46 protein-coding genes and 2 pseudogenes (2 of these 48 only partly in view) are annotated in these 57,671 nt (G+C 65.0%); 24 read left to right on the top strand and 24 right to left on the bottom strand.

Going from position 1 to position 57,671, the window contains the following annotated elements:
- On the bottom strand, positions 1-1,327 hold the beginning of the coding sequence (mdeB, locus tag P9255_RS05570; RefSeq protein WP_309789233.1) for an alpha-ketoglutarate dehydrogenase. 1,388 nt of this gene lie to the left of the window's left edge; only the first 1,327 of its 2,715 coding nucleotides appear in the window; its start codon is at positions 1,325-1,327; its stop codon lies off the left edge, out of view.
- Between the two features lie 140 nt (positions 1,328-1,467).
- Between mdeB and P9255_RS05565 the strand changes: the two genes are divergently transcribed.
- The 4 genes from P9255_RS05565 to P9255_RS05550 all read left to right on the top strand — a co-directional run bounded on the left by P9255_RS05565 (position 1,468) and on the right by P9255_RS05550 (position 4,474).
- Entirely contained in the window at positions 1,468-1,998 is a 531-nt protein-coding gene (locus P9255_RS05565) for an Lrp/AsnC family transcriptional regulator (protein ID WP_309765921.1), read from the top strand.
- Positions 1,999-2,075: 77 nt separating this feature from the next.
- The gene (locus P9255_RS05560; RefSeq protein ID WP_309789232.1) at positions 2,076-2,972 is read left to right on the top strand and encodes a DUF4922 domain-containing protein; all 897 of its coding nucleotides are present in this window, start codon (positions 2,076-2,078) and stop codon (positions 2,970-2,972) included.
- A 70-nt stretch (positions 2,973-3,042) separates the two neighbouring features.
- Complete coding sequence (locus tag P9255_RS05555; protein ID WP_309765919.1) at positions 3,043-4,080, top strand: trypsin-like peptidase domain-containing protein; 1,038 nt, start codon at positions 3,043-3,045, stop codon at positions 4,078-4,080.
- 226 nt (positions 4,081-4,306) lie between these two features.
- Positions 4,307-4,474 carry a hypothetical protein gene (locus P9255_RS05550; protein ID WP_160174734.1) on the top strand — a complete coding sequence of 56 codons (168 nt, stop codon included), beginning with the start codon at positions 4,307-4,309 and terminating at the stop codon, positions 4,472-4,474.
- A 22-nt stretch (positions 4,475-4,496) separates the two neighbouring features.
- Here P9255_RS05550 and P9255_RS05545 read toward each other — a convergent pair whose 3' ends face one another.
- The gene (locus P9255_RS05545) at positions 4,497-4,769 is read right to left on the bottom strand and encodes a hypothetical protein (RefSeq protein ID WP_309765918.1); all 273 of its coding nucleotides are present in this window, start codon (positions 4,767-4,769) and stop codon (positions 4,497-4,499) included.
- Between the two features lie 351 nt (positions 4,770-5,120).
- On the opposite strand from P9255_RS05545, the gene P9255_RS05540 reads away from it, so the two are divergent.
- On the top strand, positions 5,121-5,567 hold the full coding sequence (locus P9255_RS05540) for a hypothetical protein (RefSeq protein ID WP_309765917.1): 447 nt from the start codon (positions 5,121-5,123) through the stop codon (positions 5,565-5,567).
- Positions 5,568-6,104: 537 nt separating this feature from the next.
- Positions 6,105-7,028 (top strand): DMT family transporter, encoded by a 924-nt coding sequence (locus P9255_RS05535; RefSeq protein ID WP_309765916.1) that lies wholly within the window; start codon positions 6,105-6,107, stop codon positions 7,026-7,028.
- Between the two features lie 46 nt (positions 7,029-7,074).
- Here the strand turns inward: P9255_RS05535 and P9255_RS05530 are convergent, their stop codons facing one another.
- Complete coding sequence (locus P9255_RS05530) at positions 7,075-7,266, bottom strand: helix-turn-helix domain-containing protein (protein ID WP_309765914.1); 192 nt, start codon at positions 7,264-7,266, stop codon at positions 7,075-7,077.
- Positions 7,267-7,797: 531 nt separating this feature from the next.
- On the opposite strand from P9255_RS05530, the gene P9255_RS05525 reads away from it, so the two are divergent.
- The gene (locus tag P9255_RS05525; protein WP_309765913.1) at positions 7,798-8,394 is read left to right on the top strand and encodes a phasin family protein; all 597 of its coding nucleotides are present in this window, start codon (positions 7,798-7,800) and stop codon (positions 8,392-8,394) included.
- Positions 8,395-8,405: 11 nt separating this feature from the next.
- Here P9255_RS05525 and P9255_RS05520 read toward each other — a convergent pair whose 3' ends face one another.
- Together P9255_RS05520 and P9255_RS05515 are read right to left on the bottom strand one after the other, a co-directional pair.
- Positions 8,406-8,765: a DOPA 4,5-dioxygenase family protein gene (locus P9255_RS05520; RefSeq protein ID WP_309765912.1), complete on the bottom strand. Its 360-nt coding sequence runs from the start codon at positions 8,763-8,765 to the stop codon at positions 8,406-8,408.
- Positions 8,766-8,819: 54 nt separating this feature from the next.
- Positions 8,820-8,948 (bottom strand): hypothetical protein, encoded by a 129-nt coding sequence (locus P9255_RS05515; RefSeq protein WP_309765911.1) that lies wholly within the window; start codon positions 8,946-8,948, stop codon positions 8,820-8,822.
- Between the two features lie 78 nt (positions 8,949-9,026).
- On the opposite strand from P9255_RS05515, the gene P9255_RS05510 reads away from it, so the two are divergent.
- The 3 genes from P9255_RS05510 to P9255_RS05500 all read left to right on the top strand — a co-directional run bounded on the left by P9255_RS05510 (position 9,027) and on the right by P9255_RS05500 (position 12,748).
- The gene (locus P9255_RS05510; protein ID WP_309789231.1) at positions 9,027-11,336 is read left to right on the top strand and encodes an ATP-dependent DNA helicase; all 2,310 of its coding nucleotides are present in this window, start codon (positions 9,027-9,029) and stop codon (positions 11,334-11,336) included.
- 57 nt (positions 11,337-11,393) lie between these two features.
- Positions 11,394-11,918: a hemerythrin domain-containing protein gene (locus P9255_RS05505; RefSeq protein ID WP_309765909.1), complete on the top strand. Its 525-nt coding sequence runs from the start codon at positions 11,394-11,396 to the stop codon at positions 11,916-11,918.
- A gap of 83 nt (positions 11,919-12,001) precedes the next feature.
- Positions 12,002-12,748, top strand: a complete 747-nt coding sequence (locus tag P9255_RS05500) for a 2OG-Fe(II) oxygenase (RefSeq protein ID WP_309765908.1) — start codon at positions 12,002-12,004, stop codon at positions 12,746-12,748.
- A gap of 17 nt (positions 12,749-12,765) precedes the next feature.
- Here P9255_RS05500 and ribA read toward each other — a convergent pair whose 3' ends face one another.
- Together ribA and P9255_RS05490 are read right to left on the bottom strand one after the other, a co-directional pair.
- Positions 12,766-13,434: a GTP cyclohydrolase II gene (ribA, locus tag P9255_RS05495; RefSeq protein WP_309765907.1), complete on the bottom strand. Its 669-nt coding sequence runs from the start codon at positions 13,432-13,434 to the stop codon at positions 12,766-12,768.
- 136 nt (positions 13,435-13,570) lie between these two features.
- Positions 13,571-14,266 carry an NAD(P)-binding domain-containing protein gene (locus P9255_RS05490; protein WP_309789230.1) on the bottom strand — a complete coding sequence of 232 codons (696 nt, stop codon included), beginning with the start codon at positions 14,264-14,266 and terminating at the stop codon, positions 13,571-13,573.
- 184 nt (positions 14,267-14,450) lie between these two features.
- Here P9255_RS05490 and ahpC point away from each other — a divergent pair, with 184 nt between their 5' ends.
- A complete protein-coding gene (gene ahpC, locus P9255_RS05485; protein ID WP_309765905.1) occupies positions 14,451-15,014 on the top strand; it encodes an alkyl hydroperoxide reductase subunit C in 564 nt (187 codons plus the stop codon).
- Between the two features lie 143 nt (positions 15,015-15,157).
- Complete coding sequence (ahpF, locus tag P9255_RS05480) at positions 15,158-16,732, top strand: alkyl hydroperoxide reductase subunit F (protein ID WP_309789229.1); 1,575 nt, start codon at positions 15,158-15,160, stop codon at positions 16,730-16,732.
- A 69-nt stretch (positions 16,733-16,801) separates the two neighbouring features.
- On the opposite strand, the gene P9255_RS05475 is transcribed toward ahpF, so the two are convergent.
- The gene (locus tag P9255_RS05475; RefSeq protein ID WP_309765903.1) at positions 16,802-18,031 is read right to left on the bottom strand and encodes a sensor histidine kinase; all 1,230 of its coding nucleotides are present in this window, start codon (positions 18,029-18,031) and stop codon (positions 16,802-16,804) included.
- Between the two features lie 227 nt (positions 18,032-18,258).
- Between P9255_RS05475 and tam the strand changes: the two genes are divergently transcribed.
- Positions 18,259-19,029: a trans-aconitate 2-methyltransferase gene (gene tam, locus P9255_RS05470; RefSeq protein ID WP_309789228.1), complete on the top strand. Its 771-nt coding sequence runs from the start codon at positions 18,259-18,261 to the stop codon at positions 19,027-19,029.
- A 9-nt stretch (positions 19,030-19,038) separates the two neighbouring features.
- Here the strand turns inward: tam and P9255_RS05465 are convergent, their stop codons facing one another.
- On the bottom strand, positions 19,039-19,974 hold the full coding sequence (locus tag P9255_RS05465; RefSeq protein ID WP_309766773.1) for a LysR family transcriptional regulator: 936 nt from the start codon (positions 19,972-19,974) through the stop codon (positions 19,039-19,041).
- A 154-nt stretch (positions 19,975-20,128) separates the two neighbouring features.
- Between P9255_RS05465 and P9255_RS05460 the strand changes: the two genes are divergently transcribed.
- From P9255_RS05460 to P9255_RS05450, 3 genes are all read left to right on the top strand, one after another.
- Positions 20,129-21,712, top strand: coding sequence for an aldehyde dehydrogenase (NADP(+)) (locus P9255_RS05460; protein WP_309765901.1), 1,584 nt, complete (start codon positions 20,129-20,131; stop codon positions 21,710-21,712).
- A 539-nt stretch (positions 21,713-22,251) separates the two neighbouring features.
- Entirely contained in the window at positions 22,252-24,204 is a 1,953-nt protein-coding gene (locus tag P9255_RS05455) for a zinc ribbon domain-containing protein (protein WP_309765900.1), read from the top strand.
- Positions 24,205-24,301: 97 nt separating this feature from the next.
- Complete coding sequence (locus tag P9255_RS05450) at positions 24,302-25,438, top strand: TAXI family TRAP transporter solute-binding subunit (protein WP_404980258.1); 1,137 nt, start codon at positions 24,302-24,304, stop codon at positions 25,436-25,438.
- A gap of 7 nt (positions 25,439-25,445) precedes the next feature.
- Here the strand turns inward: P9255_RS05450 and P9255_RS05445 are convergent, their stop codons facing one another.
- The 3 genes from P9255_RS05445 to P9255_RS05435 all read right to left on the bottom strand — a co-directional run bounded on the left by P9255_RS05445 (position 25,446) and on the right by P9255_RS05435 (position 28,753).
- On the bottom strand, positions 25,446-26,897 hold the full coding sequence (locus P9255_RS05445) for a PLP-dependent aminotransferase family protein (protein WP_309765899.1): 1,452 nt from the start codon (positions 26,895-26,897) through the stop codon (positions 25,446-25,448).
- Between the two features lie 138 nt (positions 26,898-27,035).
- Positions 27,036-27,299, bottom strand: a complete 264-nt coding sequence (locus P9255_RS05440; protein ID WP_309765898.1) for an ArsR family transcriptional regulator — start codon at positions 27,297-27,299, stop codon at positions 27,036-27,038.
- A complete protein-coding gene (locus P9255_RS05435) occupies positions 27,296-28,753 on the bottom strand; it encodes a PLP-dependent aminotransferase family protein (protein WP_309789227.1) in 1,458 nt (485 codons plus the stop codon). The genes P9255_RS05440 and P9255_RS05435 overlap by 4 nt, the downstream gene beginning before the upstream one ends.
- Before the next feature lie 149 nt (positions 28,754-28,902).
- On the opposite strand from P9255_RS05435, the gene P9255_RS05430 reads away from it, so the two are divergent.
- Both P9255_RS05430 and P9255_RS05425 read left to right on the top strand, forming a co-directional pair.
- On the top strand, positions 28,903-31,203 hold the full coding sequence (locus tag P9255_RS05430) for an FdhF/YdeP family oxidoreductase (protein ID WP_309789226.1): 2,301 nt from the start codon (positions 28,903-28,905) through the stop codon (positions 31,201-31,203).
- Between the two features lie 43 nt (positions 31,204-31,246).
- Positions 31,247-31,561: a hypothetical protein gene (locus P9255_RS05425; RefSeq protein ID WP_309765895.1), complete on the top strand. Its 315-nt coding sequence runs from the start codon at positions 31,247-31,249 to the stop codon at positions 31,559-31,561.
- Between the two features lie 118 nt (positions 31,562-31,679).
- Here P9255_RS05425 and P9255_RS05420 read toward each other — a convergent pair whose 3' ends face one another.
- From P9255_RS05420 to P9255_RS05405, 4 genes and pseudogenes are all read right to left on the bottom strand, one after another.
- Complete coding sequence (locus P9255_RS05420; RefSeq protein ID WP_309765894.1) at positions 31,680-34,415, bottom strand: MGH1-like glycoside hydrolase domain-containing protein; 2,736 nt, start codon at positions 34,413-34,415, stop codon at positions 31,680-31,682.
- 82 nt (positions 34,416-34,497) lie between these two features.
- Positions 34,498-36,403, bottom strand: a pseudogene (locus tag P9255_RS05415) (amylo-alpha-1,6-glucosidase).
- Positions 36,400-36,876: a nuclear transport factor 2 family protein gene (locus tag P9255_RS05410; RefSeq protein WP_309765892.1), complete on the bottom strand. Its 477-nt coding sequence runs from the start codon at positions 36,874-36,876 to the stop codon at positions 36,400-36,402. Before P9255_RS05410 ends, P9255_RS05415 begins: the two are co-directional and overlap by 4 nt.
- Positions 36,877-37,073: 197 nt before the next feature.
- Complete coding sequence (locus P9255_RS05405) at positions 37,074-37,289, bottom strand: hypothetical protein (protein WP_309765891.1); 216 nt, start codon at positions 37,287-37,289, stop codon at positions 37,074-37,076.
- 173 nt (positions 37,290-37,462) lie between these two features.
- Between P9255_RS05405 and P9255_RS05400 the strand changes: the two genes are divergently transcribed.
- Positions 37,463-38,644 carry a hypothetical protein gene (locus tag P9255_RS05400; protein ID WP_309789225.1) on the top strand — a complete coding sequence of 394 codons (1,182 nt, stop codon included), beginning with the start codon at positions 37,463-37,465 and terminating at the stop codon, positions 38,642-38,644.
- On the opposite strand, the gene P9255_RS05395 is transcribed toward P9255_RS05400, so the two are convergent.
- From P9255_RS05395 to P9255_RS05385, 3 genes are all read right to left on the bottom strand, one after another.
- Entirely contained in the window at positions 38,645-39,889 is a 1,245-nt protein-coding gene (locus P9255_RS05395; RefSeq protein ID WP_309765889.1) for a DUF445 domain-containing protein, read from the bottom strand. It lies immediately after the preceding gene.
- A 403-nt stretch (positions 39,890-40,292) separates the two neighbouring features.
- The gene (gene uvrA, locus P9255_RS05390; protein ID WP_309765888.1) at positions 40,293-46,109 is read right to left on the bottom strand and encodes an excinuclease ABC subunit UvrA; all 5,817 of its coding nucleotides are present in this window, start codon (positions 46,107-46,109) and stop codon (positions 40,293-40,295) included.
- Between the two features lie 186 nt (positions 46,110-46,295).
- The gene (locus P9255_RS05385; RefSeq protein WP_309765887.1) at positions 46,296-47,189 is read right to left on the bottom strand and encodes an alpha/beta hydrolase; all 894 of its coding nucleotides are present in this window, start codon (positions 47,187-47,189) and stop codon (positions 46,296-46,298) included.
- A gap of 276 nt (positions 47,190-47,465) precedes the next feature.
- On the opposite strand from P9255_RS05385, the pseudogene P9255_RS05380 reads away from it, so the two are divergent.
- Positions 47,466-49,458: pseudogene (locus tag P9255_RS05380) on the top strand (glycoside hydrolase family 28 protein).
- Between the two features lie 50 nt (positions 49,459-49,508).
- Here P9255_RS05380 and P9255_RS05375 read toward each other — a convergent pair.
- Positions 49,509-50,012: a DUF6496 domain-containing protein gene (locus tag P9255_RS05375; protein ID WP_309765885.1), complete on the bottom strand. Its 504-nt coding sequence runs from the start codon at positions 50,010-50,012 to the stop codon at positions 49,509-49,511.
- A gap of 93 nt (positions 50,013-50,105) precedes the next feature.
- On the opposite strand from P9255_RS05375, the gene P9255_RS05370 reads away from it, so the two are divergent.
- On the top strand, positions 50,106-50,687 hold the full coding sequence (locus P9255_RS05370; protein ID WP_404980257.1) for a DNA-3-methyladenine glycosylase: 582 nt from the start codon (positions 50,106-50,108) through the stop codon (positions 50,685-50,687).
- On the opposite strand, the gene P9255_RS05365 is transcribed toward P9255_RS05370, so the two are convergent.
- From P9255_RS05365 to P9255_RS05350, 4 genes are read right to left on the bottom strand one after another with little or no spacing between them, the layout of a single operon-like run.
- The gene (locus tag P9255_RS05365; protein ID WP_309765882.1) at positions 50,688-51,893 is read right to left on the bottom strand and encodes an ABC transporter substrate-binding protein; all 1,206 of its coding nucleotides are present in this window, start codon (positions 51,891-51,893) and stop codon (positions 50,688-50,690) included.
- A 46-nt stretch (positions 51,894-51,939) separates the two neighbouring features.
- The gene (locus P9255_RS05360; RefSeq protein WP_309765881.1) at positions 51,940-52,647 is read right to left on the bottom strand and encodes an ABC transporter ATP-binding protein; all 708 of its coding nucleotides are present in this window, start codon (positions 52,645-52,647) and stop codon (positions 51,940-51,942) included.
- Positions 52,644-53,429: an ABC transporter ATP-binding protein gene (locus P9255_RS05355; protein WP_309765879.1), complete on the bottom strand. Its 786-nt coding sequence runs from the start codon at positions 53,427-53,429 to the stop codon at positions 52,644-52,646. The genes P9255_RS05360 and P9255_RS05355 overlap by 4 nt, the downstream gene beginning before the upstream one ends.
- Positions 53,426-55,303, bottom strand: coding sequence for an ABC transporter permease (locus P9255_RS05350; protein WP_309789224.1), 1,878 nt, complete (start codon positions 55,301-55,303; stop codon positions 53,426-53,428). Before P9255_RS05350 ends, P9255_RS05355 begins: the two co-directional genes overlap by 4 nt.
- A gap of 205 nt (positions 55,304-55,508) precedes the next feature.
- On the opposite strand from P9255_RS05350, the gene P9255_RS05345 reads away from it, so the two are divergent.
- The 3 genes from P9255_RS05345 to P9255_RS05335 form a co-directional block, all read left to right on the top strand.
- On the top strand, positions 55,509-55,703 hold the full coding sequence (locus P9255_RS05345) for a hypothetical protein (RefSeq protein WP_309789223.1): 195 nt from the start codon (positions 55,509-55,511) through the stop codon (positions 55,701-55,703).
- A 149-nt stretch (positions 55,704-55,852) separates the two neighbouring features.
- Positions 55,853-57,187: a glutamine synthetase family protein gene (locus P9255_RS05340; protein WP_309765875.1), complete on the top strand. Its 1,335-nt coding sequence runs from the start codon at positions 55,853-55,855 to the stop codon at positions 57,185-57,187.
- A 14-nt stretch (positions 57,188-57,201) separates the two neighbouring features.
- Positions 57,202-57,671: the beginning of an aspartate aminotransferase family protein gene (locus tag P9255_RS05335; protein WP_309789222.1), read on the top strand. 904 nt of this gene lie beyond the right edge of the window; the window shows 470 of its 1,374 coding nt (coding positions 1-470); it begins with the start codon at positions 57,202-57,204; the stop codon falls past the right edge of the window.

Genomic DNA, 57,671 nt, shown 5'->3' with positions numbered 1-57,671 from the left:
TATCCGACAGCGGCAAGCGGAAGCGGTCGCGAAAGGCCTTCAGGTCGTCGAGATCGAGCTTCTTCTGCTGATGCGTCGTCATGCGGCCCTGCCCGACCGCACCCATGCCGAAGCCTTTCATCGTCTTCGCGAGGATCACGGTCGGCTGGCCCTTGTGCGCGAGCGCCTTCGCATACGCCGCGTGCAGCTTGCGCACGTCGTGGCCGCCGCGCCGCAAACGGTCGATATCCTCATCCGACATATGCGCGACGAGCGCCGCGAGTTCCGGATTCTGGCCGAAGAAGCGCTCGCGGTTATAGCGGCCGTCATTGGCCGAGAAGGTCTGGAACTGGCCGTCGACCGTATGAGCGAACGCGCGCAGCAACGCGCCGGTGCGATCGCGCGCAAAGAGCGCGTCCCAGTCCGATCCCCACAACACCTTGATGACGTTCCAGCCCGCGCCGGTGAACTGCGCTTCGAGTTCATCGACGATGCGGCCATTGCTGCGCACCGGGCCATCGAGCCGCTGCAGGTTGCAGTTGATCACGAACACGAGGTTATCGAGCCGCTCGCGCGACGCCAGCGACAGCGCGCCGATCGATTCCGGCTCGTCCATCTCGCCGTCGCCGAAAAAGCCCCACACCTTGCGCCCTTCCGTCTGCTTCAGGCCGCGATTCTGGAGATAGCGCATGAAGCGCGCCTGGTAAATCGAGTTGATCGGGCCGATGCCCATCGAGCCGGTCGGGAACTGCCAGAAGTCGGGCATCAGCCACGGATGCGGATAGGAACACAGGCCCGGTCCCGTGATCTCGCGTCGATAATGGCGCAGGTGGTCCTCGTCGAGAAAGCCTTCGAGGAACGCACGGGCATAGACGCCCGGCGAGGAATGCGGCTGGAAATAGACGAGGTCGCCGCCGTGGTCGTCGCCGGCAGCGTGAAAGAAGTGATTGAAGCCGACTTCGAACAGATCCGCCGCCGACGCGTAACTCGCGATATGTCCACCGAGCTCGCCGTACGCGCGATTGGCGCGCACGACCATCGCCAGCGCGTTCCAGCGCAGCACCGCCGCGAGCTTCTCTTCGATGTCGAGATTGCCGGGATACGGCGGCTGGTCGCCGACGGCGATGGTATTCGCGTAAGGCGTCGCCCGCGCCCGCGCCGACTCGACGCCGACCGACAGCGCATGCTCCGCGAGCCGGTCGAACAGGTATTGCGCCCGCGCCTTGCCGACGTGCGCGACCACCGCATCGAGCGCCTCCAGCCATTCGGCGGTTTCGGCGGGGTCCGTGTCTTCACGCCCTCGCGCAAGAGAAAGAAGCTGGCTGGTTCCGCTCGACAGGTCCGTCATGGCGCGACTCCGCGTAAGGTGCTGGAATGCTTTCAAGCATATCCAGTTCCCGACAGAATTTGCGTCTCATTTGGCTGCTGCGGCGCGTTACGATAGCGTATTCATTCTGCGAAATCGCCAATAACCGGAATCTTCACACTATGAGCGTGCAAGTGAAGCAGCGCCTGGACCGCATCGATATCGGCATCCTGAATCAGTTGCAGCAGAACGCGCGCATCACCAATTCGGAACTGGCGCGCGCCGTCAATCTGTCGCCGACGCCGTGCTTCAATCGCGTGCGCGCGCTGGAAAAAGCGGGGCTGTTCAGGCAACACGTAACGCTCCTCAGTCCCGAGGCGCTGGGCCTGAGCATCAACGTGTTCATTCAGGTCAGTCTGGAAAAGCAGGTCAAGGATGCGCTCGCCCGCTTCGAACAGGCGATCGGCGAGCGGCCCGAGGTCATGGAGTGCTATCTGATGACGGGCGACGCCGACTATCTGCTGCGCGTCGTCCTGCCGGACGTGGCGGCGCTCGAACGCTTCATTCTCGAACGGCTGACGAAGATGCCGGGGGTATCGAATATCCGCTCGAGCTTCGCGTTCAAGCAGGTGCGATACAAAACCGCGCTGCCGCTGCCCGCGTCCGGCCTGACGCTGCCGGAACCGAAGGACGATGAAGGCGACTGGACGTGATGCGCTGCGAGCACGCTGCGGCATCGGCCGCCCGATTGCCGCAGAATGGCCGCTAACGTCATCTACAACCTCTTTCCATGACCGACCGCGCCCCGCTTCGCGCGCCTTCCTGGCGCGACATCGCTGAACGGACGGAACGCGCCCTCGCCTGCGGCGCGCTCCGCTCGTTCGCGACGGTTCCGCATTTCATCGACGACCACGGCGTGCGCTTTCTCGTGCGTCAGGCGGCGAACCTCGCCCATAAGGAGCAAGCCGCGAAGCTGGCGGCGAAGTCCGCAGCCGACGCCGCCAGCGCGTGGCGCGACCCGTTCTCGCCGTGCGAGGAAGCGCTGCGCGTCGGCGATATCGGCGAGCGGCACTTTCTGCTGCTCAACAAGTTCAACGTGCTCGCGCATCATCTGCTGATCGTGACGACGGATTTCGAGCCGCAAGCCGCGCTGCTCGACGCCGGCGATCTCGCCGCGCTGCTCGCGTGCCTGCGCGAATTCGACGGCTTCGGTTTCTACAACGGCGGCGCCGTCGCGGGATCGAGCCAGCCGCACAAGCATCTGCAGATCGTGCGGCTGCCGCTCGACGGTCATCCTGTGCCGATCGAACCGCTTGTCGAAGCCGCTCGCGACGCCGCGCCGTACCGCGTGCCTCGATTTCCGTTCGCTCATGCGGCGGCGTGGCTCGGCGATGCAACGTCGATGCGCGCGGCCGACGTGTTCGACACCTATCGCCGGCTGCTGAGTGAGATCGGTATCGAGCCGTTCGATGTCGCGGGAGCGGAGCATCAATCCGCGCCGTATAACCTGCTCGTGACGCGCCGATGGATGCTCGCCGTTGCCCGCACCGCCGCCGATGTCAACGGCGTCGCGGTGAACGCGCTCGGCTTCGCCGGCTCGCTGTTCGTGCGGGACGACGCGCAGCGCCGCATCGTCGAAACGCTCGGGCCGATGAACCTGCTCACGCGGGCATCACGCCCGGCCTGAAACCGTCGCGGCAGCTTGAAAAGCCGCGCCGCGCCCCGCATGTCGGCTCTCAACCTTTCGGAGTCCGGACATGGGAAGCCGTCCTCGATTCATCGACGATCTTGCGCGCGGCTCGCAAGACGCCGCGCCAGATCGCACGTCCACGCCGCTCGACGACGCAGCGCTGCTCGATGCCTATTCCCGCACCGTCATAGGCGCGCTGGAACGCGTGCAGCAAGCCGTCGTGTTCATTTCGGTCGAACGCGAATTCGCCGATGCGCGCGGCACGCGGCGCGCGGCCGGCGGCACCGGTTCGGGCTTCATCTTCACGCCCGACGGCTATTTGCTGACCAATAGCCACGTCGTCCACGGCGCGACGCGCATCGGCGTGACACTCGGAGACGGCGCGCACTTCCATGCCGATCTCGTCGGCGACGATCCCGACAGCGATCTCGCGGTGCTGCGCATCGGTTCGCCCGAGCCGCTGCCGCACGTGGAACTTGGCGATTCGCACAGCCTGCGCGTCGGGCAAATCGCGATTGCCGTCGGCAACCCGCTCGGGCTTGCGCAAACGGTGACGACGGGCGTCGTGTCGGCGCTCGGGCGCTCGTTGCGGTCCAACTCGGGCCGCATGATCTACGACGTCATTCAGACCGATGCCGCGCTCAATCCCGGCAACTCGGGCGGGCCGCTCATCAACTCGGCGGGACAGGTGATCGGCGTGAACACCGCGATCATCTCGGGCGCGCAGGCCATCTCGTTCGCCACTGCAATCGACACGGCCAAGTGGGTCATCATGCAGATCTTCGCGCATGGGCGCGTGCGGCGGGCGTATATCGGCGTCGCCGGCACGACCGCGCCGGTTTCGCGGCGGGTGCAGCGCTTCTTCGGGCTGCCGGCATCGAGCGCCGTGCACGTGATGGAAGTCGTCAAGGGAAGCCCGGCCGCGTCGGGCGGGCTGCGCGCGGGCGACCGGATCGTCGCGGTGGATGACGTCGCCATCGATACCGTCGACGGCTTGCAGCGCACGCTCGATGCATCGCGAATCGATCGCGCGGTGAAGATCACGGTGCTGCGCGGGTCGCAGAAACAGGACCTCGAAGTCACGCCGGTCGAGCAGACAGGGTGATGTTTTTATCGGCATCACGAAGCACTCGAAATCGACGTGAAGCGATCAGGCCCACGGTTTGCGCTAAGGCAATTGTCTGGTGACTATGTGCGCTAACAGCCGGTCGGCATTGCGACTATCCGGCTTAATGAGGGAGCAGCAGGCGCACGAGCGGGTCACCGTTCGACCGGCCTGCCCTCCGGGGAAGGTCCCAAGGTCCATTGAGAACCGAGCAAAAGGGATTGCCATGACCAAGCACAAGACCAAGCTTTCGATGCCGCGCCGCCAGGCGTTCCGCTGCAGCGGCCAGCAACTCGACGCCATCATGCGATTCGCGGAAGAGCGCAAGTTCGACGAGCAGCCGCTGCAATGGGTCGTCGCGCAATACTGTCGCTCGCAAGCGAAGGCGGCCTGACTGCACCGCGCAAAACTTCGCGTCAACGCTCCGACAATATCCGCTGTTTAAGCACCCAGATCGCCGTCGGCACGGCGTAGTAGGCGCTGACGTTGCCGGTGACGAGCTTGCCGGTGAGTTGCACGCGCGCGTCTTCGGGCGGTTCGGCATCGACGATTTGCACCGTCGATACGTTCGACTGCGCACCCGCACCCGCGATGCAGAGAGGGCTTGCGAGCGCAAGCACCCACGCGCGACTCGTGGCCGCGTCTGCCTGGCGCGCAGCCTGTCGCGTGACCTTGCCTTCGAGCGTCACGATGTCGCCGTCGCTTGCGCATGGCGCTGCCCATGCGGAGCTCGCCCCTGCCATAATGAGCAGAACCCCCCACGCGCACGCTTTCGCTGTCATGCGAGCCTCGTAAAAAGCGCATTCGGGCCGACGCGCTGTGGTCTGAAAAGAAGCCCACACACTTTAGGCGATTGCCGATAGGGTCGCAACCCGGACAATTTTCGGAGGCGCGCTGCATTCGGGCATACGTGCGGGAACGCACGTTGCTGTCTCTTCTGATGATTCCAACACCGCGCACTCATGCGAGCGCCGCGTCGTTCGATCAGGGAATGGACGCTCGCATCGACGGTACGCGCATACACGCGGACGGAGACGACGATGAATCAGCCGACCAATCAGGTGATAGTGGGCGTATTTGCGTCCTATCGCGATGGACACGAGGCGCTGCGCGCGTTGCAACTTGCCGGGCTTTCACGCGACGACGCGCATCTTTACCGCGCCGGCCCCAACGACGTCGATTTCGACGCCTTTCCACTGCCCTCGCACGAAGAGGACGAGGCCGAGTACATCGCACATGGCGAGCATCAGGGCGTCATCGGCGCGCACAACCGCTTCGTTTCGCGCGAACCGCAGCCGCAACGGCCGCTCAGGCCCGCCGAAAACGATGAAGCCATTCGGCAGCGGACGCTGCTGGTCATTCGGATTACCGATGAAATCAAGCCCGGCGCGATCGGCGACATGCTGCACGAACATGGCGCCGTCGCCGTGAAGGATCCGGCCGGCCACTGGCGATTCTCGCCGTACAGGAAAGCCGCGCGAGCGTGAGCCGCCGCGCCGGGCGACCCGGTCAATGCATGCGCCGGGGCGCCCGCTCGTTGCCGAGGGCGTCCGTTTCCGCCGATGAATCGGTGTCGGCGGCTGCGGGCGCTTCGACTGCCTCTTCGTTCGCACGCCGCATCGCCTCTTGCGCCGACGCTGCCCTCAACGCGCGGCATTGCGCCGATCGCCGAAACGTCGCAAGCATGCGGACGACTTCACGTGGCCTCGTTCGCATCGCCGCCTCCGCTCAAGCGTTGAGAAACTACTTTAAGTGTAGGCAGCAAACCGCCGAAAACAAAGCCCGATGCGCGCATAATCCCGCGCAGCGTTGACGTTTTATTCGCACGCGCCGAGCGGCCGCCGCCGCGCCCCTGCGCCGTTTTGAACGAACCGTCTAGTTAATCGTGTGCGTCGTGACGCTCGCGCAACAATCGAAAAGTCCTTTACTGCTGCCTTGCCAGCAGCCTTCGATGTCCGCAGAATGGAAGCAACGGCTTAATTAAAGCCGTTTTTCATTCTTGGCAGCAGACGGGCGGACACTCGATGGCAACCCTGGAAGGCAAAGCGCGATTTCGAATCGATACGGATAGCACCGGCGCCGGCATCGCGATCATGGTCCTGACCACCGCCGCGTTCGCCGCAAGCGATTCCACCGTCAAGCTGATCGGCGCGGCTGTTCCCCTCGTCGCGTTGCTGTGGGTGCGGTATGTCTTTCAGATGATCGTGCTCGGCGTGTGGCAAGCGAGGCGCGGCCCTTTCAACCTTTTGCGCACCGGCAACGCCAAGCTGCAGATCGTTCGCGCCCTGCTGCTGCTCACCAATTCAGCCTGCACGTTCGCCGCGCTACGGTACTTGCCGCTTCCGGTCACCACATCGCTTGCGATGCTCGCGCCGCTCATCTCGACGCTGCTTGCCGCGCTCGTGCTGAAGGACCACGTCCCGCGCAGCAAGTGGGCGATGGTCGTGCTCGGCTTCATCGGCATGTTGCTGGTCGTGCGGCCGGGCGGCAGCGGATTCACCTGGACCGTCATTTTTCCGATTGCGTCGGCGACGACGTTCGCGTGCTTCCAGGTCGTATCGAGCCATCTGTCACGTGTGGACGATGCCGCCACGACGAATTTCCTGACGGCACTCGTCGCGACGATCGTGCTGTGCGTGCTTGTGTGGGCGGATCAGGCGCAACTGCTGCCTGAGCTCGCGCGCGTGAGTGCGGCAAGCTGGATGCTCGTCGCACTCATGGCCACGATGGCGACCGTCGGTCAATTGCTGATGCTTCAGGCGCTGCGACGCGCGCCGCTGTCGGTGCTGACGCCGTTTTCTTATGCGCAGCTCGCGTTCGCGACGTGCTTCAGCTGGCTGCTGTTCGGCCAGGCGCCCGACTCGTGGATGGCAATCGGCATGTGCGTCATCGCGGCGAGCGGCATCGGCACCGTGCTGATGCATGGCCGCAAGGCGGCAGCCGCGTGATGCAGGGCGCGCAGCCCGCACGACGCGAGGCACGCAGGGCCGCCCGTTAGCGCGATGCTTGCGCCGTCTGCGCCTGCCCCGTGCAGAGCCAGTGCACGTCAACATCAAGCGCGCGGGCGATGCGGTTGAAAGCGTGAAGCGGCGGGACGGTAATGCCGCGACGCCAGAACTGAACGTCGTCTTCGCTTACTTCGACCCATTTGGCTGCTTTGGCGGAACTGACGTTCGCGCGTTGCATCGCCCGGTCGAGCCGCGCGGCCATTGCGCGCCGCAGGGAATTATCGTCGTGACTGCGTTCAAGGTGTCCAATGGTTTGGGTATGTCGGCCCATCTGTTTCAACTCTCTCGATTTATCTATTCTGGCCGTTCAACGCCGGCTCGATTTTGCGCAACGAATCGTACGAAACAAGAATGACGAACGAATGACAGATGCCGTCTTCCGCGATTTCATGCGCTTGTTGCAGTGCGAGATTTTTTCAAGACGGGGTATCAGCGTCAAGTGGGGGTAGACCGGATGGCTCGCCTTTCGGCCTAAGTGTTTACCCGCTGCAAACGTAAAACACCTTGATTCACAAGGACTTATCGAACGCTCGTGCGCGCAGTTGCAACAGCTGAGTGCTGGGCGACCGAGGCGCGCCCTCTCGAGTCCGTTATTCGCATGAGGAAAATCGCCGATTAAAAAACGACGATTGACACGCGTGTCACTTTTCTCTAAAAATCGATTCCTCGCTGCGCCGCAAAATCCACCGCATATTTAAAGAGGCACTTCATGGAATCGAGCACGAGCAGTCTTGCGCCCGAAAATCTTCTCGCGTCGCAAAAGGCGGGATTGGACGTCACTTTCGGCCTGGCATCGCGCGCGGTCGAAGGCTTTGAAAAGCTGATCGATTTGAATGTGCGCACATTGAGAACGGCGCTGGCGGATCACCAGGACTACGTGACGAAGACTTTCTCCGTACGCGATCCCAAGGAATTCTTCGCGCTCCAGAACGCACAGTTCCAGGCCAACGCCCAGCGCACACAAGCGTACTGGCAGCAAGTCGCGGAACTCTCGACGGGCGTGCGCGGCGTGTACCTGCAGGCCGCGCAGGATCAGATCGAGAAATCGCAGCGCAACGTTCAGGCATTCGTCGACAGCATCGCGACCGGCGCACCGGGCAGCGAGGCTGTGGTGTCGGCGTGGAAACAGGCAATCGACGCGGCCACGCAATCCGCCAATTCAGCCTACGAAGCCGCCCGCACGGCGGCGCGCCAGGTCGTCGAAGCCGCCCGGGGCGATGCGGCGAGCGCCGCTCAGGCAGCCGATGCCGCCGCGCCGCCCGCTGTTCGCGTCGTATCGACGAAAGCGGCCGGCGCGAAGAAGTAAAACGCGGCGGGTTATCGTTCGAAGGCCGTGAGCACGAGTTCGTGCGAGCGGCCGATCCACACCGCCGAATCGCGATGATCGCGCAGGTCGTCGCCGGTATTCGGATGCATGAAAATATCGAGCGCGCCATGATTGACAGCCAGCCATTCGAGCATCGTGGTTAGCCGCTCGCTGCCGAATCCCAACTGAAACGACCACTGCGGATGCGGCCCGACCGGCCGTTCATGAAAGCGCCCCAGCCGCAATGCGCCGGCTTGCAAGTCGCTCGAAAAGCGCTGTTCGATGCGTTCCCTGAACCGCCATGCGGCGTCGCGGCTAGCGGCGTCGAAATAAACATGCGCGTGCCAACTGCTTATCGTGGGCGTTTCCATCGTTTCATCCGTGGGCAGCATGATCGAGACAGCGCCCATTCTAGCGAAAGGCCGCTAATACGCCCCGCCGCCGCTACTCGACGATGACCGGTTCGGCGACGCCCCGCCGCCTTCCGTCTGGCACCCGGCGAGCGGTCCAGCGAGCACGGCGACGACCGCCGCGACGATTATGGCGAGCTTCATGGCCTTCTCCCTAAAGCGTGACGACAAGCGCTAAACGCCCCGCCGGCTCACGATATTCCCCATGCTAGACTACTGTACATGCGTACAGTTACAGAACCCGCCTACACAGTCGCCGTGCGCGCGCTGTGCGAGTTCACCGCGAAGCAAGGCGACCTCGACCTTCGCTTCACGCCCACGCCCACGGCGCAGGAAGGCGTCGCGGGTCACGTGACCGTAACCGGGCGGCGGGCTGCGGGATATCAGAAGGAAATCGCGTTGTCGGAAGACTTCGGCCCGCTGCGCGTGCGTGGCCGGGCCGATGGCTACGATCCCGCATCGAACCGGCTCGAAGAAATCAAGACGCATCGCGGGAAGCTGGAGTCGATGCCGCCGAATCATCGGCATCTGCACTGGGCGCAGGCGCGCGTCTACGGGCATCTGATGTGCCGCAAGCTCGGGCTCGAATCCATCGAGATCGCGCTCGTTTACTTCGATATCGCCGCGCAGACGGAGACCGTGCTGACGGAAACGCAATCCGCCGATGCGCTCGGGGAACATTTCAACGCGCAATGCGAGCGGTTCATCGCGTGGGCCGAGCAGGAGGTGCAGCATCGGGCGGCGCGCGCTGCCTCGCTCACGGCCCTTGCGTTTCCGCATGCCACGTTCCGCCCCGGTCAGCGCACGCTCGCCGAAGGCGTGTATCGCGCGGCCGTGTCGGGGCGATGCCTCGTCGCTGAAGCGCCGACCGGCATCGGGAAAACGGTCGGCACGCTTTTTCCGTTGCTGAAGGCCTGGCCCGCGCAGCAGTTCGACAAGATCTTCTTCCTCACCGCGAAGAGCGCGGGCCGGCAACTCGCGCTCGATGCGCTCACGACGCTCGGCGCATCCGCGCAACGCCCGCTGCGGATCGTCGAACTCGTCGCGCGCGACAAGGCGTGCGAATACCCGGACCGCTCGTGTCACGGCGATTCCTGCCCGCTCGCCCGCGGCTTCTACGACCGTCTGCCCGCCGCACGCGCCGCCGCGCTGGGGCGCGCACAGTTGCATCGCGCGTCGATTGCGGAGGTGGCGCGGGAGCACGCGGTGTGTCCGTACTATCTGAGCCAGGAGTTGTCGCGCTGGGGCGATGTGATCGTCGGCGACTACAACTATTACTTCGACACGAGCGCGATGCTCTTCGCGCTCGCGGAGGCGAATCGCTGGCGCGTGGCCGTGCTCGTCGACGAAGCGCATAACCTTGTCGAACGCGCGCGCGCGATGTATTCCGCAACGCTCGATCAGGGCGCGTTCAACGCGATGCGCCGCGCCGCGCCGCCCGTGTTCAGGCGCACGCTGGCTCGCGTGGCGCGTGCGTTCAGCGAGACGAGCCGCGAGCAGAGCGCGGCGGGCATCGAATACGCGGCGCACGACGAGCCGCCCGCGAAACTGCTGAACGCGCTGGGTCAGGCGGTATCCGCAATGACCGAAACCCTCGCCGAGCAGCCGGACGTCTTCACGCCGGACGTGCTGCGCTTCTATTTCGACGCCGTGCAGTTCACGCGCATCGCGGAACGCTTCGGCCCGCATTCGATGTTCGACATCGCGCTGTCGGGCAAGCGCCGCGCCGTGTTCTGCCTGCGCAACGTGATTCCCGCGCCGCATCTCGCGCCCCGCTTCGCGCGCGCGCATACCGTCGCGCTGTTTTCCGCGACGCTTACGCCCGCCCACTTCTACGCCGACGTGCTCGGCCTGCCCGCGACGACCGTCCGCATCGACGTCGAAACGCCGTTCACCGCGGACCAGCTCGATGTGCGCGCGATCGCCCACGTATCGACGCGTTTTCGCGACCGCGAGCGTTCCGTGGACCGCATCGCCGACATGATCGCCGCGCAGTATCAGCGCGCGCCCGGCAACTATCTGAGCTTCTTCAGCAGCTTCGACTATTTGACGCAGGTGGCGTCGGCGGTGGCGGAGCGGCATCCATCAATTGTCTGCTGGCAGCAGTCGCGCGCGATGAGCGAGGCCGCGCAACAGGCGTTTCTCGCGCGCTTCGAGCCGGACGGGCGCGGCATCGGCTTCGCGGTGCTGGGCGGCGCGTTCGGCGAGGCGATCGACCTGCCGGGCACGCGGCTGATCGGCGCGTTCGTCGCGACGCTCGGACTGCCGCAACTGAATCCCGTGAACGAGCAGATGAAAGCGCGCATGCACGACGCGTTCGGCGAAGGCTATGCGTACACGTACCTGTTCCCCGGTTTGCAGAAGGTCGTGCAGGCGGCGGGGCGCGTGATTCGCGGTCCGCAAGACCGCGGCGTGCTGTTTCTCATCGACGATCGCTTCGCCCGCACCGAAGTGCGACGGCTCCTGCCTGCATGGTGGAACGTGAGCGTGATTCGCGAACCGGAGGACGCGGGCACTCTGCTTGCTGGATAACGGCACCCCAAAAAGCCTGCGGCGTGAAAAAGCCCAGGCCAAACATAAGGAGAAGCCATGTCCACCACCGATCAACCGCTTCGGCAACCGCAAGCGGGCGACGCGCTCGAAATCCTTGCCGCGGATCACCGCGCCGTCGAGCAGTTGTTCGACGCGTTCGACCGTGCGCCGAAAGACGATCTCGAACGCAAGTCGACGCTCGTGCAGCGTGCGTGCGAACTGCTGACCATTCATGCGATCGTCGAAGAGGAATTGCTCTACCCCGCCGCCCGCGAGGCGCTCGGCAAGGACGACGAGAAGATCGACGTCGAGGAAGCCTATGTCGAGCATTTCCTCGTGAAGACGCTGATCGAGAAGTTCACGCAACTGCGCGCTGGCGAGGAAGGTTTCGATGCGACGTTCCGCGTGCTGAAGGAAAACGTCACGCATCACGTCGAAGAAGAGGAATCCGAACTCTTCAAGGAAATCCGCAAGACCGGACTCGATCTGGTCAAGCTCGGCGAGAAGATCGAAGCGCGCAAGACCGAACTGCAGAACCGCATCACCGAAGTCGCGACGGGCACCACGGCGACGACGCACTGAATCAGACCGCAAGATCCGGGAGCGTGTGAGCCGCCGCCGTCGCGCAAAATGACGGCGAGACTTACACATCGACCGGAGCATTCATGAAAGCGACTGGCAACGCCCTCGCGTACGACGACGGCGCGGATATCGTCGAACGCGTCGATGCGCTCGACTGGGCGGGCATCGAAACGCAACTCGGCTTGCAGGGTTCGGCCGTTGCGCCGGGCGTGCTGTCGGGCGACGAATGCGCGGCGCTGGCCGCGTCCTATGACGACGACGCGTTGTTCCGCAGCCGCATCGTGATGGAGCGTCATAGTTTCGGACGCGGCGAATACAAGTACTTTGCTTATCCGCTGCCCGCGCTGCTCGACGATATCCGCGGCGCGGCATACGCGCATCTCGCGCCGATTGCGAATCGCTGGAACGAGGCGATGGGGATCGACACGCGGTTTGCACCGGACCACGCGGCATTCATCGAGCGATGTCATCGCGCGGGACAGACGCGCCCCACGCCGCTTCTCCTTCGCTACGTCCCCGGCGACTTCAACTGTCTGCACCAGGACTTATACGGCGAGCACGTGTTCCCGATCCAGATGGCGATTCTTCTGTCCGCGCCGGGACGCGAATTCACGGGCGGCGAGTTCGTGATGACGGAGCAGCGCCCGCGGATGCAATCTCGCGTTGAAGTGGTGCCGCTCACGCAAGGCGACGCGGTATTCTTCGCGGTGCATCAGCGGCCGGTGAACGGCACGCGCGGCGTGTATCGCGTGAACATGCGGCACGGTGTCAGCCGGTTGCGCTCGGGCCGGCGCCATATGCTCGGCGTGATCTTCCACGACGCGCGCTGAGACAGCCTGACGGGCGATTATTCGTTCTCTTCGAAGTAGTGCCCGAACCGCGCCTGCTTGGTCTTGATATAGCGCTCGTTCTCCTCGCGCATCGGAATGGCGAGCGCGACGCGCTCGCTGACCGGAATGTCATGGCGCAGCAGCGTATCGAACTTCGAGGGGTTATTGCTCATCAGCCGCACCGACTTCACTTCCATCGCGCGCAGGATGGCGGCGGCGGAATCGTATTCGCGGGCGTCGTCGGGCAGGCCGAGGTGCAGGTTCGCATCGACGGTATCGAGTCCCTGTTCCTGCAGCGCGTAAGCGCGAATCTTGTTCGCCAGGCCGATGCCGCGCCCTTCGTGCCCGCGCAGGTAAAGCAGAATGCCGCGATTCTCAGCGGCGATATAACGCAGCGCCAGATCGAGCTGCTCGCCGCAATCGCAGCGGTATGAGCCGAATACATCGCCGGTCACGCACTCCGAATGCAGCCGCGTGAGCACGGATTCGCCGTTGCTCACGTCGCCCATCACGAACGCAATGTGTTCGACATCCGTTTCCTTCACGCGATACACGTAAGAGCCGAAGGTGCCATAGCGCGTCGGAATGGTGGCGGTGGCGACCAGTTCGACGTCCGCGCATTCGGCGCATTCGCCGAATCGGTGATCATTATTCTGTACGTCAAGCGTTGGAGAAACGGTTTTCATAGTCAATCAGCGAGTCCATGACGCCGGGCGTGATCCGGCACGTCATGGTAAGGCCCATCGGGAAAGTTTGCAGATTGTCGCACGGCGCGCGTCCGCTTTACCCGTCGCCCGCTGATCGATGCGCTGTTGCGCCGATTCACGCCGGATTTTCGAAAGTGCCTGGACTGCTGTCGGTTGCGCGCCATTCCGGCTTGCGCACCGGATCGGCCTTTTGCAGGGCCGCGCGCAGGGCGGCGGCGTCCAGATCGGCGGTATAGACGGGCGTGGCGGGCTGCTGGCGCCAGGAGTCGTCGATCTCGCCGGCATCGACCGCATCGAAGCCGATCTCGTCGATCAGTTTCATCACCACGCTCTTCGCGCGATGATCGTCGCCCGCGACCGGCAGCGCGATGCGCCCCGCCGCGCCCGCCGGCTTGCCGTTCTTGCGCAGATGCGCCGCGTAGATATTGTTGAACGCCTTCACCACCGGACGCCCGATCTGCTGCTCGACCCAGCGGCTCTCCGGCATGCCTTTCTCAATCGGCTTGATACGCCCGTCGCGCTGCTGCGGATAGTAGTTGCCGGTATCGATCACGACGACGCTCGCCGGCACGCCCGCGAACAAGTCTTTCGGCAAATCGGGCACTTTCGCTTCCGGGATCGTCACGACGACGACTTCGGCGCCCTTCACCGCGTCACGCGCCTCGACGGCGGTCGCGCCGGTCGCGCGCTCCACGTCGCGCAGCGAATCCGGCCCGCGCGAATTGGCGATGTTCACGTCATGCCCGCATTGCGCGAAGCGCTCGGCGAGAACCTGTCCGATGTTTCCCGCTCCAATGATGCCGATCTTCATGAAACCCTCCGTGAGTTGTTGACGTTTCCGAAGCGCAAGCGCAGTGCCGCGGCCAGATGGCGCGACGAATCGACGCCATAGCCCAGATCAATTACAATGATAAAATCAATCCATTTTCAAGGATTGATAGTTTTAGTTCATACTTCACTTACTTCTTCAACACCACTCCAAGAGGAATCTGGTAATGCCGATCATCAACAGCCAAGTCAAGCCGTTCAAAGCAACCGCCTATCACAATGGCGACTTCGTGACCGTCACCGACGAAACCCTGAAGGGCAAGTGGTCCGTGTTCGTCTTCTATCCGGCCGACTTCACGTTCGTCTGCCCGACCGAACTCGGCGATCTGGCGGATCGTTACGAAGAATTCAAGAAGCTTGGCGTCGAAATCTACGGTGTGTCAACGGATACGCACTTCACGCACAAGGCATGGCACGACACGTCGGAAACCATCGCGAAGATTCAGTATCCGATGATCGGCGACCCGACGCTCGCGATCTCGCGCAACTTCGACGTGCTGATCGAGGAAGAAGGTCTGGCCCTGCGCGGCACGTTCGTGATCAACCCGGAAGGCGAGATCAAGCTGTGCGAAATCCACGACAACGGCATCGGCCGTGACGCGGGCGAACTGCTGCGCAAGGTGCAGGCTGCGCAATACGTCGCGGCACACCCGGGCGAAGTCTGCCCCGCCAAGTGGACGCCGGGCGCTGAAACGCTGACGCCGTCGCTCGACCTCATCGGCAAGATCTAAGTCTCGGTTCTCACAACGAGCATCCGGACCCGGCCGCGCTTCGCGGCGGGTTCACCCCCTACGCCTTCGGTACGGCGCTGTTGCGCCGCGCCGGAGCGCGTCGGTCAGAACGCAAAGAACAACGTCACGGAACGGACAACGCCATGCTGGACGCCAACCTCAAGAATCAGTTGAAAGCCTATCTGGAAAAGGTCACCCGGCCGATCGAGCTCGTCGCCTTCCTCGACGACAGCGACAAGTCGCACGAGCTCAAGAGCCTGCTCGACGAAATCGCTTCGCTGTCCCCGCGGATCAGCGTCGTCGAGAAAGGGGATGCCGCCGCGCGCCGTCCGTCGTTCACCATCGGCGAGCCGGGCAAGGCTGCGGGCATCCAGTTCGCGGGCATCCCGATGGGCCACGAATTCACGTCGCTCGTGCTGGCGCTGCTGCAGACCGGCGGCCACCCGATCAAGCTCGACGACTCGACCATCGAGCAGATTCGCAATCTCGATGGCGAATACCAGTTCGAAACGTATTTTTCGCTGTCGTGCCAGAACTGCCCGGAAGTCGTGCAGGCGCTGAACGTGATGGCGATCATCAACCCGCGCATCAAGCACGTCGCCATCGACGGCGCGCTGTTCCAGAACGAAGTCGAGGAACGCCAGGTCATGGCCGTGCCGACGATGTTCCTGAACGGCGAGAGCTTCGGCCAGGGCCGCATCGGCGTGAAGGAAATCCTTGCGAAGCTGGATAGCGGTTCGGCGGCTCGCGCAGCGAAGGAACTGGAGAAGAAGCCGGTGTTCGATGTGCTGATCGTTGGCGGCGGCCCCGCCGGTGCGGCAGCGGCCATCTACTCGGCGCGCAAGGGCATCGCCACCGGTGTCGTCGCGGAACGCTTCGGCGGCCAGGTGCTCGACACGATGGCGATCGAGAACTTCATCTCGGTGCAGGAAACGGAAGGACCGAAGTTCGCGACCGCGCTCGAGCAGCACGTCAAGAGTTATGAAGTCAACGTGATGGACGTGCAGCGCGCCGAGAAGCTGGTTCCGGGGCGCGTCAACGAAGTTCATCTCGCGAGCGGCGCGGTGCTGAAGGCGAAGACCATCATCCTCGCGACGGGCGCGCGCTGGCGCGAAATCAACGTGCCGGGCGAGCGCGAATATCGCGGGCGGGGCGTGGCTTACTGCCCGCACTGCGACGGTCCGCTCTTCAAGGGCAAGCGCGTCGCGGTGATCGGCGGCGGCAACTCGGGCGTCGAGGCGGCGATCGATCTGGCGGGCGTGGTATCGGCGGTGACGCTGATCGAATTCGGCGCGGAACTGCGTGCGGACGCGGTACTGCAGAAGAAGCTGCGCAGCCTGCCGAACGTGACCATCGTCACGAGCGCGCAGACGACGGAAATCACCGGCGACGGCAAGAAGGTCAACGGTCTGACCTACACCGACCGCGTGAACGGCGAAAGCCATCGCGTGGACCTGGAAGGCGTGTTCGTGCAAATCGGCCTCGTGCCGAACACCGAATGGCTGAAGGGCACGGTGGAGTTGTCGAAGCACGGCGAGATCATCGTCGATGCGAAGGGCGCGACGTCGCTGCCGGGCGTGTTCGCCGCGGGCGACGTGACGACCGTGCCGTTCAAGCAGATCGTGATCGCCGTGGGCGAAGGCGCGAAGGCATCGCTCGGCGCGTTCGACCACCTGATCCGCGCATCGGTGGAAGAGGAAGAAGCCGTGGCCGCGTAAGCGTCACCGGATGTGCTGCAAGAAGGGCGAACGGAGCAATCCGTTCGCCTTTTTCTTTGCCGGTGCAAGTCACGGCGCGCGGGAAGGCTTCGGCTCCAGCACGAGCGGGAACGTGACTTCGAACACGCTGCCATGCCCTTTCGACGACTGGAAGCGCAGCTCGCCGTCCAGCGTGCGCGACAGTTCCTTGACGATCGCAAGCCCTAGCCCCGCGCCGGGGATGTCGTCGGCGGCGGCGCGCTCGAATTCCTCGAACACGCGCTCCTGATCCGCTTCGCTGATGCCCACGCCGGTATCCGCGACGCGCAGACGCCAGCGATTATCCGGCGCGGCGCCGATCGTCAGCGCGATCTCGCCCGACGCCGTGTATTTGATGGCGTTCGACAGCAGGTTCAGCGCGACCTGCTTGACCTTCAGCCGGTTCGACACCACGCGGCCGAGGCTCGCGTCCAGATGCCCGATGAGCGCGAGCCCTTTGGCCTCGGCCGCGACGCGCGACGACTGCAACAGTTCGTCGTAGAGGCCGATCAGATCGAAGGACTCGACGGTGAGGATGGAGTCGTCGCCGAGCACCTTCGAGTATTCGACCATTTCGTCCACGAGCGTCGCCATGTCGCCGATCTGGCGATTCGCGAGCGCGAGCGCCGTGTCGCGCCGCGCGGGCGAGCGTCCGGCCAGTTGCAGCGCCGTCGAGAACACATTCAGGAAATTGCGCAAGTCGTGCGCGACGCGCCGCGTGATCTGCATGCGCGTCTCGTAGAGCTCGCTGATCAGCTTCTGCCGCAGCGTCAGTTCGTAATTCGCGTGCTCCAGCATGCCGGTGTAATCGTCGATCTTGCGATCGCGCTCGCTCACGGCTTCGCGAATCGACGTCAGCGTGACGAAGCTGATGACTTCGTCGGTCGTGAGGCGGGCGTGCTCTTCTTCGGCGCGCGACAGACCCTCGTGCGTCGCCGCATATTCGCCGATGGCCGACAGCAGCACCTGCCGGAATGCGTCGAGCTCGCGCACCAGTTCATCGATGCGATACCCCTGCTGCCAGCGCCACTGGCCGTGCCGCCGCGCGTCGGCTTCGAGCGTGCGTGCGCTGTCAACGGCGGTTCGCGATTCGAGCACGACGCAAATCTCTTCGAAGATGCTCGGCAAATGATCCGCAAGCTGGCGATACGTGAGCTGGTCCGCGTGTTCGACTTCGGAATCGCCGAACACGAGGTTCATCCATCGTTCGGTCAATTCCGTCTGCCGCTCACGCAGCGCGGTCACGAGACCGCTCATGCCGCCGGCTGGGGTGTCGCTCATGGGCGATTCTCCGATTGCTGTGCGCCGGAGACGGCGCGCATGACGCTGGTCTGACAGGCGACGTCACAGGTCGATTCGACCGCCTGCCGCTTGCAACACCACGGCAGTATAGGCCGGCGCCCGGCGCGCGGCGCATGTCCGAGTGTCCTGTTCGGGCATTCTTTTTCGAAGGCGGCGGCCCGGGCGGTATTATTTGCCCGATCACCCGCGAACGGCTGGAGCATTCGATGACGACACCTTCCGACTGGCAAGCGCAGCAGTACAGTCTTTTCGAAGCGGAACGCACGCGGCCGGTGCGCGATCTGTTGAACGGAGCGGAGGGCGCGCCCATCCGGACCGCCGTCGATCTGGGCTGCGGTCCCGGCAACTCGACCGAGACGCTCGTCGGTTTTGCGCCCGGGGCGAGCGTGATCGGCGTCAACAATTCGCAGGACATGATCGACGCGGCGCGCAAACGCATGCCCCACGTGGCGTTCGAACTGGCGGATATCGCCGCGTGGGACGGCGCGGGCCCATACGATCTGATTCTCGCCAATGCGTCGCTGCAGTGGGTGCGCGGCCACGACACGCTGCTGCCTCGCCTCGTCCACAAGCTCTCGCCCGGCGGACGCCTCGCGATCCAGATGCCCGACAACCTCGACGAGCCTGCTCACGCGCACATGCGCACAGTCGCGGCGCAAGCGCCGTGGCGGCAGCGGCTGCAAGGCGTGGAGCGCACGGCGCGCTTCTCCGCCGAGTGGTATTACCGGCTGCTGAAGCCTCATTGCGCGCGCGTCTGGCGAACGACGTATCACCACGCGCTCGAAGGTGGCGTCGATGCTGTCGTCGAATGGTTCAAGGGCAGCGCGCTGCGGCCGTTTCTGGCGAAGCTCGACGCCCTAGAACAGGAGGATTTCCTGAACCGCTACCGCTGTGCGCTGGCCTCCGCCTATACGGTGCTGGACGACGGCTGCGTGCTGCTGCCGTTTCCGCGCCTTTTCCTCGTCGCGACGCGATGACGCGCCCGTTCACTGCGGCCGGCCGGTCTCGCGCAGCATCTGCACGAACTGCCGCGCCGCCGGCGAAAGCGCCCCGCCCTTTCGCGTGACGACGCCGTACGTCTGCGATTTCGACTTCATCCGCACCGGCAGCACGCGCAGCATGCCGTGAGTTTCGAATACGCGCGCGACGCTCGCGGGGAGAATCGACACGAGTTCGGGACTCTCCTGCAGCAACGTGACGGTGACGAACGGCGATGCGGTCGAAATGGGATTGGCGGGCATCGGCAGGCCGGCAAGATCGAGTTCGCGCTCGAGCAGCGCGCTCATCGGCAGATAGCTCGGATACGTCACCCAGCGATGATTCGCCAGCTCCGCGAAGCCGATCTCGCCGGCCCCCGGCTCCGCGTGAATCCGTCCGACGACGACGCAAAGCGGCTCATCGGTGAGCGGCTGATAGTGATACTTCGACGGCTGATCCGATACGCTCGCGCGCCCGATCACCAGATCGACGCGGCCATCGTCCAGCATCACGAGCATGTTGGCGCTCGTGTCCTCGATGATTTCGATTGCGAGGTCCGGATGCTTCGCGTGCATCCTGTTCACGATCGGCGCGACGACGCCCGACACCGCGCCCATGATCGTGCCGACCGACAGCCGCCCGCCGGTGCCCGCGCGAATCTGCGCCACTTCCTGGCAGAGCGCGTTCAGATCGGCGGCGAGCACGCGCGCGTAACGAATGACGCAGCGGCCGAACGGATTCGGGATCAGCCCGCTTTTCGCGCGCTCGAAGAGCGGCGCTTCCAGCATGGATTCGAGTTCCGCGAGCGCCTTGCTCGCGGCGGACTGGGTCATCGCCATCGCGCTCGACGCCTTGTGCAGCGACTTGTGCTCGTCGAGCGCGATCAGCAGTTGCAACTGCTTCATGCGCAGCCGGGACATGAGAACATCGAGCGAATTCTTGATCATGCGACGCTGCCGGGTGATTCCAAAAAGCGATCATGCGATGGAAAGGTTTCACTATACAGGCGCGTGCCTCGAGCCGTATAGTCGGCATAGCGCCACGCTCGTCAGTCATCATACGAGTGGGCGATCCATTTCACGAGAAGGACGAGACATCATGCAACTCACAGGCAATCTGCTCATCGGCCAGCAATCCGTCTTCGGCGCGAACGGTTCCATCAAGGCCGTCAACGCATCGACCGGCGCGGCCATCGAACCGGCTTTCGGCGGCGCGACGCTCGACGACCTCGACCGCGCGTGCGCGCTCGCCTGGTCCGCATTCGACGTGTATCGCGAAACCGCGCCGGAAGCACGCGCGAAGTTCCTGGAAGCCATCGCCCAGAACATCCTCGATATCGGCGACGACCTGATCGAGCGCTGCATGATCGAAAGCGGCCTGCCGCGCCCGCGTCTCGAAGGCGAGCGCGGCCGCACGGTCGGCCAGTTGCGCATGTTCGCCGATGTCGTCCGCAACGGCGATTACCTCGGCGTGCGTATCGACCCGCCGCAGCCCGAGCGCAAGCCGCTGCCGCGCGTCGACCTGCGCCTGCGTTACATCGGCCTCGGCCCGGTCGCCGTCTTCGGCGCAAGCAACTTCCCGCTGGCGTTCTCCGTCGCGGGCGGCGATACGGCATCGGCGCTGGCCGCGGGTTGCCCCGTCATCGTGAAGGCGCACTCGGCGCATCCGGGCACGGCGGAACTCGTCGGCCGCGCGGTGCAGAAGGCTGTCAAGGATTGCGGCATGCCTGAAGGCACGTTCTCGCTGCTGTTCGACAGCGGCCGCGACATCGGCCAGGGTCTCGTCAAGGACAACCGCATCAAGGCAGCCGGCTTCACCGGTTCGCGCGGCGGCGGCACGGCGCTGATGAAGCTCGCCGCAGCTCGCACCGAGCCGATCCCGGTCTACGCGGAAATGAGCAGCATCAACCCGGTCGTGCTGTTCCCGAACGCGCTGAAGAACCGTGGCGAAGCCATCGGCAAGGCGTTCGTGCAATCGCTCGTGCTCGGCGCGGGCCAGTTCTGCACGAACCCCGGCCTCGTGCTGGCCATCGACGGTCCCGACCTCGACAAGTTCATCGAGGCGGCATCGGCGGCGCTGAAGGAAACCACGGCTCAGACGATGCTCACGCCGGGCATCCACAAGACCTACGAAAGCGCGATCGAAAAGGCCGGCTCGCACGCCGACGTGACGATCGCCGCGCGCGGTCTCGAAGCCAAGAGCGGCCATCAGGGCCAGTCGGCGCTGTTCGTGACGACGGCGGATGCGTTCCGCAAGAACCTCGAACTGCAGGAAGAGATATTCGGCGCATCGTCGCTCGTCGTGCGCTGCCCGGATCTGGCGTCGATGCGCGAGCTGATCGAATCGCTCGAAGGCCAGCTGACGTCGGCGCTGCACATCGACGAAGCCGATTACGCCGATGCCCGCAGCTTCCTGCCGGCGCTCGAACGCCGCACCGGCCGCATTCTCGTGAACGGCTTCGGCACCGGCGTGGAAGTCGGTCACGCGATGGTTCACGGCGGCCCGTACCCGTCAACGGCGGACGGCCGTTCGACCTCGGTCGGCAGCCTGGCGATCGATCGCTTCCTGCGCCCGGTGAGCTATCAGGACCTGCCGGAAGCGCTGCTGCCCGACGCGCTCAAGATCGACAATCCGCTGGGGCTGAATCGCCGTATCGACGGCAAGCTGCAACTGGCGAGCTGATCGAAGCACGGTCTCGCGGGACGCCCCTTCGGGGGCGTTTTTCGTTTGCGGGCTTTTGAAATTTATTTCGCCGCCCTAACTAACCACGCGCTGCGCCACGTGGCGGCCGCGTTGGCATCAGTGGGGTAGCGAGCGGCCCGGGAGCCTTGTCGGTTATCGGCTAAAGAATGGCGTCTCAAAACCGCCGCCCCGCGCAAAATGTCGCAATCAGACAGACTGAAGCGTGGCGCTGCGCGCATCGCCCGAACCGCAGCGAATCTGCGAATGGGCCACCGTCGCCGCGATCCGGCGCTTTCGCATCGGGACCGGGGCTGCGCGGCGGGTCGAGAACGCGGCCGCGCTCGCATCCGGACGCCCGAACCTAGGTGCGAAACGCAATTGACGTCCGGAAATGGTTGAACCATATTCGGATTTCGCTTCCCCACAGCGAGTTTTCGCACGGGGAACAATACGAAGGATTGCTGCGGCAGCCCCCGCGTTACCCGCGCGAGGCGACGCCGAAGCCACGTTATCGAATATGTCCTTCGAGGGCTTTTAGCATGACCACGCGTTTGACGTTTCCCGCATCCATGTTTTCCGTCGTCTGCCAGCGCTGCGGCAGCACGATGCGCAAGAGCGCCGACAGTTGCCCCAACTGCGGCGCGGACCGCAGCGCGGCCTTCGGCCACAAACGGGGCGCGGGAGACGCACGGCCGCGCACGAGCATGTTCGAGCAGCAGGCTTCCACGCCGTTCGCTTCGGCATCGGCGTCGGCATCCGGTCCGATCGATACCGGCGACGACGAAGCGCCGAACTCCGCCTGGACCGGACGCTGGGACCCGAAGCGCGCGAGCGAGCGCATCGCGCAGCGGGCGGCGGAACACCGGGCGAAGCGCGCCGAGGAATCCGCGCGCAACGCCTACGCGGACCCGAGCAACGATCCCGACGGCCTGCCCGGCTCCGGCAGCCGGGATCGCAGGAAGACGATCATCGCGGGCGCATGCGCGCTGGCGCTCGCCGCCGGGGCGATCGTCGTCCTGCGGCAGGCATCGGACGAGCAGCCCGTACCGCAGACCGAATCGAGCGCGTCCGGCGCCATCGACCCGAAATTCGGCGCATTCGGCCGCGGCGCAACCGATGCGCCCGCCGAATCCGCGCTTCCCGGCACCCCGAAGCCGCAAGCCCCGACGGCGCAGGACAGCGCCCGCGTCATCGCACCGGACGATCCGCTGTACGCCACGCGCATGGCGCTGGATCGGCGCGATCTGACGCAGGCGCGCGCCCGCATCAAGGCGCTGCCCGCGCAGCAGCAGACGCGTCCCGAATTCGATGCGCTCAAGGACGAACTGGCGAACCGCGAACTGCAACGCGACGCCGCGCTGCAACTGGCCCGCGCATGCGAGCGGACTTCCGCCTGGGCGTGCGTGCAGCAGAATGCGGCGGAGGCGCTGGCGCTCGACGGTAGCAACGCCGAGTCGCAGGCGATGCTCGAGCGCGTCATCACCCATGCAGGCTGGCTCGCGGCGACGCCGCAGGGCGCGAAAGCAGGCGCGGCGAACGCCGTCGACAACACGCCGAACCCCGCCGCCGCGACGGGCGCGGTGGCGGTCGCGCCGGCGCCCGCTCCCGTTCCGTCGCAGGCTCCGGCAAACGTTGCAACGGCGGCGCCTTCGGCGCCTTCTTCCTCGCCCGCAACCGCTGCACCGCCCGCAGCCGTCGCCGCCGCGAAGCCCGCGCCGGAACGGCACACGACGCCACGCGCGGCCAACGCCACCGCCGCTGCGGCGGCCGCACGGCAGGCCGCACTCGACGAAGCCCGCGCGGAGACCGGCTACTTGTCGCGCGCGGAAAAGATCGCACGTGCGCAGGCGGCCACGAACGCAGTCGTCGCCGCGACCATCCTTCCGCCGACGCCCGCGTTCGCCTCGGCCCCCGCCGTGACGGCGACCGCGCCTGCGAAACCGGCGACGACATCGGCCACGACATCGGCCACGACGACCGTCGAAAGCACAAAGCCTGCGCAAGCCGCGCAGGGGAACGGCCTCTATGTCGCCCCGAGCGCGCAGAACGGCATGTACGTGGCGCCGAGCGCGCCGACCGACATGTACGTCGCGCCCGCCGCGCCGAACGGCATGTATGTCGCGCCGACGCCGCGTCCCACTCCGTCGCCCGCGCCCGTACAACACACGACGCCTGCTGGCGGGCAATCGTCAGCGGCGCCGGCGGCGGCCCAGGCCCTCGCGCAGCCCGCCGTATCGCACGCGCCGCCGCTCCTGGCGACATCGAACACCGCGCCGGCCGTGAGGCCCGTGGCGACCGTGCAGACCGCCGTCGCCACCGCCACGCTCGCGCCGACGACGCCGGTCGCCGGTCCGGGCGCGCGGGCGGCGAGCACGTCGGCTGCATCGACCGTGACGGCGCGTTTCGACGCCGACAAGAGCGACGACGTCGAACGCGCGATCAAGCAATACGGCTGGAGCAACACGGACGCCGCGCCCAAACCCGCGCGCTAAGCCAGCCCGCGCAACCCGCGCATGACCGCCTTTCGCGCGATGCAGCCGCATCGCGCGTGTTTCGAAGAACCCGTCCAACTCGACTCAAGGGTCAATCATGGTCTCGACCAGTTTCATGCGCAATGCCGCGCGGGGTGCGCTCGCGCTCTGCGCCGTCATCGGGCTCGCCGGCGCGGCGAATCCGAGTTTCGCCGATCCCGTGCCGTACAAGATCACGACGGGCCAGGAACGCGGCACGTACATCCAGATCGGCCAGGACTTGTCGAAGTACGTCGCCGAGCCGGCGGGCATCGATCTCGAAGTGCTGCCGTCGAAGGGATCGGCGGAAAACGTGCAGCGCATGCGATATGAGCCGGGCGTGAAATTCGCGCTGGTGCAGTCGGACGTGTATCAGGCGTATCTCGACATGGCGAGTTCCGGCAACGCGGATGCGGGCAAGATCATCCAGCCGCTGCGGCTCATCATGCCGCTGTACGACGAGGAGATTTACTTCGTCGTGCGCTCGGATTCGCCGCTCAAGACCATCAACGAGATCAAGGGCAAGAACATCAGCGTCGGGCCGATCGGCAGCGGCACGGCGCAATCGGCGGAAACGCTTTACCGGCTGATGTTCGGCGAGCCGATTCCCGAGGCGAACGAGCAGCACTACAACAACGAAGACGCGCTCGCCAAGCTGATCGTGCGCAAGATCGACGTCGCGGTGATCGTCGCGGGCCAGCCCGCGAAGCTCTTTCAGGACATGAACCCGGAACTGCTGCAGCAGATCAAGCTGCTGCGGCTCGATCCGTCCGCTCCGGAGACGGCAAAGGCGAAGCAGACGTACTTCCCCGCGACCATCCGGACGACGAGCTATCCGAACTGGATTCAGGAAGACACGCCGACGCTCACCGTGAAGGCATTCCTCGTCACCTACGACTACGGCCTGCGCGGCACGGTCGGCGCGCTGTCGAAGTTCGCCGATTCCCTCTGCACGAACTTCGACACGCTGCAGGCAAGCGGTCATCCGAAGTGGAAGCAGGTACGGCTGGAGTTGCCGCCGCTCACGCGCGGCTGGAAGTACTATCCGCCGATGGAAAAGCACCTGCGCCAGTGCATCGCGCGGCGCACGGCAGCCGCGAAAGCGCAGGGCTCGGCGCAGACGGTGTCCACGCGCGGCACGGAAGCCGGCGCGCCCAGGAAGAAATCGACGTGCACCAGCCAGGAGAAACTGCTCCTGCTCTGCGACGACCAGTGACGCCCGGTCATCCGCGAAGCGACGGCATGAGCGCGGCGAGACGCGTCATACCGCGCCCGATCGTCTCCGCGCTCGTGCCGCCGTATCCGAACAGCATGCCCTGCTCGCGGGCCACGCCCGCATAGAACGGGCGGATGCCGTACAGCCCGACCGACGCCTCCCGCGCCGCCGCGACGACGCGCGCCTCCTGCCACGGTTCGCGAAGGCGCGCGACGAGATGGATGCCGGCCATCGCGGGAAGCGGCTCGAAGCAGGGCGCGAGATCGCCCGTCAGCCTGTCGAGCAAGGCCGTGCGCCGCTGGGCGTACGCCTTGTGCATGCGGCGCAGATGCTTCGCGTATTCGCCGTCGAGCATGAACGCGCCGAGCGCCGCCTGCGTCAGCATGCAGCCGTGCCAGTCCGCGATCTGCTTTGCGTGCCAGAGCGGCTTGCGAAGCGTCGCGGGCGGCACGACATAGCCGATCCGCAAGTCGGGAAACAGCGTTTTCGAAAACGTGCCGACATACGCGACCAGTCCCGCCCGATCCAGACTCTTCAGCGATTCCACCGGCCGTCCTTCGAAACGGAACTCGCCGTCGTAATCGTCCTCGACGATCACCGCGCCGCGCCTGGCCGCCCATTCGAGCAGTTCGACGCGGCGATCGAGGGTCATCGGCATGCCGAGCGGAAATTGATGCGACGGCGTCACGTAGACGAGCCGTGCGTTGCGCGGCAGCCTGCTGACGACGATGCCCTCGCCGTCCACCGGCACATGCGCGATGCGTGCGCCCAGCGCCGCGAACAGCGCCCGCGCAGGCGGATAGCCGGGTTCTTCGACGGCGACGACGTCCCCCGGCTGGATGACCACGCGCGCGAGCAGATCGAGCGCCTGCTGCGCCCCTTGCGTCACGACGACATCCTGCCAGTTGCACGCCACCGCGCGGCTGAAGCCGAGATAGCGCGCGATGCCGAGCCGCAGTTCCTGCTCGCCCGCAGGATCGCGATACGACGCCACGCCGCCGCCCGCGCGCGCCTGTGTGCGCAGCGCCTGATTCAGACAGCGACGCCAGGCATCGAAGGGAAACAGCGTCTTGTCGGTGACGCCGCCTTTGAAGTCGCAGTCGAGCGACACGTCCGCGGGCGGCATCGGCATCGCCATGCGCTCGGGCATCGCGCGCCAGATCCCGGCGGCCCGGGCGCGCGCCGACGCCGGTTCGGGACGAGCGCCCGGCAGGCGCGCGAGGCCATCGGCGACGAACGTGCCGTCGCCCGCGCGCGTGCGCAGAAAGCCTTCCGCGATGAGGCGATCGAACACTTCGAGCGTCGTCTTTCGGGAGACGCCGAGCTGCGCGGCGAGATCGCGCGTGGACGGCAGACGCGCGTTCGCGGCGAGCCGCCCTTCGATGATGCCGGCGCGCAGCTGGCTATAAATCTGGCCGGTCAGGCCGCGCCGGCCGTGCAGGATGATGTGGATGTCCAACGCGGTGGCGACGCCGTCAGCGAAGCGGCGGCCATTCGGCGCGCGGCGTTTCCTGCAAGCGGCGGTCTCGATTGCCGTCGCAGGGAGCGACCGGGTCCGGCCGCTTCCGGGCATTCGGTGCGTCAACTCGTTCGTCGTTCATTCGTCGGCTCCAAAAATTGCACTGCAGAGCGATTCGCCCTCCCCAGTCAACCACGCCGAGCCCGCGCCTTGCTCGCTGACCCGCACTTCCGCCAGGCCCGCATCCGCGAGCGCCGTCAATTGCCGGCGCAGCGCGCTCATCGGCAAGGCGGATTGCTTCGCCAGTTTCGGCAGCGACCACGCGCGCGCGGGCGTTTCCTGCTTCGCACGCCATAGTTGCGCGAGAACGGCGACCAGCGCCGGATCGATGTCGTCGTTCATGTCCTTGCTCCCTTCGCGCGGGCGTCCAGTTCGCCGACGAGTTGCCCGAGCCGTTGCAGCGCCGCCTCGCGCTGCGGCGTCCACGGATAGCTGTAGTTGAGGCGAATGTAATGGGCGAACGCGTTGCGCGTCGAGAACATATATCCCGGGCCGACCGTGATGCGCTCGCTGAGCGCCGCGCGATACAGCAGCATCGAATCGACGCGCTCCGGCAGTTCCACCCACAGCACATAACCGCCCTGCGGCGCGGACGTGCGCGTGCCGGGCGGAAAGAAGCGCTCCACCATCGCAATCATGATGCGCGCCTGCTGCCGATACAGCTTGCGCACGCGGCGCAAGTGCCTGTCGAAGCCATCGTGACGCAGATAATCAGCAACGGCCACTTGCGGCACGGATGGCGTCGTCAGCGTATTGAGAAACTTGAGCTTCTCGACCTGCGCGCGAAAGCGCCCCGGCATCGCCCAGCCGATGCGATGCGACGCGGTCAGGCTCTTCGAAAACGACGCGCAGTGCAGCACGATGCCCTTCGTATCGTAGTTCTTGAGCGTCGAAGGCCGCGCATCGCCGAAATGCAGTTCCTGATAGACGTCGTTCTCGATGACGGGAATATCGTGCATCGAGAGCAGATCGACGAGCTGGCGCTTGCGCGCATCCGGCATCTGAAAGCCGAGCGGATTCTGAAAGTTCGGCATCACCATGCACGCCGCGATCTTGCCCTCGCCGACGATCTGCGCGAGCGCGTCGATGTCGATGCCATCGGCGGGGTGCGTCGGCACTTCGATCGCGCGCATGCCGAGACGCTCGATCGCGTGGAGCATCGCGTAGAACGTGGGCGATTCGACGGCGACCGTGTCGCCCGGTTTCGCGACAGCCTGCAGGCTCAGGTTGATCGCTTCGGTGGCGCCGACCGTGATGACAATCTCGCCCGGATCGACCGGCACGCCGTTTTCCGCATAACGCCGCGCAATCTGGCGGATCAGCTCGGGATTGCCGGGCGGCAGATCGTCGATCAGATTCCAGCTTGCATGACGCCGCGCGATGGCGTTCGCATATTGGTTGATGCGCCGCCACGGGAACGGCTCGGTATCGGGATACGGCGAGCCGAACGGCACGGCGTCGTGCGCGCGGATACTGCGCAGCGTCAACAGCACGAGTCGGCTCACGTCAACTTCCGAAGCGACCGCGACCGCGATCGCGCCCGCGCCCGCCTCGCCGTCCCGCTTGCGCCCTGCCGCGCGATGGTCCGGCTTCGCCCGCACGAAGTAGCCCGATTGCGGCCGCGTCTCGAGAATGCCCCGGCTTTCCAGCAACGCGTACGCATGCAGCACGGTCTTGATGCTCACGCCGTGCTGCTGGCTTGCCTGCCGCACCGACGCGATGCGCTCGCCCGGCGTGAATACGCCGCGCCGCACGGCGGCTTCGATTTCGTCGGCGAGTCGTTCGTAGAGTTTCACGGGCGCGGTTTTATCGGCTGGATCAAGCGGAAGTCTAGGGCAAATCGCCGCAACTGTACTCCTTCCATTTCATGTTTTCTGTGCGCCGCGTTCGTTTCGGGACACAGTACGCTGTGGGTCATCGTCTCAGCAAGCCGTCCGACACCGTCATGAAGAAGCCCGAACCGCGCATCGAACCGTATCATCACCCCGCCGCCGGATGGGGCGCGCTCAAGCAGGTCGCCATCAACCTCGTGAAGGAAAAGGTGTCGGGCGGCAACTACCGCACGCTCTTCAGGCAGAACCAGCCTGATGGCTTCGATTGCCCCGGCTGCGCGTGGCCGGATCGCGAGCATGCATCGACATTCGAGTTCTGCGAGAACGGCGTGAAAGCGGTCGCCGCCGAAGCCACGGCCAAGCGCGTGACGCCGGCATTCTTCGCGAAACACACGGTGTCGTCACTGATGGCGCAGTCGGACTACGAACTGGAGCAGCACGGCCGCCTGACCGATCCGCTCGTCTACGACGCGACACGCGACCGGTATGTGCCGATCCCGTGGGATGCGGCGTTCGAACTGATCGAATCGCACCTGAAGAAGCTGGACGATCCGAACCGCGCCGCGTTCTATACGTCGGGGCGCGCCAGCAACGAGGCCGCGTTCCTGTATCAGTTGTTCGTGCGGATGGTCGGCACGAACAACTTCCCCGACTGCTCGAACATGTGCCACGAAGCGACGAGCCGCGGCCTGCCGCACACGGTCGGCATCGGCAAGGGCACCGTCACGCTCGACGACTTCGAGCACGCCGACACGCTGCTGCTCTTCGGACAGAATCCGGCGACGAACCACCCGCGCATGCTCGGCGAGTTGCGCGAGTGCGCGAAGCGCGGCGCGACGATCGTTTCGATCAATCCGCTCAAGGAGCGCGGGCTAGAACGCTTCGCCAGCCCGCAGCACACGCTCGACATGCTGAACCCCAAGGGCGTGAAGATCAGTTCGGTGTTCATCCGTCCCAAAGTCGGCGGCGATTTCGCGCTGATCAAGGGCGTCGCGAAACGCGTGATCGAACTGGACGACGCGGCGCGCGTCGCGGGCGGCGAGCGTGTGATCGATGTCGATTTCGTCGCGCAGCATACGGTCAGCTTCGACGCCTTCGCCGCCGATCTGCGCGCGGAAAGCTGGGAGACGGTCATCGCCGAATCGGGCGTGCCGATGGACGAGATCCTCCGCCTCGCCGATATCTACGCGAACGGCCGCGCCGTGATTGCGACGTGGGGCATGGGCCTCACGCAGCACAAGAACTCGGTGCCGACCGTCCAGTTGCTTTCGAACCTGATGATGATGCGCGGGAACATCGGCCGGCGCGGCGCGGGCCTGTGCCCGGTGCGCGGGCATTCGAACGTGCAGGGGGATCGCACGGTCGGCATCGAGGAAAAGCCGACCCAGGCGTTCCTCGACCGCCTCGCCGCCGCCTACGATTTCGAGCCGCCGCGCGAGCACGGCTACGACGTCGTGGAAACCATTCATGCGATGCTCGAAGGCCGCGTGAAGGTGTTCATCGGCCTGGGGGGAAATTTCTCGATTGCGACGCCCGACACGCCGCGCACGTGGCAGGCCATGCGCTCGTGCGATCTCACCGTGCACATCACGACGAAGCTCAATCGCAGCCACCTCGTCCACGGACGCGACGCGCTCATTCTGCCGACGCTCGGCCGCACCGAAATCGATATGCAGAGCGGCGTGCCGCAAGGCGTGAGCGTCGAGGATTCGATGAGCATGGTGCACATCTCCTACGGCATGAACAAGCCGGCGTCACCTAACCTGCTGAGCGAAGTGGCCATCGTCGCGCGCATGGCGCACGCGACGCTCGGCAGCGCGAAGGTCAACTGGCTCGCGCATGCGAACGACTACGCGCTGATACGCGACGGCATCGAAAAAGTAATCGACGGATTCGAGCGGTACAACGAGCGCCTGAAGACGCCGGGCGGCTTCCATCTGGGCGTCGCCGCGCGCGACCGCGTGTGGAAGACGCCGAGCGGCAAGGCGCGGTTCATCGTGCATGCGATCGCGGTGGATACGCCGATTCACCGCGCCCGTGCGCTGCACGGCGAGCGGCTTCTGACGCTGATGACGACGCGCTCGCACGATCAGTACAACACGACGATCTATGGGCTCGACGACCGCTACCGGGGCGTGTACGGCCAGCGCCGCGTGCTGTTCGCCAACCGTGAGGATATCGACATGCTGGGCTTCGAGCCGGGCGAGCTCGTCGATATCACGAGCGTGTGGGACGACGGCGTGGAGCGCCGCGTGGACGGCTTTACGCTCGTCGAGTATGACATTCCGCGCGGCTGCCTTGGCGCGTACTATCCGGAGACGAATCCGCTGGTGCCGCTCGCATCCGTTGCGGATGGCGCCGGTACGCCGACATCGAAGTCCATTCCTGTGTTGTTGCGTTCCGCCAGTCGATGAATTGCCGCCTGAGGTTACATTGCTGCGTGGCGTTGCCGAGCGCATGCTGACGCGCCCGCGACCGCGCACCGAGGCGACGTTCGAGCGCGGCCGTTCCGCAGAACAGGCGGTCGATGGTTGCCCCGAGCGCCGCGAGGATGCTGACGCACGCAATCCAGCCGAACGCGATGTCGTCGAGCGCGCAACTCACGTAGGCGCCGCCGGCCATTGCCGCGAGGAACACCAGCATGACGAGCCCGAACGGCGGCGATTCCCCGTGCTCCGTGCGGCGGCCGAGGCTGCTGGCGGCGAATGCATTGTGTTGACCCAGACCGTGGACGTCTGCCGTTCCGTTCATTTTTCTTCTCCAAACCGCTGAAAGTTTGTGTCCGCACAACATACGCAGAAGGAGACGAGAGCGGAATCAGAGTTGTCCGAACAATAGAGTCGCCGTTCACCGATTGCTTTTCGGGCAAAAGCCGGTTATTTGCGGCGCTTTACTTGGCGCCTGCAAACTCCTGAACTTCGGCATCGGCGACGCCGGCGAGCGGGACCGCGCCCGACGGCCCCATCGCGCGGGGTTGCAGGAGCAGCGCGACCAGCCCCGTCCATCCCGTCTGATGCGACGCCCCCACACCGCGGCCGTTGTCCCCGTGAAAATACTCGTGGAAGAGCACGAGATCGCGGGAGTGCGGATCGGCTTGCAGCAACGGATACGCCGCCATCACGGGCCGCTCGCCGTTCTTGTCGAGCAGGAAAAGCGTGGTCACGCGGCGCGCGAGTTCATCGGCGATTTCGGCGAGCGAGAATTTCTGTCCCGATCCGGTCGGATACTCGACGCGGAAATCGTCGCCGTAATAGCGATGAAATTCCAGTATCGACTCGATCAGCAGATAGTTGACCGGCATCCACACCGGCCCGCGCCAGTTCGAATTGCCGCCGAATACGCGCGATGTCGACTCACCGGGCTGATACTGCACGCTGAAGCTCTCGCTGTTGTGATAGAAGACGAACGGCTCGTCGAGATGCACCCGCGAGAGCGCGCGCACGCCGTGATCGGAGAGGAATTCGGTCTCGTCGAGCATGCGCTTCAGAAGCGCTTTCATGCGATGTCCGCGCAACAGCGACAGCAGCACGCTATTGCCCTGCCCCGCGACGTTCCAGCGCGACACGAGCCGCGACAAGTCCGGCCGATGCTCCAGAAACCAGTGCAGCCGGTCGCGCAGGCCCGGCAGCGCGCGATGCACGCTCGGCTCGAGCACGTGCACCGCGAACAGCGGAATCAGGCCGACGATCGAGCGCACGCGCATCGGCACGCTGGAGCCATCGGGCAGGCGCAGCTTGTCGTAGAAGAATTCGTCCTCGCTGTCCCAGAGGCCGGTGTCGCAACCGTCTTCGCAACTCACCGCTTCCGCGATGTACAGGAAGTGCTCGAAGAACTTCACCGCGATATCGACGAATACCTTGTTCGCATACGCCAGTTCCAGCGCGATTCGCATCAGGTCGAGCGCGTAGGCGGCCATCCACGCGGTGCCGTCGGCCTGATCGATGTGACCGCCCGTCGGCAGCGGCGACGAGCGATCGAAGATGCCGACGTTATCGAGGCCGAGAAAGCCGCCCTGGAAGATGTTGCGGTCGTCGGCGTCCTTGCGGTTGACCCACCATGAGAAGTTGAGCAGCAGCTTGTGGAACACGAGCTCCAGGAAGTCGCGGTCGCCCACGCCCGTGATCGCGCGGTCGATCTCGTACACGCGCCACGTCGCCCAGGCATGAACGGGGGGATTGGCATCGCCGAAAGCCCATTCGTAGGCGGGCAACTGGCCGTTCGGATGCTGATAGCGGTCCTTCACGAGCAGCAGCAACTGGCGCTTGGCGAACTCGGGATCGATCAGCGCGAAAGCCGCCGCATGGAACGCGAGGTCCCACGACGCGTACCACGGATACTCCCATTTGTCCGGCATCGATACGATGTCCGCGTTGCACAGATGCCGCCAGTCGAAGTTGCGCCCGAAGCGCCGCTGCTTCGGCGGTTTGGGCTGAAGCGGGTCGCCGTCGAGCCAGCGCGTGACATCGAACTGGTAGTACTGCTTGGACCACAGCATGCCCGCGAGCGCCTGCCGCTGCACGAGCCGCTGATCGGCATCGGCGATATCGTGCTGCAGCGCGCCGTAAAATTCGTCGGCTTCCGCGATGCGCCGCGCGATGAGCGCATCGGCATCGAGCGGCGTGACGTCGGGCGCGGATTCGGGACGCCAGCGCAAATAGACCGTCGCTTTCGCATGCGCTTCGAGCTGCAGATGAAACCGCGCGGCAGCGCGCGTGCCGGTGTCGCGGCGAATCGCGTCTGCATCGCCATGCACGAGGTAGTCGTTGAAGCCGTCCTTGAACGGCCCTGCGCCCTCCATGTGAAACAGGCGCTTCACGTTGGTTTCGTTCTCGCAGAAGATCCATTCGACGCCTGGCGCATGCGGCGACCATGCGGTGACGACCATCGGCTCGTGGCCCAGATGCCGCGCGGCGACATACGTCGCGCCTTGCACCGTTTCGAGCGTGAGCGAGGGCTTGGTCGGAGTCGGCTTCCACGACCACGTATTGCGCGCCCAGATTTGCGGCAGCACGTCGATGGCGGCGGCCTCGTCCGCGCGATTCTCGACGGTCACGCGCATCACGATATCGTCCTCCGTGTGCTTCGCGTACTCCACCTGCACGTCGAAGTAGCGTCCGTCGTCGAAGGCGCCGGTGTCGAGAACTTCGTACTCGGGCATGTCCGCGCCGCGCCGCGCGTTCTCATCGACGAGATCGGCATACGGAAACGCCGCGTGCGGATACTTGTACAGCATGCGCATGTAGGAATGCGTCGGCGTGCCGTCGAGATAGAAGTACAGCTCCTTCACGTCCTCGCCGTGATTGCCTTCCTGATTCGTGAGGCCGAAAAGGCGTTCCTTGAGGATCGGATCGCGCCCGTTCCAGAGCGCGAGAGAGATGCACCAGTTGAGCTTGTCGTCGCCGAAGCCGGCGATGCCGTCCTCGCCCCAGCGATACGCGCGGCTTCTCGCATGATCGTGCGGGAAGTATTCCCACGCGGTGCCGAACTCGCTGTAGTCCTCGCGCACGGTGCCCCACTGGCGTTCGCTCAGATACGGCCCCCAGCGCTGCCAGCGCGGGCAATCGCCGGCATGCAGCCGCGAGCCTTCGACGGTATGGATCTGATTGACGGTGCGCGGCTTCGGCATGGGATTTCCTCGGTGCGGCGGGTGTGATCTTCAGAGACGCCAAATTTAACGCGATTCCACGATCGCCCGCACAAACGATGCATCACGCGCCGTCGATCAGCTTCCCGATGCGCAGCAGCTCCGCGAGCGACCACGCCTGAAACGGCGTGCCGCCGGGCGTATGCGGCGCTTCGCCGTCCGCCACTTCGCTGACATGACCGATGCCGTACTGATCGAGATGCGCATGAAGCGGCGCAAGAAAGCGCTCGCGCACGCCCGCCGCGCCGTGCACGCGCAGCCATGCCTCGACGAACGGGCCCATGAGCCAGGGCCATACGGTGCCCTGGTGATACGCGCCATCGCGATCCATCAGGCCGCCCGCATAACGCGACCGGTACGCGGGGTCCGATGGCGCGAGCGTGCGCAGCCCGAGCGGCGTCAGGAGATGCGCTTCGACTTGTGCGATTACTGCGCGCGCGATCTCCCCGTCAACAATGGCATGCGGCAGGCCGCCGACCGCGAAAATCTGATTCGGACGGATCGAGCGATCCAGCTTGCCCGGCTCGTGATCGGCATCGACGACATCGTAGAGGGCGTGTGTCGCAGGGTCCACGAAGCGCGTCTGGAACGCTTGCCGCGCGCGATCGCGCATTGGCTGCCAGCGCGCGTTCCATGCCGATGCAATCGACAGCGCATTGATCCACAGCGCCTGCACTTCGACCGGCTTGCCGATGCGCGGTGTCACGACGCAGTCGCCCGCTTTCGCGTCCATCCAGGTGAGCTGCACGCCGGGGACGCCAGCGCGCAACAGGCCGTCGCCGTCCGCGACGATGTCGAAGCGCGTGCCGCGCGTATAGCCTTCGAGAATCGCATCGACGGTGTGTTGCAGGCGGGCCGTGGTCGCGGCGGGGGCGTGGCCGGTGGCGAGATAGTCATGCACCGCGATCGCGAACCACAGCGACGCATCGACCGAGTTGTATTCGGGCAGGCCGCCGCTGTCCGGAAAGCGGTTCGGCAGCATGCCTTCCGACAGCGTGTCGGTCCATTCGAGCAAGATCGATTCGGCATCCTCATGACGTCCCGAAGCGAGCAGCAGGCCGCGCATCGAAATGAACGTATCGCGGCCCCAGTCGGTGAACCAAGGGAAGCCCGCGATGATCGTGCGTCCGTGCTTGCGCGCGACGACGTAGGCATCCGCCGAGCGCGCGAGCCGCGAGCCGAACGCGGCGCGGCGCTCGCGCTCACGCGCGTCGAGCCGCGATGCAAGCGCGAGGGCATCGCGTTCGCGCGGCGGATCGTCGCCGGTATCGGCGTGCAGGATCAGTACCGCTTCGCCGCTAGCAAGATCGAAGTGAAAGACGCCGGGCGTCGCGAGGTCTTCGATGTCATCCAGCCCGCGCTCGCGTTCGCGCACATACTGGAAGTTGCGATACCAGTCCGGCGCATGTTCGTAGACACCGTTGCTCGTCGCGCCGATGGCCGGCAGCGCGCCGTAGGGCCGCCAGTGCACGCGCTCGCCGTCGACGCTCGCATCGAAGTCGAACGACGCGTTCTCGCGATGCAGCGCGTGATAATCCCGGCCGGAGATCAGCGGGCGCACGTGCAGGGCCGCCTGCGTCGGCGCGCCTTCGAGACGCCAGCGCAGCACGGTCTCGCCGCTCTCCTTCGCGACGAACGCCTCCGCGACGGCCACCACGTTTTCGCCGATGCGATAACGCCACGTCGGCCACGGCGATATATCGAAGGCATCGAGTTGCGCCGATGCGTCCGGGTACAGCACGTCGGGCGCGTAACGCTGCATCGTCAGCGGAACGCGTGCGCCGTTGAACATCGAGCCAGGCCTCCACGCCGTTGACCAGCACGACGCGGCCTGCGGGCGGTTGCGTCGCGGTGAGCAGCAGCGCGTGATAACGACGTGTGCGCGTCGTGCCCACTGTCCCCGACGCGAAGCCGCCATGCGCATCGGCCTCGAGCCATTCGTCTTCGAAACGCGCCGGATCGATGGTCATGCCGCCGCCTCCTTGCGATAGTCGGCGAGCGCGCGGCGGGCCTTGCGTCGGATGGCCTGCTGCATGCGCGGCGTCCAGCCGAAGCACCATCCGGCAGGCCCCAGCGCCTGACGGCTCCAGCGCCACAGATCGAAGGCATCGGTCTGTTCGAAGATGAGCCCGTCGCGGATCGTGAAGCGCGTGCGGATGTGGTTGACGACCGGCCGCCCCGTCGCCGAGTAGGTATAGCGCACGACGGCATTCGCGCTCGCGGTCTGCCCGATCGACTCGATGCCGTCGACGGTCAGCGCGAAGTCACGCGCCCGGTGCAGCAGCATCCGCCACATGTCGCCCGCTTCGCGCCCGAACAGCACGCCGAAGGCGGGGTCCTCGAAGCGGACGTCGGGCGCGTAGCAGGCGGCCATCGCGTCGGCGTCGACGTTTCCGAAGGCGCGGTAGAAGCGCTCGATCAGTTCGATGTTCGTATTCGGCATGGCAGATCGCAGACGGGTTGCGCGGCGCGCACGAAGTCGCATTCTCGCGCGGCTGCGGCGTGTCTGCATGACCGCCACTGCCCCGAAAGCGCGCTAATGGCGATAACCAACAGCAAACGATTCCCGCGCACTCCACTTCAATAATCACCCTTACTCTTTTCGAATAAGAAATTTCTTATATTTTCCCGAGATTGCTTTCAATCAAGGAATAACCAATCGCCCGCATCCGACGGCGCATATTTTTTTGAACGCATATCCGAAAGATAGCCGTTTAAATATAATCCACTGGCCGTGCTAGTCGAGGGGTCGACGAAGAGCGTGCCCAGCGTGGCTCTGGCACGGTCGCCAATCCCGAACCGCTGCAGCACCGAAGTCGAGCACGATGAGAATAAAGCCCAGAACGAGTATGCCATCGCAGGCATCCGCGGATTACTTCCTTACAGATTGCCGAATCGGAATCATAATCCGCGTTATTCAGTCCGTATCGCCCGATCATTTTATATATGTGCTTAGAACCGAGGGCGGATCGCATTATTGCGCGCAATTGGATTATCGGGAATACCCGGATCGTAATTCCGCTTTGTTGATGGCATTCGAATCCGGACTTTCCGTCACGATGACCGGCGACACGAGCCACAAAATCACCGATATTTCCGCCGCACTGCCCGGCGCGCCCCGGCTTCCATCAATCGGCGCGACCTGGCGTCTGCTCGAGGACGTCAGGACGGGGACCATCGTTCAGGTCGAAGACGCCGATACGCTCGCGACCATGGCGTACATCGTCCGCAGCGGGGACGGCACGTATCACTGCGCGCAGATCCGCCCATGCGAGGACGGCTACCGCAACGCGTTGCTGATGGCGGCGTTCCGGGCGAGTCTGCCGGTCACCGTGGCAGGCGACGCCGACTATTACCTTACGGCGCTGTCGGTCGGGTCGAAGGCGTTCGGGCCGCATCTCAGCGCCGCGCCCGCCTTCATCTCGAGCACGCCGCGCTCGGGCGTCATCGACGAAATCATGGACAAGGAAGTGTCCGACACGCTGATCGTGATGGTCAAGACGCCGGACGGCACGCGGTACCACGCGCAGATCGACCGGCAGGAGCATGCGAACAGGAACAACCTGCTGTTGCTCGCACTCCGGACGGGCCTGCCGGTCACGGTCAACGGGAATCAGGACCATTACGTCACCGGCATCGCGGTCGGTGCGTTGTCGGCGCCCGCCGCGCCGTCGCTGGTGCCCTTCGGGGCGAAGCTGACGGACACGCGCAGCGGGATGCTCGTGCGGATCATCGATTCCGATTCGCTGGAGGACATCCGCTATGTCCTGCGCACCGCCGACGGCGCTCACTACTGCGCGAAGATGAACACGGTGGATCATCCGAGCCGGCACGGAATGCTGATATCCGCGCTCGCGAGAAGCCTGCCGGTCAGCATCTCCGCCGACGACGATTCGGCGATCACCGGCGTCGCGGTCGGCCTGCCTCGCGCGGGCAGCCCGACGTTTCGCTGCGGCACGACGCGCTTCGCGACCCGCGAAACCGGCAACATCGTCCGCATGATCGACTCCGACCTGCTGGGCGCGGGCGCGGTCTACGTGCTTCAGACGCCCGATGGCAACGAATGGTGCGTGCCGCCGCTCGCGCACACCGAGCCGGCGCGCGGCGAACTTCTCACCGCGGCGCTGATGGCGGGCCTGAACGTTACGATCAACGGCAGCGCTCACACGTCGCCGCATGGCGCGGGAAGCGTGATCGTCGAGCGGCAGTAATCAGGCGGCAAGCAACGCCACGGCGTGGATGAGCACGCCTACCGCGCCGCCCACGAGCGTGCCGTTCACGCGGATGAATTGCAGGTCGCGCCCGATGTTGAGTTCGACATCGCGTACGAGCGTCGCGTCGTCCCATTGCTTGACGGTCGCGGCAATGTGCTTCGCGATGCCTTCGCGCAGCTCGGGCGCGAGCGCCTTCAACGCATCGCGCATGTGTTCGTTGATGGACTCGCGAAGCAGGGGATCGCCGCCCAGCGACTGGGCGAAGCCCGACGCGACCTGCACCACTTTCGCGTGCAGCGCGGAGTCGGGGCGTTGCAGGTCGGCGCCCAGCCAAGTCGTGAATTCGTTCCACAGTCCGTCGACATAACCGCGCAACTCCGGCCGATCCAGCCACTCGCGCTTGTGCAGGTCGATGCGCGCCTTGAACGCGGGGTCGGACTTCAGGCGCTCGACGAAGCGCTCCACGGCGGCGTCGAACGCTTTGCGGCGCTCGTGCTCGGGGTCGCTCGTGACGTCGTGCAGCCATTGGTTCGCGCCGCGCACGAGGCCCGCCGCGAACTTGTTGCCGAGGTCGGCGGCGTCCAGCCCGACGAAACCGAGCATGCCGATGAGCTTCGGATACTCCTCACCCGCCACCGCGACGATGCGCGTCGCCAGCATCTCCTGCACTTCGGGCTTGTCGAGCCACGCGGCCATCTGCTTCAGGCCCTCGTCCAGCAGCAACTGATGACGGCGGTCCGCGGTCAGCGTGGACAGCAGGTTGCCCGCCGCGGCGGACAGATCGAACGCTTCGGCGCGGCGGCGGATGGCTTCGTGAAGCATCGACTTGACGCGCTCGTCGTCGACGAAAGACAGCAACTGGCCGACCGCCGTGACCGCTTTCCTGCCGAGCAGCTCGGCGTTCCTCGGCTCCGCGAGCCATGCCGAGAGACGGCTCGCCGGGTCGAAGGCGTTCACGCGGGCGACGAGCGCATCGGTGCCGAGGAAGCGGTCGCGCACGAAGACGGCGAGGTTGTCGGCGACGCGCGCCTTGTTCGCGGGCAAAATCGCCGTGTGCGGGACCGGCACGCCGAGCGGATGGCGGAACAGCGCCACGACGGCGAACCAGTCCGCGAGCGCGCCGACCATCGCGGCTTCCGCGAACGCCGATACCCACGCCCACGCGCCCGCGTCGTGCTGGCTCTTGGCGAGCGCGAACAACCCGCCCGCCGCGACCAGCAAGCCGGCGGCGAACCACTTCATTCGTTTCAGGGCCAGGGCTTTATCCTGCGTGTCCATCGAGTCGTCATCATGGGTGGTGGAAAGGCCGCCAGCATATCAATGCCGCTGCCGTAGCGCCAACAGGGCGCGCATGGCGCGGGCGGCTTCATCGGCGGGAGCGAAAGTGTGACCGCGATGCGCCGCCGCGATCACCTTGCTATCGATGCCCGCATCGCCGGGAGCGCGCGAACGCGGCGGTCAGCCCAACAGCGTCCGGCCCTCAATACTTGGCCGGCGTGAGCCAAGCCCGCGCAAGACAGCGGCGCAATGCCTTCTTGCATCACGACCATCGAGCCTTCGCGTTCCCGAAACGTCGCATCGTGAGACAACGACGCGAACCCGAACACGCCCGGCTGCATCGACGAAACGGGCGCGTCGAGTTCCTTCACGCCGCGTCTTCCGCGCGATGCGTGCGCCCGAGCACCGGCCGCAAGGCGGTGCCCGTATGACTGCGCGGATGGCTCGCGAGCGTCTCCGGGTCCGCCGCCGCGACGATGGTTCCGCCGTTCACGCCGCCCTCCGGCCCGAGGTCGAGCACCCAGTCGGCTTCCGCGATCACATCGAGATCGTGTTCGATGACGATCACGCTATGCCCGCCATCCACCAGCCGATGCAGCACGCGAATCAGCTTCGCGACGTCCGCCATGTGCAGGCCGACGGTCGGTTCGTCGAGCACGTAGAGCGTGTGCGGCGGCTTCTGGCCGCGCCGCGTGATGTCGTCGCGCACCTTCGACAACTCGGTGACGAGCTTGATGCGCTGCGCCTCGCCGCCCGAAAGCGTCGGCGACGGCTGGCCGAGCGTCAGATAGCCGAGGCCCACGTCCTTCATCAGTTGCAGCGGACGCCCGATGCCCGGCATCGAGGCAAAGAATTCGACCGCCTCGTCGATTTCCATCGTCAGCACTTCGCCGATGTTCTTGCCGCGCCACGTCACCGCGAGCGTTTCGGGATTGAAGCGCTGGCCGTGGCACACGTCGCACGGCACCTTGACGTCCGGCAGGAAGTTCATCGCGATGGTGCGAACGCCCTGGCCTTCGCAGGCGGGACAGCGGCCGTCGCCCGTATTGAACGAGAAGCGCGACGGCGTGTAGCCGCGCGCGCGGGCTTCGAGCGTATCCGCGAACAGCTTGCGGATGGTGTCCCACATGCCGATATACGTCGCCGGGCACGAACGCGGCGTCTTGCCGATCGGCGTCTGATCCACTTCGAGCACGCGATCGATCGCCTCGAAGCCGGTGATGCCCGCGCAGCCCTGCCATGCGTGGACGACATCGAACTTCGGACGCGGCGCCTCCCGCGCGAGCACGCTCGAGCGCGACTTCGCGGCGGGCCTGCCTTCCGCCGCCTGCGCGGTCTTGCGCGCACGCCGTTCAGCTGGCGACGACAGCGCCGAGCGGCCGACGGCATCGAGCAGGTTGGTCATCAGCACGTCGCGCGCGAGCGTCGACTTGCCGGAACCCGAGACGCCCGTGATCGCGACGAGCCGGTTCAGCGGCACGCTCGCCGTCACGTTGCGCAGGTTGTGCAGCGTCGCGTTCTCGACCGTGAGCCATTGCTCCGGCACGGCGGGACGCTTGCCCGCCGCCGTCCGCACATCGCGGCGCGGCTGCAGTGGATGCACGATCGGGTTCGCCAGCATCTGCCCGGTGAGCGACGCCTTGTGCGCCGCGAGGTCCGTCACGCTGCCCTGGGCGACGACCGTGCCGCCGCGCTTGCCCGCGCCCGGCCCGATATCGATGATGTGATCCGCGCGGCGAATGGTGTCCTCGTCGTGCTCGACGACGACGAGCGTATTGCCCTTGTCGTTGAGCTTCTTCAATGCGCTCAGCAGAATGAGATTGTCACGCGGATGCAGGCCGATGGTCGGTTCGTCGAGCACGTAGCACACGCCCTGCAGATTGCTGCCCAGCTGCGCGGCCAGTCGAATGCGCTGCGCTTCGCCGCCCGAGAGCGTAGGCGCGGCGCGATCCAGGCTCAGATAGCCGAGACCGACTTCTTCGAGAAACTGCAGACGCCCTTCGATCTCGCTGATGACATCGCGCGCGATATCCGCCTCGCGGCCCGCGAGCTTCAGCGACGCGATCCATTCGCGGGTATCGGTCACGGTCCAGCGTCCGACTTCGGTGATCGGATAGTTGCCGAACGTGACGGCGCGCGCGACATCGTTCAGGCGCGTGCCTTCGCATTCGGCGCAGGGCTGATCGACGATATCGTCCGGTTCCTGATCCACCGAGCCGATGCTCTGCTCACGGCCGCGATCGTCCTGCGCGAAGACGGTATCGTCGAAAGCGGCGCGCTGCTCGCGTGTGAGCTTCACGCCGGTGCCGACGCACGTGTTGCACCAGCCGTGCTTGCTGTTGTACGAGAACATGCGCGGGTCGAGTTCTGGATAGCTCGTGCCGCAAGTGGGACAGGCGCGTTTCGTCGAGAACACGATGGTCTCTTCGCTGCCGCGCCGCTTGCCGTTCGACAACGCGCCGTGCAGCTCGTCGAGCGGCGCGCAAAGATGCATCACCCCCTTGCCGACTTCCAGCGCGTCGTCGAGCACGCGCCGCAGTTCCGCCTCGTTATCCGCCGATACGACGAGGTCCGCCACCGGCAGTTCGATCGTATGCTCGCGGAAGCGGTCGAGCTTGGGCCACGGATCGACCGCGTGAAACTCGCCGTCCACGCGCAGGTGCGTATTGCCGCGCGCCTTCGCCCACTTCGCGAGATCGGTATAGACGCCCTTGCGATTCACGACGAGCGGCGCGAGCAGCCCGACATGCTGCCCCTTGAAATCGCGAAGAATCTGCGCCGCGATGGACTCCGAGCTTTGCGCCTGCACCGGCGTGCCGTCGTTCACGCAATGCTGGATGCCGAGCTTCACATAAAGCAGCCGCAGGAAGTGCCAGACTTCCGATGTCGTCGCGACCGTGCTCTTGCGTCCGCCGCGCGACAGGCGCTGCTCGATCGCGACGGTCGGCGGAATGCCGTAGACGGCGTCGACCTCGGGCCGGCCCGCCGGCTGCACGATGGAGCGGGCATACGCGTTCAGCGATTCCAGATACCGGCGCTGGCCTTCGTGGAAGAGGATATCGAACGCGAGCGTCGACTTGCCCGAGCCGGACACGCCGGTCACGACGTTGAACTTGTTGTGCGGAATGTCGACATCGAGCGATTTGAGGTTGTGCTCGCGTGCATTGACGATACGCACCACGTCCTCGCCCTGCAGCGCGCGCCGCGCGCTCGCCACTTCGGCCGCGAGTTGCAGCGGCACGCCCGCGCGCTTTTCCGCCGCGCCGGGCTGCATGGCTTCCTCGTAGTCGAGCAGCGCGCGGCCCGTATGCGACGCTTCGCACGCGGCGACATCGTCCGGCGTGCCGACGCAGACCACTTGCCCGCCGCCATCGCCGCCTTCCGGACCGAGATCGATGATCCAGTCCGCCGCGCGGATCACGTCGAGATTGTGTTCGATGACGATCAGCGAATGGCCGCGTTCCAGCAGACGTCGCAACGCCTGCATCAGCTTGGCGATGTCGTCGAAGTGAAGGCCGGTGGTCGGCTCGTCGAACATGAAAAGCCGGTCTTTCTGACTGGGCGATGCCGTCTCCGCCAGATAGCCCGCGAGCTTCAGGCGCTGCGCTTCGCCGCCCGATAGCGTCGGCACCGGCTGGCCGAGCTTCACGTATTCGAGGCCCACATCGACGATGGGCTGCAGCACGCGCAATACTTCGCCATCCGAAGCAAATAGGGAGACCGCTTCGCTGACCGTCAGTTCCAGCACATCGGCGATGCTCAGTTCACGGCCGCCACGCTCGATCTTCACATCGAGAATTTCCGCGCGATAACGCCGGCCGTCGCAATCCGGGCAGCGAAGATAGACGTCGCTCAGGAACTGCATTTCGACGTGCTCGAAGCCCGAGCCGCCGCATGTCGGGCAACGGCCATCGCCCGAATTGAAGCTGAACATGCTCGCGCCATAACCGCGCTGCGCGGCGAGCGGCGCTTTTGCGAACAGCTTGCGGATTTCATCGAACGCGCCGACGTAGCTTGCCGGATTCGAGCGCGCCGTCCGGCCAATCGGCGACTGATCGACGAATACCACGTCGTCCAGTTGCTCCGCGCCCTTCAGCCCACGGAACGCGCCGGGCGCTTCCGTCGCCTTGCCGAAATGGCGCATCAATGCGGGCGCAAGCACGTCCTGAATCAGCGTCGACTTTCCCGAACCGGACACGCCCGTCACGCAGACGAGACGCTGCAACGGAATCTCGACCGTCACGTCGCGCAGGTTGTGATCGCTCGCGCCTTCGAGCACGAGGCGCGGCGTGTTCGCATCGACCACGCGGCGCGTCCAGTTCGCCGCATGCGCGACCTGCTTGCGGCCGCCAAGATACGCGCCGGTGAGCGTGTCGCCCGATTGAATGTCGTCGGGCGTGCCGTCGTAGACGATCTGCCCGCCGCGCTCGCCCGGCCCCGGCCCCATGTCGATGAGACGATCGGCGGCGAGCATCACCGACGGATCGTGCTCCACGACGACGAGCGTATTGCCCGCATCGCGCAGCCGATGCATGGCCTCGACGATGCGGTTCAGATCGCGCGGATGCAGCCCGATGCTCGGCTCGTCGAGCACGAACAGCGTGTTCACGAGCGACGTGCCGAGCGCGGTCGTCAGGTTGATGCGCTGCACTTCGCCGCCCGACAGCGTGCGGCTCTGGCGATCGAGCGTGAGATAGCCGAGGCCGACATCACAGAGATACTTGAGGCGCGTGCGGACTTCCGCGTGCAGCAGCTTCAGCGCTTCGTCGAGCAGCGTCGAGGGCAGCGTCAGCGAATCGAAGAAACGGCGGATGCGGTCGATCGGCATCAGCATCAGATCGTGCACGGTGAGGCCGGGCAGCGCTTCGAGCTGATCGCGCGTCCAGTCGACGCCGGTCGGCAAGAAGCGGCCGGCGGGCGCGAGGACGGCATCGGCCTGTTCCTTCGTGCCGAGACGCCACAACAGCGATTCCGTCTTGAGCCGGGCGCCCGCGCACGCGGGACATGTCGTATAGCTGCGGTATTTCGACAGCAGCACGCGAATGTGCATCTTGTAGGCCTTCGACTCCAGATAGTCGAAGAAGCGCTGCACGCCGTACCACTGGCTCTGCCACTTGCCGGTCCAGTCGGGCGAACCCTTGATGACCCAGTCGCGTTCTTTCTGCGTCAGCTCGCTCCACGGCACGCCGAGGCGAATGCCGGCCTTCGCGCCGTATTTCACGAGGTCGTCCTGATTCTCTTTCCACGCGGGCGTCTGCAGCGTCTTGACCGCGCCTTCGCGCAGCGTCTTTCTTTCGTCCGGAATGACGAGGCCGTAGTCGACGCCGATCACGCGGCCGAAGCCGCGGCACGTTTCGCACGCGCCATACGCCGAGTTGAACGAGAACAGCGCCGGTTGAGGGTCGGCATAGCGCAGGTCGCTTTCCGGGCTGTGCAGGCCGGTGGAGAAGCGCCAGATGTCCGGCTCGCCTTCCTCCTTCAGCACGTACACGTTCACGCGTCCGGTGCCGCGCAGCAATGCGCCTTCGATGGCCTCCAGCGCACGCGAGCGCTCCGTGTTCTGGAGGCGGAAGCGGTCAGCGACGACATCGAGCACCTGCCGCGCGCCTGCATCCGTTTGCACGTGGCGCTTGGCCTGCACCCGCGTGTAGCCGCTCGCGGACAGCCATTGCGCGACCTCGTCGTCGCTCGTGGCGTCGGGCAGTTCGACGGGGAACGTGATCGCGAGGCGCGGATCGCCGGCGCGCGTGCGGTCGAGCAATTCCGCGTAGATCGTCTCGGGCGTGTCATGCCGCACGCGGTGCGCGGTCTTCCTGTCGAACAGTTCGGCGGCGCGCGCGTAGAACAGCTTCAGGTGATCGTTCAGCTCGGTCATCGTGCCGACGGTGGAGCGCGAGCTGCGCACCGGATTGGTCTGGTCGATGGCGATCGCGGGCGGCACCCCGTCCACGCGATCCACCTGCGGGCGGTCCATGCGGTCGAGAAACTGGCGCGCATAGGCGCTGAACGTCTCGACGTAGCGGCGCTGGCCTTCGGCATAGAGCGTGTCGAAGACGAGACTCGACTTGCCGGAGCCGGACGGCCCCGTGACGACGGTCATCTGGCCGGTGTGCAGGTCGAGATCGAGATTCTTGAGGTTATGTTGACGGGCGCCGCGGATGCGGATTGCGTTGTTCGATGCCAATTTTTCAACCGGTTCAAGGTGATGGACGGCTCTCGCGCGTCGGTCAACAGCCGTGGGCGGCGCGCAGAAGTGTTCGGCAGCGCGCGCCTGCCGCAGCGAACAGTACTGTACACCTATACAGTATGTGTCGCCAGACGCGCCAGAAGTGTGCGGTTGTGCCTGTGCAAGTAGCTCGCCCGGTCGCCGCTAGCGCAGATGCGCGATGAGGGCATCCGCGACCGCTTCGGGGGCTTCGCGCGGCGGAAAATGCCCCGCGCCGTCGATCACGACGCGCCGGTAGCCCGCCGTGAAGCACGCGTCCTGTCCCTCGGACATCGCAGGGTCGTCGCACGTATCGGCGCCGCCCTGGATCATCAGCGCGGGCACATCAATACGCCCGATTCCGCGAAGGCGCGCGTACAGCGGCGCGAGCGTCGCATCCGATGGCTCATCGCTGCGCCAGCGCCGCCGATAGGCATTGAGCGTGACCGCGACCCAGTCGGGATTGTCGAAGGCACGCGCGGTGGCGGCGAACTCGGTTTCATCGAACCAGCCGGGCGGCGACCACGTGTCCCATTGAATGCGCGCGAAGCCTTTCGGATCGGCGGCCACGGCGGCGGGCCCGGCATCGAGCGACATGAACCACTGATACCAGAAGCGCCGCGCCTGAGCGAAGTCCGGCGGCAACGCGAATTCGCCGCGCGGCTGAAACGCCAGCGCGATCGCCGCCATGCGCCGCACGCGTTCGGGGAACAGCGCGGCGACCGTATACGCGGCGCGCGCGCCCCAGTCGTGACCGACGATATCGAACCGCGCGATGCCGAGCGCATCCGCGAGATCGACGGCGTCTTTCGCGAGCGCGACGCCTGAGCCGTCGCGCACGGTGTCGTCGCGAAGAAACCGCGTGCCGCCCGCGCCGCGCAACTCCGGCACGACGGTGCGAAAGCCCGCGCCGTTCAGCCGTGCCGCGACCGCCGTCCAAGCGCGCGCCGCGTCCGGCCACCCGTGCAGCAGGATGACGGCGGGACCATCGACGGGGCCGGTTTCGGCATAGGCGATGTTCAGCACCGGCGTTCCGGCATGGCGATCGAAATGGGGCATGACGGCTCCTTCGGGGGCGCGCGAGACGTGTTCATTCTAGGTCCGCCGCGAGTTAGACGTTTAACCGGCTGAACCTACGGAAGGCTGACATCGTATGAGGGTTGGGGTATGTCCTGAGTCCGCGTCCATAGGCGGAGTCTTGACGCTTGCCGGAAGCGACCGGTATCGTCCCGTGAGGTAAACGGTTTCTTCAAAGCCGGCTAAACACGAAGCTTGTCGTACGACGTCGTCTGAATTCCCCACTACATATCCGGCAACACCGGAACGGAGACACGCATGAAGGACCGCACCACCACTCTCATTTCTCCCCGACGCCGCAGCATCCTCAAATTCGCCGGCGTGTCGGCGAGCGCGCCGCTCGTCGGCGGTCTCGGCGGCCTGGGAATCCTCGCTGGCTGTGGCGGCGGTCACGACGATTCCGGCACGCCCGCCACGGCCGCCGATCCGATCTGGGGCCCGTCCGGTTCCGCGACGCAGATCGTCAACGCACTGAAGAACGTGTCGACATCGATGGTGCCGGGCCGCCAGTTCCTCGTCACCGACTACGGCGCGAAGCCCTGCGCGGTCGTCGCGGCGACGAACCCCTACACCGATGCGTCTAAGTCGCCGCTCAGCACCGGCGCGGACCAGACGCACGCGCCCGGCTCCTTCGATTCCCGTCCCGCATTCCTCGCGGCCATCACGGCCTGCAATGCGGCGGGCGGCGGACGCGTCGTCGTGCCGGCGGGCAACTGGTATTGCGCGGGGCCGATCGTCCTGCTCTCGAATGTCGATTTCCACTTGAGCGCGAACTGCGAGATCTTCTTCAGCCAGAACCCGGCCGACTTTGCGAAAGACGGCCCCATCGACTGCGGCGCGAACGGCAAGCTGTTCTATAGCCGCTGGCAGGCAAACGATTGCCTGAATTACGGCCCGCCGGTCTACGCGCGCAATCAGACGAACATTGCGATCACCGGCGAAGGCAATACCTCCGTGCTCAACGGCCAGGCGATGACGCCGTTCGCCGGCAGCGGCAATACCGCTACCTGCTGGTGGACATGGAAGGGCAACAGCGGCGCGTACGGCTTCGCCGGGTCGTTGAACGCCGTCGCAAGCCTATATCAATCCGAATAACGTCGATCTGAAGACGGCGGCGCCCGGCATCGCCGAATCGCTCTACGCGAGGCTCACCGACCCGGCGACGCCGTGGCAGCAGGATCAGAACTATCTGCCCGCGCTGTCCGAAGCGGGCGTCGCGATCGAGAAGCGCATCTTCGGCATCGGGCACTATCTGCGGCCCTGCATGATCGAATTCATCGGCTGCACCAACGTGCTGATGGAAGGCTATCGCACGATCAACACGCCGTTCTGGCAGCATCATCCGACCGACTGCAGCAACGTCGTGATCCGCAACGTGACGGTCGACAGCATCGGCCCGAACAACGACGGCTTCGACCCGGACGCCTGCGACATGGTCTTGTGCGAGAACGTCACCTTCAACACGGGCGACGACTGCATCGCGATCAAGTCGGGCAAGGACCTCGACACGCAATACGGACCCGCGCAAAACCACGTGATCCAGAACTGCACGATGAATAGCGGCCACGGCGGCATCACGCTCGGCAGCGAGATGGGCGGCGGCGTGCAGCGCATTTATGCGCGCAATCTGCAGATGCTCAACCAGTTCTGGGCGACGAACTCGCTCAACATCGCGATCCGCGTCAAGACGAACATGAATCGCGGCGGCTTCGTGAAGGACTTCTATGTCGACAACGTGACCTTGCCGAACGGCGTGAGCCTGACGCCTTCCGGCTATGGCAGCAGCCTGCTCGCGGGCAGTCCGATCAATTCGACGGTACCGCTCGGCGTGGTGACGGCGACCGCGGCGAATCCATCGGCGGCGCAAGGCGGGATCATCACATTCGATTGCGACTATCAGCCGTCCAAGGACGCGATCCGCACGCGGCCGGCGCTCGTGCAGAACGTCAACATCTCGAACGTGAAGGCCAGCAACGTGACGCTGAACGGCAAGACCGCATCGTGCTTTCAGGCGATCGTCGCGCAAGGTCCGGTCGCGTTCGACTACAACGGCCCGGCGCCCACGCCCGCGATTCCCGCGATCACCGGCGTGACCATCACCAATTGCGACTTCGGCACGCCGGCTGCCGCAGGCCCGGCGACAGCGACATCGCCCGGACCGATCTATGCGTACAACGTGCACGACATCAAGCTCGTGAACACGGTGATCGCGGGGCAGACGCTGAATCAGACGGTGAGCGATCCGCGATAAGCGAGAAGCGATAAGCGGGACTCGCGCGAGTCCCGCTTATCGACGCGTCATCAACGCGATGCGTGCCGCGCGCCTGACGCGGACTTCTTCCCCGCCGCATGCGCGCGCCGCGTCTCCCAGCCCTTCTTCGCGGACGCCGAGCGATCGGCGGCGGAACGGCGGCTCGCGCTGGCATGCGCCTGCTTCGACAGCGACTTGTGCGAAGCCGCCTTCGTGCTCTCGCGCTTCAGCACGCGCGTCGACGTCTCCGAACGCTTCTTCTTCGATTCGGTGCTCGGGCTCTTCGTCTTGCGATGCGCGGCCTTCGTATCCTGCGCGGCCTTCTTGCGCGTGCCTTCCGACGCTTCGCCCTTCTTCGGCGCCTTCAGCTTGACGCCCGAGCGCCGCGCCTCCGACAAGCCGATCGCAATGGCCTGCTTCGTCGATTTCGCGCCGTGCTTGCCTTCGCGGATGTGATCGATCTGCTCCTTCACGTACGCGCCCGCCTGGGTGCTCGGTGACTTTCCCTCGCGCTTCGCTTTCTGCGCGCGCTCCACGGTTCTCTTCTCCGGCATGTCGGTGCTCCCTTGAAGTTGAGTGGCATCGGCTTTCGAGCAACGGGCGTGCCTTGTGCTGCGCGCGGGCCAAGCATGGCATTCGCCCGTAGAATGCGGAGTGTGAAAGCTAAACCGACACCCATCGATTTTTCCGCCGCCTCCGACGAGGTCGCGCGCCGTCTCATCGGCGCCATCGTGACCGTGGATGGCGTGGGCGGCCGTATCGTCGAAACCGAAGCCTACGATCGCGAAGACCCGGCATCGCACACCTTTTCCGGTCCCACGCCACGCAACATGGTCATGTTCGGGCCGCCCGCGCACGCTTATGTCTATCGGTCGTACGGCATTCACTGGTGCCTCAATTTCGTGTGCCGCGAAGACGGGCACGGCGCGGGAGTGCTCATTCGTGCGATCGAGCCATTGACCGGCATCGACACGATGCGCGAGCGGCGCGGACTGGAACCCCTCAAGCTCTTGTGCTCGGGACCGGGACGCCTGGCGCAGGCGCTCGGCATCACGCACAGGAACAACGGCATGTCGCTGCTGGAAGCGCCCTTTCATGTCGAGCCGCCTGAAGAAGCGTTCGACATCGTATGCGGGCCGCGCATCGGCATCAGCAAGGCAATGGACGTGCCGTGGCGTTTCGGGCTTGCCGGTTCGAAGTTCGTCAGCAAGCCCTTTCCGAAAGACTGATCAGTCTGCCGGGCGCAGCTTCTTCACTTCTTCGTCGGAGGGTTGCACGCTTGCGCCATCGACATAACGGAAATTCGTCATCACGCCCTTGCCGTTCTTCAGCGCGGTGACGCCGACGTAGGCGCCCATCGTCGATTGATTGTCCTGCCTGCGATAGACGATCGGGCCGAAAGGCGTATCGACGGGCAAGCCCTTGAATGCGGCTGCGAGCTTGTCGGCATCGGCGCTGCCTGCTTTTCTGAGGCCATTGGCGAGCGACATCATCGCCGCATAGCCGACGACCGAGCCGAGGCGCGGATAGTCATGATATTTCGCCTGATAGGCCGCGACGAACTGCTTGTTCGCGGGGGTATCGATCGAATACCACGGATAACCCGTCACGATCCAGCCCGTGGGCGCTTCTGCGCCGAGCGGGTCGAGATAGTCCGGCTCGCCGGTCAGCAAGGACACCACCGCGCGATCCTTGAACAAGCCACGCGTGTTGCCTTCGCGAACGAACTTGCCGAGGTCCGCGCTGAAGAGCACGTTGAAGATGGCATCGGGCTTCGCATCGGCAAGGGCCTGCGTGACTGCGCCCGCATCGACATTGCCGAGCGGCGTGGCCTGCTCCGCCACGAATTCGACATCGGGCTGCGCGGCCTTGAGCAGGCGCTTGAAAGTCGCGACCGCCGACTGCCCGTATTCATAGTTCGGATAGACGAGCGCCCAACGCTTCTTCCCGAGCTTCGCGGCTTCCGGCACGAGCATCGCCACCTGCATGTAAGTGGAGGGCCGCAAGCGATACGTGTACTTGTTGCCGTTCTGCCAGACGATCTTGTCGGTCAGCGGCTCGGCTGCGAGAAAGAACATGCGCCGCTGTTTGGCGTAGTCAGCGAGCGCAAGACCCGTATTCGAGAGATATCCGCCAAAAAGAAGTTTCACCTGTTCGCGCGCGACGAGTTCCTGCGCGACGCGCACGGTATCGCCGGGGTTGCCGTTGTCGTCGCGAGAGACGACTTCCAGCTTGTTTCCGTTGACGCCGCCTGCGGCATTGATCTGTTCCAGTGCGAGATTCCAGCCGTTCTTGTACGGCATCAGGAAAGCAGGCTGCGCCTTATAACTATTGATCTCGCCGATTTTGATGGTGTCCGCGTGGGCCTGGAATGCGCCCAGCGCCGCAATGGCGGTCAGGCTCAGCTTCAGCAATCGTCCTGCACGAGTCATCATCGAACTCTCTCCTTTAGCGATATTTCTTTAGCGCGAGCATCGACGCTCAAACGCCCAGGTACGCACGACGCGCAGCATCGTCGCGCACGAATTCATTCATCGGGCCTTCATGGCGAATCAGGCCTTTTTCGAGCACATAGACGCGATCGCTCACGAGCGCCGCGAAGTGGAGATTCTGCTCCGACAACACAATCGCGATGCCTTCGCGCTTCAGTTCGAGGATCATATCGGCCATCTGCTCGACGATGACCGGCGCCACGCCCTCCGATGGCTCATCGAGCAGGACCACGCGCGGATTGCCCATCAGCGTGCGCGAGATGGTCAGCATCTGCTGCTCGCCGCCGCTCATGCGGCTCGCGCGCCGGCCGCGCATTTCGCCGAGGTTCGGAAACACGCGAAAGAGTTTCTCGGGCGTCCACGAGGGCGCGCCCTCGCGTGGCGGCTGACGGCCGGCGTCGAGATTTTCCATCACGGTCAGATCGCCGAATATGCGGCGGTCTTCCGGCACATAGCCGAGCCCCATGCGCGCGATGCGATACGGCGGCAGCCCGGCGATGCTCGCCCCCATGAACGATATCGCGCCCGTCGTGCGCGGTATGAGGCCCATGATGGCTTTCATCGTCGTCGATTTGCCCGCGCCGTTACGGCCCATCAATGCGACGACTTCGCCGGGCCGCACGTCGAACGCGACATCGAAAAGAATCTGCGCACGGCCATAGAATGCGTTGAGGGCATTGACCTCGAGCAGCGTCATCGTGCAGCTCCGCCGTCGAGCGCGGCACGCGGACTGAACGATGCGCCCGTGCCCAGATAGACCTCGCGAACACGCGAGTCGTTGCGGACGGCATCGACATTGCCTTGCGCGATCAGTTTGCCGCGCGCCAGAACGATGAGCGTGTCCGCGTATTCGAACACCACGTCCATGCTGTGCTCGGTAAAGAGCACGCCGATGTTGCGCTCTTTCGCGAGGCGCGCCGTCAGCGCCATCAACGCATTGCGTTCTTCGGGCGCCATGCCGGCGGTCGGCTCGTCCATCAGCAGCAGCTTCGGGCGATTCGCCAAAGCAACGGCCAGTTCGGCTCGCTTGACGTCGCCATAAGCCAGCACGGCGCAACTGCGTTGCGCATGACCGGCCATGCCGACGAGATCGAGCAGCGCCATTGCTTCCTTCTCGCGCCACGATGCAATGCGTGCAAACGCATCGAATACACGCCGTTCATGCGATAGCAAGGCCATCTGCACGTTCTCGAGCACGGTCATCGAATTGAACGTGGCCGCGATCTGAAACGTGCGTCCCACGCCGAGCCGCCATATGTCGCGCGGACGCCTGCCTGCTATCTGCTGGCTGTTCAATCGAATGGAGCCCGTGTCCGGCTTGAGCTGCCCGTTGATCATGTTGAAGCATGTGGATTTACCCGCACCGTTCGGGCCGATGAGCGCAAGCAGCTGACCCGCCTCAAGAGAGAACGACACGTCGTCAACGGCGCGCACGCCATCGAACGATTTCGATAAGTGTTCGATGCGCAAGAGCGTCATTGCGCCTCCGGCAATCGATCGCGCAGAAAGCCCGCGATGCCCTGCGGAAACGCGATGACGAGCACGAGAATGGCCGCGCCGAGCAGCGCCTGCCAATAGTCGGTCTGGCGCGCGACGGTGTCCTGCAGCCACGTGAACACCGCAGCGCCGACGATCGGCCCGGCCAGCGTCTGGATGCCGCCTAGCAGGACCATCACGAGGCCGTCGACGGAACGCGCGACGCTTACGACCTCTGGCGAAATATTGCCCTTGGAGAACGCGTAGAGCGAACCGGCAAGCCCGCACACGAGCGATGCAACGACGAACGCGGCCCACTGCACGCGCGCCACATCGATACCTATTGCTTCCGAGCGCAACGGCGAATCGCGGCCTGCGCGCATCGCGAGACCGAGCGGTGCGAACAGCATGCGACGCAGGAGCCATACGCCCGCTATCGCAGCGCATAGCGTCAGGTAATAGAACGCGACAGGCGAAGAAAGCCAGGGCGATGGCCACAAGCCGATGATACCGTTGCTGCCGCCCGTCACAGCGTCCCATTGATACACGACCGACCACACGATCTGCGCGAACGCGAGGGTCAGCATCGCGAGATAAACGCCGGACAAGCGCACGCAGAACCAGCCGAAGACGATCGCGCCCAGGCCCGCAACGATGGGTCCGAGAACGAGCGCCGCTTCCATCGGCAGAGAAAATGCCTTCAGGAATAATGCCGCGCCATACGCGCCAAGGCCGAAATACGCTGCGTGTCCGAACGAATGCATGCCGCCCGGCCCCATGATGAAATGCAGGCTTGCGGCGAACAGCACGGCAATCATGATCTCGACGAGCAGCACCGGCATATAGGGAAACGCATCGGCTGCCAGCGGCGCAAGTGCAAGAAGCAATACGACGACGCCTGCCGCGAGTTTCATACGGCGCGATGCGGACACGAGCGGCCTGTCGGCAGGCGCGGCGGAGCGCGCTATCGCTTGCGGACGGCCGAAGAGTCCCCAGGGCCGCAACACCAGCACGACCGCCATCACGACGAATTCGGCGACGAGCGTGAATTTCGACAATGAGAAGTCCGCGCCCATGATCGACACGTGTCCAATGCCGATGCATAGCGCCTTGATTTCCGCGATCAGCAAGGCCGCGACGAATGCGCCGGAAATCGAGCCCATGCCCCCGACTACGACGACGACGAAGGCATCGCCGATGCTTGCGATATCGAGCGAGAGATTGGCCGACATGCGCGGCGCCTGCAGCGCGCCGCCCAAACCCGCGAGACATCCGCCGACGAAGAACACGCCGGTAAAGAGCCATGCCTGATTCACGCCGAGCGCGCCGAGCATCTCACGGTCCGCGCTCGCCGCCCGCACGAGCGTGCCCCAGCGCGTGCGCGTCAGCGCGTACCAGAGCGCGGCAAGCACGAGCGGGCCTGTCACGATGAGGACGAGGTTATAGGCCGGCAACGCGTGGCCGAGCAATTGAACCGCGCCTGCGAGATGCGGCGCGCGCGGGCCGAACAGGTCTTCCGGGCCCCACAGATAGAGCGCGGCGTCGCGGAAAACCAATACGAGCGCGAAGGTCGCAAGCAAATGAAACAGCTCTGGCGCGCGATAGATGCGTCTAAGCACGCCGACTTCGATCAACGCGCCCAGCGCGCCGATGATGACCGCCGCGCCCGCGACCGATGCCCAGAAGCCCGCGACGCTCGCACCGAAACGGCTGGTCAGGCTGTATGCGACGTACACGCCGAGCATATACAGCGAGCCATGCGCGAAGTTGACGATCCGCGTCACGCCGAAAATCAGCGAAAGCCCCGATGCAACGAGAAAGAGCGCACAGGCATCGGCGAGGCCGTTGACGAGTTGAACGAGCAGATTGGCAAGCATCGGGCGCGTTGAGAACCAGTAAGGCTAAAGAACGACGAGGCGACATTATCGATGAAATCTCAGTGAGTCTTGCTCGCGACCAAAATTCCCGCGCTGGAAAACACGGCTTGACGGCGTAAATGGCTCGTATATGCTCGCTAAAGGGACCTGGCCGGCCTTGGCCGACATCCCCCAAGCAGTCCAATCTCGCCAAACGAGCATTATCGTGAGAGTCCAAAGCCCTCTGGTTAAGACGAGCGCAAGCCGCTCCTTTACCGATCGCTGCGGCATCAATCCCGATTGCCGCTTCATGTCGGTCATCACCATCCTGTCGCGCCGTTCGGTGCGGCGACGCAATGCCATCGCGACGCGCGCGTTCATCGCCGTGCATTGCGTCGGCGTGGCTTCACTGCTGCCGTAGCGCCTCTTTCTCCGCTTTTCCTTAAACGACCGCCGGGCGCGCGAACCATCGCGCGGCTCGAACGCGTCTGCACGCTTCGCGGCCCGTTGCTTCGTCAAGGCCGGGGCTTAGTGCGCCCAATGAAAACGCATTGGAAAGAGAGAATGAAAATGGAACGTATAGACGAATTCCTGCGCAAGCATCGCATCACCGAAATTGAAGCGATCATTCCGGACATGGCGGGCACCGCGCGCGGCAAGATCATTCCGCGCAGCAAGTTCGAATCGGGCGAATTCATGCGCCTGCCGCAAGCGGTGATGATTCAGACCGTCACCGGCGACTATCCCGACGACGCGAGCTTTACCGGCCTCACCGATCCCGACATGGTCTGCGTGCCGGATGCCACGACGATTCGCCTCATTCCGTGGGCCGCCGATCCCACTGCTCAGGTGATTCACGACTGCGTGCATTTCGACGGCACGCCGGTCGCCATTTCGCCGCGTCGCGTGTTACGGCAAGTGCTTCAGAAGTTCGAGGTCAAAGGCTGGCGGCCCGTCGTTGCGCCGGAGCTCGAATTCTTTCTTGTCGATGTGAATCGCGATCCCGACCTTCCGCTGCAGCCGCCCGTCGGCCGCACGGGGCGCGCGGAAACGGGCCGGCAGGCGTACTCGATCGATGCGGTCAACGAGTTCGATCCGCTATTCGAAGACATCTATGAGTATTGCGAGGTGCAGGAACTGGAAGTCGAGACGCTGATTCACGAAGTCGGCGCAGCGCAAATGGAAATCAATTTTCTGCACGGCGATGCGCTCGATCTTGCAGACCGTGTGTTTCTCTTCAAACGCACGGTGCGTGAAGCGGCGTTGCGCCACAAGATGTATGCAACCTTCATGGCCAAGCCGATGGAGAACGAACCGGGCTCGGCCATGCACGTGCATCAAAGCATCGTCGATGAAGAGACGGGGCGCAATCTCTTCACCGGGCGCGATGGCGAAGCTACTGGCCTCTTCTATAGCTATATCGCCGGACTGCAGAAATACACGCCTGCACTCATGCCTGTCTTTGCCCCGTATATCAATTCTTATCGCAGGCTCTCGCGCTTCATGGCAGCGCCGATCAACGTGCAATGGGGTTACGACAATCGCACGGTCGGCTTCCGGGTGCCGCATGCTTCGCCGGAAGCCCGGCGCATAGAGAACCGCATACCGGGCGTGGATTGCAATCCTTATCTCGCGATTGCCGCAACGCTGGCAGCGGGCTATCTCGGCATGACGCAACATCTCGAACCGACTGCGCCGCTCGCGAGCGACGGCTATCGCCTGCCCTTTCAACTGCCGCGCAATCTCGACGAAGGCCTGAGCCTGATGGGCGCTTGCGAGCCGTTGGCGGACATGCTCGGCGATAAATTCGTGCGCGCCTATCTGGCGTTGAAGGAAACCGAATACGAAGCGTTCTTCCGTGTCATCAGTTCATGGGAACGCAAGCACTTGTTGCTGCACGTCTGAGAGCGGAGGCCAACATGAACGATCGTATCGACTCGACGGCGCGCTATCGCGCACTCGATGCCGCGCATCACATTCATCCGTTCTCGGATACGGCGGAACTCAATGGCGCGGGCAGCCGCGTCATCGTGAAAGCGGATGGCGTTTATCTCTGGGACTCGGATGGCACGCGCATCATCGATGGCATGGCGGGGCTGTGGTGCGTCAACGTCGGCTATGGACGACGCGAACTGCTCGATGCAGCGAGCGAGCAGATGCAGGCATTGCCCTACTACAACACGTTCTTCAGGACGACGCATCCGCCGGTGGTCGAGCTGTCGGACATGCTCGCGCAGCTGGCCCCGGCTTGCTTCAATCGCTTTCTCTACTGCAACAGCGGCTCCGAGGCGAACGATACGGCACTGCGCGCGGTGCATCGATACTGGGCTTTGCAAGGCAAGCCGCACAAGCGTTACGTGATTGCACGGCGCAACGCGTATCACGGCTC

Source organism: Caballeronia sp. LZ019 (assembly GCF_031450825.1).
Taxonomy (GTDB): domain Bacteria; phylum Pseudomonadota; class Gammaproteobacteria; order Burkholderiales; family Burkholderiaceae; genus Caballeronia.
This window is presented reverse-complemented; position numbering and strand designations above follow the sequence as displayed.

Coding starts and splice junctions, on each gene's coding strand:
- P9255_RS05425 (WP_309765895.1), top strand. CDS start 31,247: ATGCTGACGCGCCCGCGACCGCGCACCGAGGCGACGTTCGAGCGCGGC.
- P9255_RS05440 (WP_309765898.1), bottom strand. CDS start 27,299: ATGAACGACGACATCGATCCGGCGCTGGTCGCCGTTCTCGCGCAACTA.
- P9255_RS05430 (WP_309789226.1), top strand. CDS start 28,903: ATGAAGAAGCCCGAACCGCGCATCGAACCGTATCATCACCCCGCCGCC.
- P9255_RS05500 (WP_309765908.1), top strand. CDS start 12,002: ATGAAAGCGACTGGCAACGCCCTCGCGTACGACGACGGCGCGGATATC.
- P9255_RS05560 (WP_309789232.1), top strand. CDS start 2,076: ATGACCGACCGCGCCCCGCTTCGCGCGCCTTCCTGGCGCGACATCGCT.
- P9255_RS05490 (WP_309789230.1), bottom strand. CDS start 14,266: ATGAAGATCGGCATCATTGGAGCGGGAAACATCGGACAGGTTCTCGCC.
- P9255_RS05370 (WP_404980257.1), top strand. CDS start 50,106: ATGCGGAGTGTGAAAGCTAAACCGACACCCATCGATTTTTCCGCCGCC.
- P9255_RS05540 (WP_309765917.1), top strand. CDS start 5,121: ATGAATCAGCCGACCAATCAGGTGATAGTGGGCGTATTTGCGTCCTAT.
- ahpF (WP_309789229.1), top strand. CDS start 15,158: ATGCTGGACGCCAACCTCAAGAATCAGTTGAAAGCCTATCTGGAAAAG.
- P9255_RS05505 (WP_309765909.1), top strand. CDS start 11,394: ATGTCCACCACCGATCAACCGCTTCGGCAACCGCAAGCGGGCGACGCG.
- ahpC (WP_309765905.1), top strand. CDS start 14,451: ATGCCGATCATCAACAGCCAAGTCAAGCCGTTCAAAGCAACCGCCTAT.
- P9255_RS05460 (WP_309765901.1), top strand. CDS start 20,129: ATGCAACTCACAGGCAATCTGCTCATCGGCCAGCAATCCGTCTTCGGC.
- ribA (WP_309765907.1), bottom strand. CDS start 13,434: ATGAAAACCGTTTCTCCAACGCTTGACGTACAGAATAATGATCACCGA.
- P9255_RS05555 (WP_309765919.1), top strand. CDS start 3,043: ATGGGAAGCCGTCCTCGATTCATCGACGATCTTGCGCGCGGCTCGCAA.
- P9255_RS05355 (WP_309765879.1), bottom strand. CDS start 53,429: ATGACGCTCTTGCGCATCGAACACTTATCGAAATCGTTCGATGGCGTG.
- P9255_RS05375 (WP_309765885.1), bottom strand. CDS start 50,012: ATGCCGGAGAAGAGAACCGTGGAGCGCGCGCAGAAAGCGAAGCGCGAG.
- P9255_RS05550 (WP_160174734.1), top strand. CDS start 4,307: ATGACCAAGCACAAGACCAAGCTTTCGATGCCGCGCCGCCAGGCGTTC.
- P9255_RS05400 (WP_309789225.1), top strand. CDS start 37,463: ATGGCATTCGAATCCGGACTTTCCGTCACGATGACCGGCGACACGAGC.
- P9255_RS05395 (WP_309765889.1), bottom strand. CDS start 39,889: ATGAAGTGGTTCGCCGCCGGCTTGCTGGTCGCGGCGGGCGGGTTGTTC.
- P9255_RS05350 (WP_309789224.1), bottom strand. CDS start 55,303: ATGCTTGCCAATCTGCTCGTTCAACTCGTCAACGGCCTCGCCGATGCC.
- P9255_RS05410 (WP_309765892.1), bottom strand. CDS start 36,876: ATGCCGAATACGAACATCGAACTGATCGAGCGCTTCTACCGCGCCTTC.
- P9255_RS05535 (WP_309765916.1), top strand. CDS start 6,105: ATGGCAACCCTGGAAGGCAAAGCGCGATTTCGAATCGATACGGATAGC.
- P9255_RS05510 (WP_309789231.1), top strand. CDS start 9,027: ATGCGTACAGTTACAGAACCCGCCTACACAGTCGCCGTGCGCGCGCTG.
- P9255_RS05530 (WP_309765914.1), bottom strand. CDS start 7,266: ATGCAACGCGCGAACGTCAGTTCCGCCAAAGCAGCCAAATGGGTCGAA.
- P9255_RS05520 (WP_309765912.1), bottom strand. CDS start 8,765: ATGGAAACGCCCACGATAAGCAGTTGGCACGCGCATGTTTATTTCGAC.
- P9255_RS05565 (WP_309765921.1), top strand. CDS start 1,468: ATGAGCGTGCAAGTGAAGCAGCGCCTGGACCGCATCGATATCGGCATC.
- P9255_RS05385 (WP_309765887.1), bottom strand. CDS start 47,189: ATGCCCCATTTCGATCGCCATGCCGGAACGCCGGTGCTGAACATCGCC.
- P9255_RS05405 (WP_309765891.1), bottom strand. CDS start 37,289: ATGGCATACTCGTTCTGGGCTTTATTCTCATCGTGCTCGACTTCGGTG.
- P9255_RS05340 (WP_309765875.1), top strand. CDS start 55,853: ATGGAACGTATAGACGAATTCCTGCGCAAGCATCGCATCACCGAAATT.
- P9255_RS05360 (WP_309765881.1), bottom strand. CDS start 52,647: ATGACGCTGCTCGAGGTCAATGCCCTCAACGCATTCTATGGCCGTGCG.
- P9255_RS05420 (WP_309765894.1), bottom strand. CDS start 34,415: ATGCCGAAGCCGCGCACCGTCAATCAGATCCATACCGTCGAAGGCTCG.
- P9255_RS05365 (WP_309765882.1), bottom strand. CDS start 51,893: ATGATGACTCGTGCAGGACGATTGCTGAAGCTGAGCCTGACCGCCATT.
- P9255_RS05515 (WP_309765911.1), bottom strand. CDS start 8,948: ATGAAGCTCGCCATAATCGTCGCGGCGGTCGTCGCCGTGCTCGCTGGA.
- tam (WP_309789228.1), top strand. CDS start 18,259: ATGACGACACCTTCCGACTGGCAAGCGCAGCAGTACAGTCTTTTCGAA.
- P9255_RS05455 (WP_309765900.1), top strand. CDS start 22,252: ATGACCACGCGTTTGACGTTTCCCGCATCCATGTTTTCCGTCGTCTGC.
- P9255_RS05450 (WP_404980258.1), top strand. CDS start 24,302: ATGGTCTCGACCAGTTTCATGCGCAATGCCGCGCGGGGTGCGCTCGCG.
- P9255_RS05475 (WP_309765903.1), bottom strand. CDS start 18,031: ATGAGCGACACCCCAGCCGGCGGCATGAGCGGTCTCGTGACCGCGCTG.
- P9255_RS05525 (WP_309765913.1), top strand. CDS start 7,798: ATGGAATCGAGCACGAGCAGTCTTGCGCCCGAAAATCTTCTCGCGTCG.